This is a genomic window from Pseudomonas sp. SDO5215_S409 (genome assembly GCF_054071325.1).
The window spans coordinates 56,490-108,283 of the sequence record NZ_JBSVWN010000014.1 but is presented as its reverse complement, the minus strand read 5'-3'; the positions used below and the strand labels follow the sequence as shown (position 1 = coordinate 108,283).

46 protein-coding genes and 1 riboswitch (1 of these 47 only partly in view) are annotated in these 51,794 nt (G+C 62.0%); of the genes, 30 read left to right on the top strand and 16 right to left on the bottom strand.

From position 1 onward, the window contains the following. The 3 genes from tnpB to acnA form a co-directional block, all read right to left on the bottom strand. A partial coding sequence (gene tnpB, locus ACW9H9_RS10545; RefSeq protein WP_457342991.1) for an IS66 family insertion sequence element accessory protein TnpB occupies positions 1-253 on the bottom strand: 253 nt, incomplete at its 3' end. Between the two features lie 190 nt (positions 254-443). Then, positions 444-1,238: a CPBP family intramembrane glutamic endopeptidase gene (locus tag ACW9H9_RS10540; protein ID WP_457342992.1), complete on the bottom strand. Its 795-nt coding sequence runs from the start codon at positions 1,236-1,238 to the stop codon at positions 444-446. 108 nt (positions 1,239-1,346) lie between these two features. After that, the gene (acnA, locus tag ACW9H9_RS10535; protein WP_457342993.1) at positions 1,347-4,088 is read right to left on the bottom strand and encodes an aconitate hydratase AcnA; all 2,742 of its coding nucleotides are present in this window, start codon (positions 4,086-4,088) and stop codon (positions 1,347-1,349) included. Positions 4,089-4,277: 189 nt separating this feature from the next. On the opposite strand from acnA, the gene rlmM reads away from it, so the two are divergent. Genes rlmM through pdxB form a run of 3 tightly spaced genes read left to right on the top strand, consistent with a single transcriptional unit; the run spans position 4,278 to position 6,837 of the window. After that, entirely contained in the window at positions 4,278-5,351 is a 1,074-nt protein-coding gene (gene rlmM / locus ACW9H9_RS10530; protein ID WP_457342994.1) for a 23S rRNA (cytidine(2498)-2'-O)-methyltransferase RlmM, read from the top strand. A 49-nt stretch (positions 5,352-5,400) separates the two neighbouring features. Next, positions 5,401-5,652 (top strand): sulfurtransferase TusA, encoded by a 252-nt coding sequence (gene tusA / locus ACW9H9_RS10525; protein WP_457342995.1) that lies wholly within the window; start codon positions 5,401-5,403, stop codon positions 5,650-5,652. 36 nt (positions 5,653-5,688) lie between these two features. Beyond that, a complete protein-coding gene (gene pdxB, locus ACW9H9_RS10520) occupies positions 5,689-6,837 on the top strand; it encodes a 4-phosphoerythronate dehydrogenase PdxB (RefSeq protein WP_457342996.1) in 1,149 nt (382 codons plus the stop codon). 41 nt (positions 6,838-6,878) lie between these two features. Here the strand turns inward: pdxB and ACW9H9_RS10515 are convergent, their stop codons facing one another. Continuing rightward, positions 6,879-7,052 (bottom strand): PA1571 family protein, encoded by a 174-nt coding sequence (locus ACW9H9_RS10515; protein ID WP_457342997.1) that lies wholly within the window; start codon positions 7,050-7,052, stop codon positions 6,879-6,881. A gap of 245 nt (positions 7,053-7,297) precedes the next feature. On the opposite strand from ACW9H9_RS10515, the gene ACW9H9_RS10510 reads away from it, so the two are divergent. Then, the gene (locus ACW9H9_RS10510; RefSeq protein WP_457342998.1) at positions 7,298-9,079 is read left to right on the top strand and encodes an ABC transporter transmembrane domain-containing protein; all 1,782 of its coding nucleotides are present in this window, start codon (positions 7,298-7,300) and stop codon (positions 9,077-9,079) included. 46 nt (positions 9,080-9,125) lie between these two features. On the opposite strand, the gene ACW9H9_RS10505 is transcribed toward ACW9H9_RS10510, so the two are convergent. Further along, entirely contained in the window at positions 9,126-11,051 is a 1,926-nt protein-coding gene (locus tag ACW9H9_RS10505; RefSeq protein ID WP_457342999.1) for a transglycosylase SLT domain-containing protein, read from the bottom strand. 212 nt (positions 11,052-11,263) lie between these two features. Here ACW9H9_RS10505 and ACW9H9_RS10500 point away from each other — a divergent pair, with 212 nt between their 5' ends. Further along, positions 11,264-13,183 (top strand): ATP-binding cassette domain-containing protein, encoded by a 1,920-nt coding sequence (locus ACW9H9_RS10500; RefSeq protein ID WP_457343000.1) that lies wholly within the window; start codon positions 11,264-11,266, stop codon positions 13,181-13,183. Positions 13,184-13,263: 80 nt separating this feature from the next. Here ACW9H9_RS10500 and ACW9H9_RS10495 read toward each other — a convergent pair whose 3' ends face one another. After that, positions 13,264-13,701: a universal stress protein gene (locus tag ACW9H9_RS10495; RefSeq protein WP_457343001.1), complete on the bottom strand. Its 438-nt coding sequence runs from the start codon at positions 13,699-13,701 to the stop codon at positions 13,264-13,266. A 106-nt stretch (positions 13,702-13,807) separates the two neighbouring features. Here ACW9H9_RS10495 and ACW9H9_RS10490 point away from each other — a divergent pair, with 106 nt between their 5' ends. The 19 genes from ACW9H9_RS10490 (at position 13,808) to ACW9H9_RS10400 (ending at position 33,399) form a co-directional block, all read left to right on the top strand. Next, positions 13,808-14,245: a hypothetical protein gene (locus tag ACW9H9_RS10490; protein ID WP_457343002.1), complete on the top strand. Its 438-nt coding sequence runs from the start codon at positions 13,808-13,810 to the stop codon at positions 14,243-14,245. 486 nt (positions 14,246-14,731) lie between these two features. Further along, positions 14,732-16,879 (top strand): fatty acid oxidation complex subunit alpha FadB, encoded by a 2,148-nt coding sequence (fadB, locus tag ACW9H9_RS10485; RefSeq protein WP_457343003.1) that lies wholly within the window; start codon positions 14,732-14,734, stop codon positions 16,877-16,879. Positions 16,880-16,908: 29 nt separating this feature from the next. After that, on the top strand, positions 16,909-18,084 hold the full coding sequence (gene fadA / locus ACW9H9_RS10480) for an acetyl-CoA C-acyltransferase FadA (RefSeq protein ID WP_457343004.1): 1,176 nt from the start codon (positions 16,909-16,911) through the stop codon (positions 18,082-18,084). A 97-nt stretch (positions 18,085-18,181) separates the two neighbouring features. Further along, positions 18,182-18,415: a DUF1653 domain-containing protein gene (locus tag ACW9H9_RS10475; RefSeq protein ID WP_457343005.1), complete on the top strand. Its 234-nt coding sequence runs from the start codon at positions 18,182-18,184 to the stop codon at positions 18,413-18,415. 117 nt (positions 18,416-18,532) lie between these two features. Beyond that, positions 18,533-21,154 (top strand): type I DNA topoisomerase, encoded by a 2,622-nt coding sequence (gene topA / locus ACW9H9_RS10470; RefSeq protein WP_457343006.1) that lies wholly within the window; start codon positions 18,533-18,535, stop codon positions 21,152-21,154. A gap of 127 nt (positions 21,155-21,281) precedes the next feature. After that, the gene (locus ACW9H9_RS10465; protein WP_457343007.1) at positions 21,282-21,803 is read left to right on the top strand and encodes a DUF6586 family protein; all 522 of its coding nucleotides are present in this window, start codon (positions 21,282-21,284) and stop codon (positions 21,801-21,803) included. Between the two features lie 48 nt (positions 21,804-21,851). Beyond that, a riboswitch (cobalamin riboswitch) is annotated at positions 21,852-22,098 on the top strand. 78 nt (positions 22,099-22,176) lie between these two features. Then, a complete protein-coding gene (gene cobO, locus ACW9H9_RS10460; RefSeq protein ID WP_457343008.1) occupies positions 22,177-22,788 on the top strand; it encodes a cob(I)yrinic acid a,c-diamide adenosyltransferase in 612 nt (203 codons plus the stop codon). Further along, complete coding sequence (locus tag ACW9H9_RS10455; protein ID WP_457343009.1) at positions 22,785-24,128, top strand: cobyrinate a,c-diamide synthase; 1,344 nt, start codon at positions 22,785-22,787, stop codon at positions 24,126-24,128. Before cobO ends, ACW9H9_RS10455 begins: the two co-directional genes overlap by 4 nt. Then, positions 24,125-24,775 (top strand): 5,6-dimethylbenzimidazole synthase, encoded by a 651-nt coding sequence (gene bluB / locus ACW9H9_RS10450; RefSeq protein ID WP_457343010.1) that lies wholly within the window; start codon positions 24,125-24,127, stop codon positions 24,773-24,775. Before ACW9H9_RS10455 ends, bluB begins: the two co-directional genes overlap by 4 nt. After that, positions 24,772-25,680 (top strand): adenosylcobinamide-phosphate synthase CbiB, encoded by a 909-nt coding sequence (gene cbiB / locus ACW9H9_RS10445; RefSeq protein ID WP_457343011.1) that lies wholly within the window; start codon positions 24,772-24,774, stop codon positions 25,678-25,680. The genes bluB and cbiB overlap by 4 nt, the downstream gene beginning before the upstream one ends. Next, complete coding sequence (gene cobD / locus ACW9H9_RS10440) at positions 25,673-26,662, top strand: threonine-phosphate decarboxylase CobD (protein ID WP_457343012.1); 990 nt, start codon at positions 25,673-25,675, stop codon at positions 26,660-26,662. Before cbiB ends, cobD begins: the two co-directional genes overlap by 8 nt. Continuing rightward, positions 26,659-28,110, top strand: coding sequence for a cobyric acid synthase (locus ACW9H9_RS10435; protein ID WP_457343013.1), 1,452 nt, complete (start codon positions 26,659-26,661; stop codon positions 28,108-28,110). The genes cobD and ACW9H9_RS10435 overlap by 4 nt, the downstream gene beginning before the upstream one ends. 3 nt (positions 28,111-28,113) lie before the next feature. Next, positions 28,114-28,635 (top strand): bifunctional adenosylcobinamide kinase/adenosylcobinamide-phosphate guanylyltransferase, encoded by a 522-nt coding sequence (cobU, locus tag ACW9H9_RS10430; protein ID WP_457343014.1) that lies wholly within the window; start codon positions 28,114-28,116, stop codon positions 28,633-28,635. Beyond that, on the top strand, positions 28,632-29,687 hold the full coding sequence (cobT, locus tag ACW9H9_RS10425; protein WP_457343015.1) for a nicotinate-nucleotide--dimethylbenzimidazole phosphoribosyltransferase: 1,056 nt from the start codon (positions 28,632-28,634) through the stop codon (positions 29,685-29,687). Before cobU ends, cobT begins: the two co-directional genes overlap by 4 nt. Next, the gene (gene cobC / locus ACW9H9_RS10420; protein ID WP_457343016.1) at positions 29,684-30,259 is read left to right on the top strand and encodes an alpha-ribazole phosphatase family protein; all 576 of its coding nucleotides are present in this window, start codon (positions 29,684-29,686) and stop codon (positions 30,257-30,259) included. The genes cobT and cobC overlap by 4 nt, the downstream gene beginning before the upstream one ends. Before the next feature lie 2 nt (positions 30,260-30,261). Continuing rightward, positions 30,262-30,990 carry an adenosylcobinamide-GDP ribazoletransferase gene (locus ACW9H9_RS10415; protein WP_457343087.1) on the top strand — a complete coding sequence of 243 codons (729 nt, stop codon included), beginning with the start codon at positions 30,262-30,264 and terminating at the stop codon, positions 30,988-30,990. Between the two features lie 42 nt (positions 30,991-31,032). Continuing rightward, positions 31,033-31,437, top strand: coding sequence for a MarR family winged helix-turn-helix transcriptional regulator (locus ACW9H9_RS10410; protein ID WP_457343017.1), 405 nt, complete (start codon positions 31,033-31,035; stop codon positions 31,435-31,437). A 63-nt stretch (positions 31,438-31,500) separates the two neighbouring features. After that, positions 31,501-32,700: an MFS transporter gene (locus ACW9H9_RS10405; RefSeq protein WP_457343088.1), complete on the top strand. Its 1,200-nt coding sequence runs from the start codon at positions 31,501-31,503 to the stop codon at positions 32,698-32,700. A 150-nt stretch (positions 32,701-32,850) separates the two neighbouring features. Continuing rightward, positions 32,851-33,399, top strand: coding sequence for a glutathione peroxidase (locus ACW9H9_RS10400; RefSeq protein ID WP_457343018.1), 549 nt, complete (start codon positions 32,851-32,853; stop codon positions 33,397-33,399). A gap of 64 nt (positions 33,400-33,463) precedes the next feature. On the opposite strand, the gene ACW9H9_RS10395 is transcribed toward ACW9H9_RS10400, so the two are convergent. The 3 genes from ACW9H9_RS10395 to ACW9H9_RS10385 all read right to left on the bottom strand — a co-directional run bounded on the left by ACW9H9_RS10395 (position 33,464) and on the right by ACW9H9_RS10385 (position 35,873). Beyond that, positions 33,464-34,768, bottom strand: coding sequence for an OmpP1/FadL family transporter (locus ACW9H9_RS10395; protein ID WP_457343019.1), 1,305 nt, complete (start codon positions 34,766-34,768; stop codon positions 33,464-33,466). A 147-nt stretch (positions 34,769-34,915) separates the two neighbouring features. Next, entirely contained in the window at positions 34,916-35,398 is a 483-nt protein-coding gene (locus ACW9H9_RS10390; protein ID WP_457343020.1) for a hypothetical protein, read from the bottom strand. A 250-nt stretch (positions 35,399-35,648) separates the two neighbouring features. Beyond that, positions 35,649-35,873 (bottom strand): hypothetical protein, encoded by a 225-nt coding sequence (locus ACW9H9_RS10385; RefSeq protein WP_457343021.1) that lies wholly within the window; start codon positions 35,871-35,873, stop codon positions 35,649-35,651. A gap of 836 nt (positions 35,874-36,709) precedes the next feature. Between ACW9H9_RS10385 and ACW9H9_RS10380 the strand changes: the two genes are divergently transcribed. Both ACW9H9_RS10380 and rmuC read left to right on the top strand, forming a co-directional pair. Further along, on the top strand, positions 36,710-37,033 hold the full coding sequence (locus tag ACW9H9_RS10380) for a sel1 repeat family protein (protein ID WP_457343022.1): 324 nt from the start codon (positions 36,710-36,712) through the stop codon (positions 37,031-37,033). Between the two features lie 175 nt (positions 37,034-37,208). Then, positions 37,209-38,573, top strand: a complete 1,365-nt coding sequence (gene rmuC / locus ACW9H9_RS10375; RefSeq protein WP_457343089.1) for a DNA recombination protein RmuC — start codon at positions 37,209-37,211, stop codon at positions 38,571-38,573. 7 nt (positions 38,574-38,580) lie between these two features. Here rmuC and ACW9H9_RS10370 read toward each other — a convergent pair whose 3' ends face one another. From ACW9H9_RS10370 to ACW9H9_RS10360, 3 genes are all read right to left on the bottom strand, one after another. Further along, positions 38,581-42,051 carry a hybrid sensor histidine kinase/response regulator gene (locus tag ACW9H9_RS10370; protein WP_457343023.1) on the bottom strand — a complete coding sequence of 1,157 codons (3,471 nt, stop codon included), beginning with the start codon at positions 42,049-42,051 and terminating at the stop codon, positions 38,581-38,583. A gap of 116 nt (positions 42,052-42,167) precedes the next feature. Beyond that, the gene (locus ACW9H9_RS10365) at positions 42,168-42,551 is read right to left on the bottom strand and encodes a YbaN family protein (RefSeq protein ID WP_457343024.1); all 384 of its coding nucleotides are present in this window, start codon (positions 42,549-42,551) and stop codon (positions 42,168-42,170) included. 20 nt (positions 42,552-42,571) lie between these two features. Next, positions 42,572-43,159, bottom strand: coding sequence for a UPF0149 family protein (locus tag ACW9H9_RS10360; RefSeq protein ID WP_457343025.1), 588 nt, complete (start codon positions 43,157-43,159; stop codon positions 42,572-42,574). 276 nt (positions 43,160-43,435) lie between these two features. Between ACW9H9_RS10360 and recQ the strand changes: the two genes are divergently transcribed. Beyond that, positions 43,436-45,562, top strand: a complete 2,127-nt coding sequence (gene recQ, locus ACW9H9_RS10355; protein ID WP_457343026.1) for a DNA helicase RecQ — start codon at positions 43,436-43,438, stop codon at positions 45,560-45,562. A 121-nt stretch (positions 45,563-45,683) separates the two neighbouring features. After that, positions 45,684-46,118 (top strand): MarR family transcriptional regulator, encoded by a 435-nt coding sequence (locus ACW9H9_RS10350; RefSeq protein ID WP_457343027.1) that lies wholly within the window; start codon positions 45,684-45,686, stop codon positions 46,116-46,118. A 58-nt stretch (positions 46,119-46,176) separates the two neighbouring features. Here ACW9H9_RS10350 and ACW9H9_RS10345 read toward each other — a convergent pair whose 3' ends face one another. Then, complete coding sequence (locus ACW9H9_RS10345; RefSeq protein ID WP_457343028.1) at positions 46,177-48,366, bottom strand: patatin-like phospholipase family protein; 2,190 nt, start codon at positions 48,364-48,366, stop codon at positions 46,177-46,179. Between the two features lie 84 nt (positions 48,367-48,450). Between ACW9H9_RS10345 and ACW9H9_RS10340 the strand changes: the two genes are divergently transcribed. Next, positions 48,451-48,738: a SelT/SelW/SelH family protein gene (locus ACW9H9_RS10340; RefSeq protein WP_457343029.1), complete on the top strand. Its 288-nt coding sequence runs from the start codon at positions 48,451-48,453 to the stop codon at positions 48,736-48,738. A 38-nt stretch (positions 48,739-48,776) separates the two neighbouring features. On the opposite strand, the gene ACW9H9_RS10335 is transcribed toward ACW9H9_RS10340, so the two are convergent. The 3 genes from ACW9H9_RS10335 to ACW9H9_RS10325 all read right to left on the bottom strand — a co-directional run bounded on the left by ACW9H9_RS10335 (position 48,777) and on the right by ACW9H9_RS10325 (position 50,916). Next, the gene (locus tag ACW9H9_RS10335; RefSeq protein WP_457343030.1) at positions 48,777-49,058 is read right to left on the bottom strand and encodes a hypothetical protein; all 282 of its coding nucleotides are present in this window, start codon (positions 49,056-49,058) and stop codon (positions 48,777-48,779) included. Positions 49,059-49,188: 130 nt separating this feature from the next. Next, positions 49,189-50,073 carry a DMT family transporter gene (locus ACW9H9_RS10330; protein ID WP_457343031.1) on the bottom strand — a complete coding sequence of 295 codons (885 nt, stop codon included), beginning with the start codon at positions 50,071-50,073 and terminating at the stop codon, positions 49,189-49,191. A gap of 99 nt (positions 50,074-50,172) precedes the next feature. After that, positions 50,173-50,916 (bottom strand): AraC family transcriptional regulator, encoded by a 744-nt coding sequence (locus ACW9H9_RS10325; RefSeq protein WP_457343032.1) that lies wholly within the window; start codon positions 50,914-50,916, stop codon positions 50,173-50,175. A 137-nt stretch (positions 50,917-51,053) separates the two neighbouring features. Here ACW9H9_RS10325 and ACW9H9_RS10320 point away from each other — a divergent pair, with 137 nt between their 5' ends. After that, positions 51,054-51,794, top strand: the 5' portion of a protein-coding gene (locus ACW9H9_RS10320; protein WP_457343033.1) for a UDP-2,3-diacylglucosamine diphosphatase. Its footprint extends 69 nt past the window's final position; 741 of the gene's 810 nt are visible here — the first part of the coding sequence; its start codon is at positions 51,054-51,056; its stop codon lies beyond the right edge, outside the window.

Genomic DNA, 51,794 nt, shown 5'->3' with positions numbered 1-51,794 from the left:
CCGTGGCATCGGGCGATGTTTTGAAACGCTCCGACTCCAGGCGTTTGAGCCAAAGGCAGAAGCCGTTGCGCTCCCAATACAAGATCTTCACCCGATTGCGGGGCTTGTTGAGGAAGACGAACAGTACGGGGTCGAACACAGCCACCTTGATATCCAGCTCGACCAGCGCGGCCAGGCCGTCGATGGACTTTCGGAAATCGACAGGTTTGGGATAGAGATAGACTTTTTCGACTTTGGCGTCGGGTCGCATCATGGCGTGGCTGGCTCCAGAAAGAGATCGGGAGCACAGCATCCAAGATCATCTGACCGCTTTGAATGTGGGGTTCATGGAGCGGTTACTAATTGCTCACCTGCATCGCCTAGCTGAGCGTGCTACCCGCGTTGAAGTTTGTGGAGGTTATGGAGCGCTTACTTACGAAAAACTGGCCTATCGGGTGGACGCTTTAAACCACTGCCAGCATCGGGTAGGTAAACAGGCCAAAATGCAGCAGATTCAACCCGAAGTGCGTAACGACCGCGGCCCCCAGCCCGCCAAAACGATAGGCCAGGCCATACCCCACGCCAGCAATGGTCGCCAGCAGCGTCCATTGCCAACCTGCGCCCAGGTGCGACAGGCCAAACAGCAGCGCGGCCAGCAGCAGCGCCAGGTGCTCACCATAAGGCAGTTGTTTGAAGCGCTGGCTCAGCCCACCTTGGATGTAGCCACGAAACAGTGCCTCTTCGACCAGAGTCACCAACAGAAGATTATTCAAGACCCACAACCATGACGGTTCCGGCCACTTGGGTGCCCAGTGAATGATGCCCAGCAACAATGCGCCGCCCAAGGCCGCGATAGCCGTGAGGGTCAGCGCTATCGAGGCTGCACAGATCGTCAGGCGTAGAGAGCGACGCGCGACAACCCAAGGGCAAACCAGCAACAACCAAAACCCAATCAGCGACTTGTCCTGGTTCAAGTACATCGAAAAAGGCACGGCATCATCAGTCAAACGCTGTGGATCGATGACCCGGCCGTTGTAGAAACCAGGCAGCCAATGCATGGCCAGCCCCAGTGCCAGGACGATGAACAAGCCGTGCCCGATATACCGCGCCCACGCAGTGCGCTGTTGGCGCACGGCAAACCCGGCAACCAGCAGCAGAGCGATGGACACTCCCGCCAGCAATCCCAGTTTTCCGTAGGTCAGGGCCATGGCGTAGCCGATGGAAAGAAGTATCAGGTAAAACCAGGGCAGCGCGAGCATTCGGAAGTCCTTCGTGACGGTAACCAGCGCGGGATTATAACGATGGTTACGTCGCCCCCCAATGAAAACACCGCCATTGAGGCGGTGTTTTCATTGCTGCGGTCGCACTCAGGCGGCGATGAGTTGTCGCAACACGTAATGCAAAATCCCGCCCGCCTTGAAGTACTCAACCTCATTAAGCGTATCAATGCGGCAAAGCACCTCAACCTTCTCGCGGCGGCCATCTTTGCGGGTGATCACCAGCGTCAGGTTCATCCTTGGCCCGAGGTGCGCCTCGCTCAGCCCCAGAATGTCGATCGTCTCATCTCCCGTCAGCTTGAGTGTCTTGCGGTTCTGACCCTCTTTGAACTGCAACGGCAGCACCCCCATGCCCACCAGGTTCGACCGGTGAATCCGTTCAAAACTCTGCGCGATCACCGCCTTGACCCCCAGCAAGTTGGTGCCCTTGGCCGCCCAGTCCCGGCTCGAGCCGGTTCCGTATTCCTGGCCGGCGATGACCACCAGGGGCGTGCCCGCCGCCTGGTACTTCATCGAGGCATCGTAGATCGCCATTTTTTCGCCAGTCGGCAGGTACAGCGTATTCCCGCCTTCTTCCCCACCCAGCATTTCGTTACGAATGCGGATGTTGGCAAACGTGCCGCGCATCATCACTTCATGGTTGCCCCGGCGTGAGCCGTAGGAGTTGAAGTCCCGAGGCTCCACGCCTTGCTCGCGCAGGTAGCGCCCGGCCGGGCTGTCGACTTTGATGTTGCCAGCGGGGGAGATGTGGTCGGTGGTCACCGAGTCGCCCAGCAAGGCGAGAATGTGGGCGCCGTTGATGTCTTTGATGGTCGGCAGCGGGCCGGAAATGTCGTCGAAGAAAGGTGGATGCTGGATGTAGGTGGAATCGTCCTGCCACACATACGTGGCCGCTTGCGGCACTTCAATGGCTTGCCATTGTTCATCCCCGGCAAACACTTCGGCGTACTCCTTGTGGAACATGCCGGTGCTGACTTTTGCGACGGCGTCGGCGATCTCCTGGCTGCTGGGCCAGATGTCCCGCAAATACACAGGCTGGCCATCCGCACCGGTGCCCAAGGGTTCGCGGCTGATATCAATGCGCACCGTACCGGCGAGCGCGTAGGCCACGACCAGCGGCGGGGAGGCCAGCCAGTTGGTCTTCACCAGCGGGTGCACGCGGCCTTCAAAGTTGCGGTTGCCCGACAGCACGGAGGCGACGGTGAGGTCAGCCTTCTGGATGGCCTTTTCAATCGGTTCCGGCAGCGGCCCGGAGTTACCGATGCAGGTGGTGCAGCCGTAGCCCACCAGGTCAAAGCCCAGCTGGTCCAGGTAGGTCGTTAAACCGGCGGCCTTGTAGTAGTCGGTAACCACTTTGGAGCCTGGTGCCAGGGAGCTTTTCACCCACGGCTTGCGTTGCAGGCCTTTCTCTACGGCCTTTTTGGCCACCAACCCCGCGGCCATCATCACGCTGGGGTTGGACGTGTTGGTGCAGGAGGTAATGGCAGCGATGACCACCGCGCCGTTTTTCAGGCGATAGGTCTGGCCTTCAAAGTCGTAATCGGCTTCGCCCACCAGGTCGGCATTGCCCACGGCGACACCGCCGCCGCCTTCGCTTTCCAGGCGGCCTTCCTCTTTGTTGGCGGGTTTGAACTGCAGGTCGAGAAAGTCACTGAACGCCTGGCCGACATTCGGCAGCGAGACGCGGTCCTGCGGGCGTTTGGGCCCGGCCAGGCTGGCCTCGACGCTGCCCATGTCCAGCGCCAGGCTGTCGGTAAACACCGGCTCCTGGCCCGGCTGGCGCCACAGGCCCTGGGCTTTGGTGTAGGCCTCCACCAGTTTGACGGTTTCTGTAGGGCGCCCCGACAAGCGCAGGTAGTCCAGCGTTACTTCGTCCACCGGGAAAAAGCCGCAGGTAGCGCCGTACTCTGGTGCCATGTTGGCGAGGGTGGCGCGATCTGCCAGCGGCAGGTCGGCCAGGCCGTCGCCATAAAATTCGACGAATTTGCCGACCACGCCTTTCTTGCGCAGCATCTGGGTGACCGTCAACACCAGGTCGGTGGCAGTAATGCCTTCTTTCAATTTGCCTGTGAGCTTGAAGCCGATCACCTCGGGAATCAGCATCGACACGGGTTGGCCAAGCATCGCCGCTTCGGCCTCAATCCCGCCCACGCCCCAGCCGAGTACGCCAAGGCCGTTGATCATGGTGGTGTGGGAATCTGTACCTACCAGCGTGTCAGGAAAGGCGTAGGTGCGGCCATCTTCTTCTTTGGTCCACACGGTGCGGCCCAGGTATTCCAGGTTCACCTGGTGGCAGATCCCGGTGCCCGGCGGCACCACGCTGAAGTTGTCGAAGGCACTTTGGCCCCAGCGCAGGAAGGCGTAGCGTTCGCCGTTGCGCTGCATTTCGATGTCAACGTTCTGTTCAAAAGCGCTGGGGCTGGCAAATTTATCGACCATCACCGAGTGGTCGATCACCAGGTCCACCGGCGACAGCGGGTTGATACGCTGCGGGTCGCCGCCTGCCTTGGCCACTGCCGCGCGCATGGCGGCCAGGTCGACCACGGCAGGCACGCCGGTAAAGTCCTGCATTAATACGCGGGCGGGGCGGTATTGGATTTCGCGGTCGGAGCGGCGCTCTTTGAGCCAAGTGGCGATGGCCGTAAGGTCGGTGCCGGTGACGGTCTTGTTGTCTTCCCAGCGCAGCAGGTTTTCCAGCAACACTTTGAGCGACATCGGCAGTGCACTCAGGTCACCCAGGTGCTTGGCGGCTTCGGGCAGGCTGAAATAGTGATAGGTCTTGTCGTCGATCTGTAGGGTTTTAAGGGTTCTCAGGCTATCAAGGGATGACATTACGTGACTCCTTATGGTCCGCACGGCTACGGACCTGACGGGACGAGCAGAGCTTTTAACCTAGCCCTGTTTTCGGTAGCTGGCTAATAACTGGACTCTATGGACAAGTCCAAGGTTCCGAACTCGGCTATCATGCGCGCGTTTTCATGACAGGCCTTGCGCAGCGCAAGCCGGTTACCAGGAGAGTCGATGAACACCCTTTTTATGCACTGCCGCCCGGGTTTTGAAGGCGAAGTCTGTTCCGAGATGGCAGACCACGCCGCCCGCTTGAATGTCGCGGGCTATGCCAAGGCCAAGACCGGCAGCGCCTGCGCCGAATTTGTGTGCACTGAAGAAAACGGCGCCGAGCGCCTGATGCGCGGCTTGCGGTTTGCCGAGCTGATCTTTCCCCGGCAGTGGGCGCGCGGTGTGTTCATCGATTTGCCGGAAACCGACCGCATCAGCGTGATTCTCGCCCACCTGCAAGGCTTCCCCGTGTGCGGCAGCCTGTGGCTGGAAATGGTCGACACCAACGATGGCAAGGAGCTGTCCAACTTCTGCAAGAAGTTCGACGTGCACCTGCGCAAAGCCTTGCTCGCCGCCGGACGGTTGGTGGACGACCCGGCCAAGCCGCGCCTGCTGCTCACCTTCAAGAGCGGCCGCGAAGTGTTCATGGGGCTGGCCGAGTCCGATAACTCGGCCATGTGGCCCATGGGCATTCCCCGCCTGAAATTCCCTCGCGAAGCGCCGAGCCGTTCCACCCTGAAGCTGGAAGAGGCCTGGCACCATTTCATCCCTCGCGAGCAGTGGGACGAGCGCCTGCACAGTGACATGACCGGCGTGGACCTCGGTGCCGCGCCTGGAGGCTGGACCTGGCAACTGGTCAACCGTGGCATGCTGGTGACCGCCATCGACAACGGCCCCATGGCCGAAAGCCTGATGGACACCGGCCTGGTGCAACACTTGATGGCGGACGGGTTCACCTTCACGCCCAAGCAGCCGGTGGATTGGATGGTGTGCGACATCGTCGAAAAGCCTGCGCGCAATGCCGCCATGCTGGAAAACTGGATTGGCGAAGGGCATTGTCGCGAAGCGGTGGTCAACCTGAAGTTGCCGATGAAACAGCGTTACGCTGAAGTGAAACGTTTGCTGGAACGCATCGAGGACGGTTTCAAGGCCCGGGGCATCAAGGTGGAGATCGGCTGCAAGCAGCTGTATCACGACCGTGAAGAGGTTACCTGCCATCTGCGCCGCCTGGATGTAAAGAAGCCCAAGTCCCGCTGACCCGTGTGTTGCCCGCCCCCGTAGGGCGGGCCTGTTTTAGGAGTGAACTATGAGCCAACCTTCAGAGCGGCCGGTTGATGCCACCCTCGACGCGACCGGCCTCAACTGCCCGGAGCCGGTGATGATGCTGCACCAGCACATCCGTGACCTGGCGCCGGGTGGCCTGTTGAAAGTCATCGCCACCGACCCGTCCACCCGCCGTGATATTCCCAAGTTCTGCGTGTTTCTGGACCACGAACTGGTGGACCAGCAAGAACATGCGGGCACCTACCTGTACTGGATCCGCAAGAAGCCGGCCTGATCCCTGTACACTGCTGATCCGCGAAAGGAGCCTGCCATGCTGATTGTTGCCGATGAAAATATCCCGCTGCTCGATGCGTTCTTTAACGGGTTTGGCGAGATTCGCCGGGTGCCGGGCCGGTCCATCGACCGCGCCACCGTCGAGCAGGCCGACGTGCTGCTGGTGCGTTCGGTGACCCAGGTCAACCGGGCGCTGCTTGAAGGCACCCCGGTGCGCTTTGTCGGCACGTGCACCATCGGCACTGATCACCTGGACCTCGACTATTTTCAGCAGGCCGGTATCCAGTGGTCCAGCGCCCCCGGCTGCAACGCCCGTGGCGTGGTGGATTACGTGCTCGGCAGCCTGCTGACCCTTGCCGAAATAGAAGGGGTCGACCTGGCGCAGCGCACTTATGGCGTGGTCGGTGCCGGTGAGGTCGGCGGGCGGCTGGTCAAGGTGCTCCAGGGCCTGGGCTGGAACGTGTTGGTGTGTGATCCGCCACGCCAGGCCGCCGAGGGTGGGGGCTACGTGAGCCTGGAGCAGGTCGTCGAGCAGTGCGATGTGATCAGCTTGCACACCCCGCTGACCCCGTCCGGCGACGGTTCAACCTGGCATTTATTTGACCGTCAGCGCTTGGAACGACTCAGGCCCGGTGCCTGGCTGATCAACGCCAGCCGTGGCCCGGTGGTGGACAACGCCGCACTCAAGCACGTTTTGCTGGCGCGCGAGGACCTTCAGGCGGTGTTGGATGTGTGGGAAGAGGAGCCCACAGTGGACGTCGAACTGGCCGACCTGTGCGTGCTGGCCACCCCGCACATCGCCGGTTACAGCCTGGATGGCAAACAGCGTGGCACGGCGCAGATTTACCAGGCGTTTTGCGCGCACCAAGGCGTGGAGGCAAGCATTCAGTTGAGTAGCCTGTTGCCCGAGCCCTGGCTGGCCGAGGTCAGCCTCAACGCCAGCACCGAGCCGGCCTGGGCCTTGGCCACGTTATGCCGAAGCGTGTACGACCCGCGCCGCGATGACGCGGATTTTCGCCGAAGCCTTGTAGGCACCGTGGAACAGCAGCGCAAGGCCTTTGACCTGCTGCGCAAGCACTATCCACAGCGGCGTGAGATTGACGGCTTGAAGGTGAAGATCAGCGGGGACGCGCCTGCGCTGGCGCAGATCGTGTCGGCACTCGGGGCGTCTGCGCACAGGCCATAAAAAACCCGGCTTCAAGGCCGGGTTCCAGACGCTCAGGCGGTTCAGCCTCGACGGGCAGGCGCGACCCGCTTTTTGTCCAGTTCGCGGCAGGCGTGTTGGACCATATCTTCGGTGATCTGCACTTCACGGCCTTGGGCATCGATGTACGAGCACGGCAAGTGCTGGGGCTGGCGGATCACTTCAATCTTGGCGGTGCTGCTGTTTTGCAAGGACATGGCCTGTCTCCTCATCAGGTTGTGTGCTCACTGTAAAGTCCTCGCGTGACCAGGCTGTTACAACTCCATACCGGATCAGCGAAGCGAAGGCCCAGTCCAGCAGAAACCCTTGCAAAACGCCAGTCAGTGCTTAGACCGATAGACACTAGGCCCCGGGCCTCGGGGCATAATCAACCCGCCCCGCAGGCGATTTGACAGAGTTCTGTGCCAATGCGGTGTAGGCTTGTCGCGGTACTCCTCAGGTGATGCTCGTTATGCTCTCAGCCCGTCAACGCCGCGCCATTCGCCTGGCCAGCCGTTTTATCGCTCCCTATCGTTGGCAGGCATTCGGTGCCCTGCTGGCCCTGATCGTCACCGCTGGCGTGACCTTGTCGATGGGGCAGGGAATCCGACTATTGGTCGATCAAGGGTTCATGACCCAGTCACCTCAGTTGCTCAACCAGTCGATTGCCGTGTTCATGGTGCTGGTGGTGGCGCTCGCGATCGGAACCTTTACCCGCTTCTACCTGGTGTCGTGGATCGGTGAGCGCGTCGTGGCAGACATTCGCCGGCAGGTGTTCAACCACCTCATCTACTTGCATCCCGGGTTCTACGAGAACAACCGCAGCTCGGAAATCCAGTCGCGCCTGACCACCGACACGACGCTACTGCAGTCGGTGATCGGCTCGTCACTGTCGATGTTCCTGCGCAATGCCTTGATGGTGATCGGCGGCATTGTGTTGCTGTTTGTCACCAACCCCAAGCTCACCAGCATCGTGGTGATCGCACTGCCGCTGGTGCTGGCGCCGATCCTGCTGTTTGGCCGTCGGGTGCGCAGCCTGTCACGCCTGAGCCAGGACCGCATTGCCGATGTGGGCAGCTACGTGTCCGAAACCCTTGGCCAGATCAAGACCGTGCAGGCCTACAACCACCAGGCGCAGGACCAGCAGCGGTTTGCCGCCACGGTAGAACAAGCCTTCAGCACCGCCCGCAAGCGCATCGTGCAGCGCGCCTGGCTGATCACTTTGGTGATCATGCTGGTGCTGGGCGCCGTCGGTGTGATGTTGTGGGTGGGCGGCATGGACGTGATCGCCGGGCGCATCTCTGCGGGAGAGCTGGCGGCGTTTGTGTTCTACAGCCTGATCGTCGGCAGCGCCTTTGGCACGTTGAGCGAGGTGATTGGCGAGCTGCAGCGTGCCGCGGGCGCCGCCGAGCGCATCGGCGAATTGCTGCAATCCACCAGTGACATCCAGGCGCCGACCAGCGGTGTGATCAAGCTGGCGCAGCGCGTGAGTGGCCGGCTGGAGCTGCAGGATTTGCGGTTTTCCTATCCCTCGCGTCCGGACCGCTTCGCTGTCGACGGGCTCAGCCTGGGCATCCAGGCCGGTGAGACCCTGGCGTTGGTCGGGCCGTCCGGCGCAGGTAAATCGACGATTTTCGACCTGCTGCTGCGTTTTTACGACCCGCAACACGGTCGCGTCTTGCTTGAGGGCCAGCCCTTGACCGAGCTGGACCCCCAGGACCTACGCCGCTGCTTCGCCCTGGTGTCCCAAAGCCCGGCGCTGTTTTTTGGCAGCGTCGAAGACAACATTCGCTACGGCAACCCGTCTGCCACCTTCGCCCAAGTGGAGGCCGCAGCGCGCATTGCCCATGCCCACGATTTCATCCTGCAAATGCCCGACGGCTACCAGACCCACCTGGGCGACGGTGGCATGGGCCTTTCCGGCGGGCAGCGCCAGCGCCTGGCCATTGCCCGTGCGCTGTTGGTGGACGCACCGATCTTGTTGCTGGATGAAGCCACCAGCGCACTGGACGCCCAAAGCGAGCACCTGATCCAGCAAGCGCTGCCCCAACTGATGCAGGGCCGCACCACCCTGGTGATCGCCCACCGCCTGGCCACCGTGAAAAACGCCGACCGCATCGCCGTGATGGACCAGGGCACGCTGGTCGCCGTGGGCACCCATCAGCAATTGATTGCCAATAGCCCGCTGTATGCGCGCCTGGCGGCGCTGCAATTCAGCGAAGGTGAAGCAGGGGGGCGCGGATAGCTAGAGCGACAAGCTTCAAGCCTGCCGCTTGAAGCTGCCCTAACGCTTACTGATCGTCGAAATACCGCTCGTGCCAGTCCACCAGCGGTTGCGGCACGTTGAGCTTCTGGCCGTAGATCACCGAATAAGACAGCACGTTTTGCACGTATTGGCGGGTTTCGTCGAATGGAATGCTTTCTACCCACACATCGAAACTCAGGTGGTCGGCCCCGCGCAGCCATTGGCGCACACGGCCGGGCCCGGCGTTGTAGGCGGCGGACGCGAGCACGCGGTTGCCGTTGAACTGGCTGTGGACCTGGCTCAGGTAGGCCGCGCCGAGCTGGATGTTCTTGTCCGGGTCGAGCACTTGCTGGGGTGAGGCCAGCGGGATGCTGAATTTGCGCGCGGTTTCCTTGGCGGTGCCGGGCATCAGTTGCATCAGGCCGCTGGCGCCGACGCCGGAGCGGGCGTCGTCCATGAATGCGCTTTCCTGGCGGGTGATGGCAAAGACCCAGCTGGAGTGCAGGCCACGGACCTTGGCTTCACGCACCAGGGTGTCGCGGTGGGCCATGGGGAAGCGGATGTCCAGGTCGTCCCAGTACTGCGCCTGGCTGATGGTGCGGATGGCCGGGAAGTACCATTTCATGTCGTAGGCCAGTTTGGCCTGCGCCACCATTTCGTCGCGGTTGAAGTGGCGGCTGACGTGATACCACTCGCGTCGGCCGTCTACGACCTGGCCGCGGGCATAAAACTCCAGGGCACGGCGCACCCCTGGGGTGTTGCGCACTTTATTGATCAGCGCCTGGCTCATGACCAGCGGCCGGTTGGTGAGCTGGTAGGGGGACTTGGAACGGTCCGCCGCCAGGAAGCCGTAAAAGTCACGCTCCTTGGCCACGTTCTTGTACAGCACCAAGGCCTGCGGGTTGTTCGGTTCTGCCAGTTCCAGGCTGCGGGCCTGCCAGTAGCGCCAGCGGTTGGTGGTGGCCAGGTCTTGCGGCAGTTTGCGCGTCAACTGGTAGGCATCTTCCCAGCGGGCCAGGCGCAGCAGCAGGCGCAAGCGCCATTCGGACACGGTGTTGTCACGCAGTTCCGGGTCGTACTGGGTCATCACATCGAGGGCGCGAGGGTCGAAGCGGCGGGCCAGGGTCAGGCCGATTTCCCGGGCGATGGACACTTTTTCGTCACGGGAGAAGTGCATGCTGCTGGCATACCCGTCGAGCAGGGCCATGGCCTTGTCGGGATCCTGGCGTGCCAGGCGGCGAAGGCCCAGGCCGACGGCGTCGGACATGGCCTCATTGGCCGGCAGGAAACGTGACGGGTTGCTGAGCATGTCCGGGTTTTGTGCCACATCCACCATCAGGCGGCCTTGGGCGCCCAGGGTAGGCAATGTTTTCACCAGGCTGTTGGCCAGCGCGTAGTTGCGGGCCTCGGCTGCCAGTTTGGTGCGGTCCCAGATCTTCTGCTCGGTGAGTTGGCCGTCGGCGGCCCACTGGCCAAACGTCGCATCGCAGGCGGCGGGCTGGGACTTGCCCGTCAGCCAGAGTTTTTCGGCGATCTTGTAGCCTTCAGCCTTATGGACGCCCAATTGATACTGGCCATGGAGGCAGTCCAGCTCGACGAAATTGAGCTTGGGGTCGTAGTACTTTTCGAAGGTTTGCCAGTCACCCCGGTCGGCCAGGGTGCGCAACCAGCGCAGTTTCATCCAGTTGGCCTGGGGCAAGTCACCGTTTTTGGCGAGGAACTGTTCGATCTCCTCGTTGCTGGCGGTCTTAAGGCGGGCGGTCAGTTCGTCGTACGCCAGGTAAGGCGTCAACGGGTAGTCGGCCAGGGCCTGGCGGTATTGCATGTACGGGCTGCTGTCGCCTTTGGCCAGGGCGCGCTTGGCCTCATCGTAATATTGGCGTTGGGTGGTGAGGTCCACCGCCTGTGCAGATTGGGCGGCGGTGGCACAAAGAAGCAGACAGGATAAATAGCTGAAGAGGCGACTGCGCATGAGACGTCCGTGCAGAGAAAACTTGGCGAGTGCCGATCTCCCGACACTGATTGCCCCCTAGCTTAGCCTTTTGGCCGCAGCCCATGAAAGCTTTGCGGACGGGTTCGTGAAAGTTCACTGCAAATGTCTCTCAGCGTGTGTCAGTGATGAAAATCCCGGCCGCTCAAGGCCCTAACTCAGGTAGAATGCGCGCCCGGTTTTTGGAGAAGCTCATGACCCTGCTCAAATTCAGCGATGTGTCCCTTGCTTTCGGCGCTATGCCGTTGTTGGACAAGGTGTCCTGGCAGATCGCCCGTGGTGAGCGGGTGTGCATCATTGGCCGTAACGGTACGGGCAAGTCCAGCATGATGAAGCTGGTCAAGGGCGATCAGAAGCCCGATGACGGTGCTATCTGGCGTGCGCCGGGCCTGAAAATTGGCGAATTGCCGCAAGAATTGCCGGTGGCCGACGGACGGACAGTGTTCGACGTGGTCGCCGAAGGCCTGGACGGCGTCGGTGCGTTGCTCGCCGAGTACCACCACCTGAGCCAGAACATCGTCACCGACGCCGACCTGGACAAGCTGATGCACGTCCAGCAAGACCTCGAGGCCCGTGACGGCTGGCGCCTGCAGCAACTGGTGGACAGCACCCTGAGCCGCCTGCAATTGCCGGCCGACAAGACCCTTGCCGAATTGTCCGGCGGCTGGCGTCGTCGCGTCCTGCTGGCCCAGGCGCTGGTTTCCGAACCTGACCTGCTGCTGCTCGACGAACCGACCAACCACCTGGACATCGGCGCCATCGCCTGGCTTGAAGAAGCCGTGAAGGACTTCCAGGGCGCCGTGCTGTTCATCACGCACGACCGTGCCTTCCTGCAAAGCCTGGCCACCCGCATTCTGGAACTGGACCGCGGCGGCCTGATCGACTGGAACGGCGACTACGCCAGCTTCCTGGTGCACAAGGAAGCAGCGTTGGCGGCGGAAGAAACCGCCAACGCGCTGTTCGACAAGCGCCTGGCCCAGGAAGAAGTGTGGATTCGCCAGGGCATCAAGGCCCGCCGTACCCGTAACGAAGGCCGTGTGCGTGCCCTCAAGGCGTTGCGTGTCGAGCGCAGCGAGCGTCGTGAGCGCACCGGCAAGGCGAATATCCAGCTGGACACCGCCGAGAAATCCGGCAAGCAGGTCATGGTGCTGGACAACGTCAGCTTCCATCACCCGGACGGCCCGTTCCTGATCAAGGATTTCTCCATGGTCCTGCAACGCGGCGACCGTATCGGCCTGCTCGGCGCCAACGGGACCGGCAAGACCACCTTGCTCAAACTGATGCTCAGCGGCCTGCAGCCCACCAGCGGCAAGGTGGAGGAGGGCACCAAGATCGACGTGGCCTACTTCGACCAGTTGCGCCATCAGTTGGACCTGGAAAAAACCGTGATCGACAACGTGGCCGAAGGCCGCGACTTTATCGACATCGACGGCCAGAGCCGCCACGTGCTCAGTTACCTGGGCGACTTCCTGTTCAGCCCGCAGCGTGCGCGTACGCCGGTCAAGGCGTTGTCGGGGGGCGAGCGTGCGCGCTTGCTGCTGGCCAAGCTGTTCAGCAAACCGTCCAACCTGTTGGTACTCGACGAACCGACCAACGACCTGGACGTGGAAACCCTGGAACTGCTGGAAGAAGTGTTGCTGACCTTCAGCGGCACCGTACTGATGGTCAGCCACGACCGGGCATTCCTCGACAACGTGGTCACCAGCACCCTGGTCTTCGAAGGTGAAGGCAAGGTGCGTGAATACGTGGGCGGTTATCAGGACTGGCTGCGTCAGGGCGGCTCGCCGCGTCTGTTGGGCGTGACCGAGAGCAAGTCTGGCAAGGCTGACCTGAACTCGGCGGTGGTGACGCCGGTGGCTGCACCGGCACCGGTGCAAGAGGCGGCGCCTGCGCCGAAGAAAAAACTCAGCTACAAGCTGCAGCGCGAGCTGGAAGCGTTGCCGGGTGACATCGACGCCAAGGAAAAACAGATCGCTGCCGTGGAAGGCGAAATGGCCGACGCGGGTTTCTACCAGCGCCCTGCTGCCGAAACGGCCAAGGTCATTGCGTCCCTTGAGCAGTTGAACGCCGAGCTGGATGTGCTGGTGGAGCGTTGGGCCGAACTGGACGCCTGATCGAGGCGCACTAAAAAAACCGGTGCTCTTTATGGAGCGCCGGTTTTTTATGGGGGCCGCTATTTAAATGGCTGAAAGGCTCAAGACGATTTGGTCAGCTTCACGGCCAATACATCGCACGGCGCACCGTGCAACACATCATTGGCGGTAGAGCCCAGCAGCAATGCCAGGCCGTGTCGGCCGTGGCTGCCCACCACGATCAAGTCGCAATGCTGCTCCTTGGCCAAATGGTGGATTTCCTGGCGCGGCTGGCCGTACGTCAGGTGACTCTGGTCTTTTTTCAGCGCCGGGTATTTGTTGATCAGCCGCTCAAGGCGCTCCTTGGCCTGATCGAATTGTTGTTGCTGCAACTGGGAAAGGTCCATGGGCACGTCACCGCCAAAGGCCATAGCCATGGGCTCCACGATATGCACCAGGGACAGTTTCACGGTGTCACCCGCCAGGCCGACTGCGCGCTTGATTACCGGGTCGCACTCTTCAGTCAGGTCCACGGCAACCAGAATATGTTCGTAGGGCATGAGGTGTTCCTCCAGGGGACTGCAATAGGTTCAGTATGGCTGGTTTCAAGCGGATGACGTGGCGACAGGTCAAATCCGCTCATCGAGAAAATTCGGAGGTACACATATGACGGTCTGGATAGTGGTGTCAATCCTTGTCGTGGTTTTGAGCCCCTTGGCCTGGCTGCGCCCCAACCGTCATCAAAGTGGCCGCATGGCCCTGCGCATGGAGGCGCGGCGCATCGGGCTGGCCATGCAATTGGCCCCCCAGCAATGGCCGCACTGGCTCAAGCAGGTGCCGCCAAGCCCCTGTGCGCAGTATTACCGGCCACGGCGGGGCAAAGTGCCGGCGGTCTGGAGTTATTGGCAGTTGGAGCCGGGGACGTGGGTCAATCAGTGGCAGGAAACCTGCGCCGACGAGCAGTTGATGCCGTACCTGGCGACGTTGCCCGCGAACGTCTACAAGGTGGAGGCAGACAAGCAGATGATCGCCTTGTGCTGGGGCGAAAAGGGCGAGGCAAGCGTGTTGCAAGACATCAACGCGCTGCTCAAGGCCTTGGCCTGAGGTGTTGAGGCGGCAATAAAAAGCCCGACATCATCATCGGGCTGGAGTTGGCCAGGCAGGCCGGTAAATCGATTTTTCCTACGCCGAATGTTCATTCAGGCGTTCTTTCAGTTGCCGCTAGACTAGCGGTTTATCCCGTTCTGTACAGACCTTTCCTACAAATATTTACTGATTAATTGCCTGAATGTTTGAGCATCGGTCGAACGAAGGCCTAGGGTTCTGGTGCCGAACTGACTGAAAAGTCGCGTTTTTGCAGGCCGCTCGGGCGATTGACAATCGCCTGGATTTGGCCGAAGGTGGCGTACCCAAATCAAACGGGCGTATGAATTGAGCGTTTGTCTGTCACCTCATTCATACAGAACCCGACTATCGCGTTGGCGGGTGTGCCTGGCAGATTGGCGTTAGCATCGACGGAGACGTCTGTGTTGAAGCTGTGGCCAGCGTCCAGCGTGTACTGTTCAGCTTCCATATCGTGGAGATCAGTTGATGATTTACGAAGGTAAAGCCATCACGGTTAAGGCTCTTGAAAGTGGCATCGTCGAACTGAAATTCGACCTCAAGGGTGAGTCCGTCAACAAGTTCAACCGTCTAACCCTGAACGAACTGCGTCAGGCCGTCGACACCATCAAAGCCGATGCCTCGGTCAAGGGCGTGATCGTCTCCAGCGGCAAGGACGTGTTCATCGTCGGCGCCGACATCACCGAATTCGTCGACAACTTCAAGCTGCCCGATGCCGAGCTTGTGGCGGGCAACCTCGAAGCCAACAAGATTTTCAGCGATTTCGAAGACCTCAACGTGCCCACCGTTGCCGCGATCAATGGCATCGCGCTGGGTGGCGGTCTGGAAATGTGCCTGGCGGCCGACTTCCGTGTGATGTCGGCCACGGCCAAGATCGGCCTGCCGGAAGTCAAGCTGGGCATCTACCCAGGCTTTGGCGGCACCGTGCGCCTGCCGCGCCTGATCGGCGCCGACAATGCCATCGAATGGATTGCCGCCGGCAAGGAAAACGGCGCTGAAGACGCGCTGAAAGTCGGCGCCGTCGACGCCGTGGTTGCGCCAGACAAACTGGCCGACGCCGCCCTGAACCTGATCAAAGGTGCCATCAGCGGCGCTTTCGACTACAAGGCCAAGCGCCAGCCCAAGCTTGAAAAACTCAAGCTCAACGCCATCGAACAAATGATGTCGTTTGAAACCGCCAAAGGTTTCGTAGCAGGCCAGGCCGGCCCGAACTACCCGGCGCCGGTTGAAGCGATCAAGACCATCCAGAAGGCCGCGAACTTCGGTCGCGACAAGGCCCTGGAAGTCGAAGCCACAGGTTTTGTCAAGCTGGCCAAGACGTCTGCCGCGCAGAGCCTGATCGGCCTGTTCCTGAACGATCAGGAACTGAAGAAAAAGGCCAAGGCCTATGACGAAATCGCCAAGGACGTGAAACAGGCTGCCGTACTCGGCGCCGGTATCATGGGCGGCGGTATCGCCTATCAGTCGGCGTCCAAAGGCACGCCGATCCTGATGAAGGACATCAACGAACACGGTATCGAGCAGGGCCTGGCGGAAGCCGCCAAATTGCTGGTGGGCCGGGTTGATAAAGGTCGCATGACCGCTGCGAAAATGGCTGAAGTGCTCAACGGCATTCGTCCTACGCTGTCCTACGGCGATTTCGGTCACGTCGACCTGGTGGTCGAGGCCGTTGTCGAGAACCCGAAGGTCAAGCAAGCGGTACTGGCTGAAGTCGAAGCTCAGGTAAAAGAAGGCACTATCCTGGCCTCCAACACCTCGACCATTTCCATCAGCCTGTTGGCCAAGGCCCTCAAGCACCCGGAAAACTTCGTCGGCATGCACTTCTTCAACCCGGTGCACATGATGCCGCTGGTGGAAGTGATCCGCGGTGAGCACTCCAGCGAAGAAGCGGTGGCCACCACCGTTGCCTATGCCAAGAAAATGGGCAAGAACCCGATCGTGGTCAACGACTGCCCGGGCTTTTTGGTCAACCGCGTGCTGTTCCCGTACTTCGGCGGTTTCGCCAAGCTGGTCAGCGCCGGTGTGGACTTCGTGCGCATCGACAAAGTCATGGAAAAATTCGGCTGGCCCATGGGCCCGGCGTACCTGATGGACGTGGTCGGCATCGACACCGGCCACCACGGTCGCGACGTGATGGCTGAAGGCTTCCCGGACCGCATGAAAGACGATCGCCGCTCGGCCATCGACGCGCTGTACGAGGCCAAGCGCCTGGGCCAGAAGAACGGCAAGGGTTTCTACGCCTACGAGGCCGACAAGAAGGGCAAGCAGAAGAAAGTGGCCGACCCTTCGGTTCACGAAGTCCTCGCGCCTGTCATCTACGAGCAGCGTGAGGTGTCGGACGAAGACATCGTCAACTGGATGATGATCGCCCTGTGCCTGGAAACCGTGCGCTGCCTGGAAGACGGCATCGTCGAAACCGCCGCCGAGGCCGACATGGGCTTGGTGTACGGCATTGGTTTCCCTCCATTCCGTGGCGGTGCGCTGCGTTACATCGACTCCATCGGTGTGGCCCAGTTCGTTGCCCTGGCTGATCAATACGCTGATCTGGGCCCGCTGTACCACCCGACTGCGAAGCTGCGTGAAATGGCCAAGAATGGCCAGAGCTTCTTCGGTTAAGTGCCCAGACGACTAGAGCGAGAATATTTATGAGCTTGAACCCAAGAGACGTCGTGATTGTCGACTTCGGTCGTACTCCGATGGGCCGCTCCAAGGGCGGCATGCACCGCAACACCCGCGCCGAAGACATGTCGGCGCACTTGATCAGCAAGTTGCTGGAGCGCAACAGCAAGGTTGACCCGGCCGAAGTCGAAGACGTGATCTGGGGCTGCGTCAACCAGACCCTGGAGCAGGGTTGGAACATCGCGCGCATGGCGTCCCTGATGACGCAGATCCCGCACACCTCGGCCGGCCAGACCGTCAGCCGCCTGTGTGGCTCCTCCATGAGCGCGCTGCACACCGCAGCCCAGGCGATCATGACCGGCAACGGTGACGTCTTCGTCGTCGGCGGCGTGGAGCACATGGGCCACGTGAGCATGATGCACGGCGTGGACCCTAACCCGCACATGTCCCTGTACGCGGCGAAAGCCTCGGGCATGATGGGCCTGACCGCAGAAATGCTCGGCAAGATGCACGGCATCACTCGTGAAGCCCAGGACGCCTTTGGCCTGCGTTCCCACCAGTTGGCCCACAAAGCAACCGTGGAAGGCAAGTTCAAGGATGAAATCATCCCGATGAACGGTTACGACGAGAACGGTTTCCTGAAACTGTTCGACTACGACGAAACCATCCGTGCCGACACCACCCTGGAAAGCCTCGCGGCGCTCAAGCCTGCGTTCAATCCAAAGGGTGGCACCGTGACAGCCGGTACGTCTTCGCAGATCACCGATGGCGCCTCGTGCATGATCGTGATGTCGGCCCAGCGGGCCCACGACCTGGGCATCCAGCCATTGGCGGTGATCCGTTCCATGGCCGTGGCAGGTGTGGACCCGGCGATCATGGGCTATGGTCCAGTACCGGCCACACAAAAAGCATTGAAGCGCGCAGGCCTGACCATCAACGACATCGACTTCTTGGAACTCAACGAAGCTTTCGCCGCACAGGCCCTGCCCGTGCTGAAAGATTTGAAAGTGCTCGACAAGATGAACGAGAAGGTTAACCTGCACGGCGGCGCGATTGCCCTGGGTCACCCGTTCGGGTGCTCCGGTGCACGTATCTCCGGCACGTTGCTTAACGTGATGAAACAAAATGGCGGCAACCTTGGGGTTGCTACCATGTGCATTGGCCTTGGCCAAGGCATCTCCACCGTCTTCGAACGCGTTTAAGCGTTGGGTTGACGGAAGCCGGGGCCCAGTGCCCCGGTTTTTGTTTTTTTGGAATTTCTGTAGTTTTTTTTTAACAAAGTTTGTGGGAGGTCAGAGCATGAAAGTCGAGCCAGGGCTCTACCAGCATTACAAAGGTCCGCAGTACCGTGTTTTTAATGTTGCACGGCATTCGGAAACCGAAGAAGAACTGGTGTTTTATCAAGCGCTGTATGGCGATTACGGCTTTTGGGTGCGCCCCTTGAGCATGTTCTGCGAGACAGTCGAAGTTGACGGCAGGCAGGTCCCGCGCTTTGCTTTGATCCAGGTCGAACCGAGCCTTTTTTCGGCGTAATACGGGCAGGTTGCGCACAATGCTGTGCTTGACCTCACCCTGTCGCCACTATATATAGCGTTGCCGCGTCAGGCGCCAACCGCCTTTCACCTCTCGAATTCAGGAATTTTCCGATCCATGGGCAAATCGCTGGTCATTGTGGAATCCCCGGCTAAGGCCAAGACCATCAACAAGTACTTGGGCAACGAGTACGTGGTGAAGTCGAGTATCGGCCATATCCGCGACCTGCCCACCAGCGGTTCGGCCAGTGCCACCAAGGAGCCTGCTGCCAAGCGCGGCAAGGCGGCCGCGGGCGAAGGTCCGGCGCTTTCGCCTAAAGAAAAGGCGCGCAAGCAGCTGGTTTCGCGCATGGGAGTCGATCCGGACCACGGCTGGAAAGCCAAGTACGAGATCCTCCCGGGCAAGGAAAAAGTCATCGAAGAGCTGCGCAGGCTCGCCAAAGATGCCGACACCATCTACCTCGCAACGGACTTGGACCGCGAAGGGGAAGCCATTGCCTGGCACCTGCGCGAAGCCATTGGTGGTGACGACAGCCGCTACAAGCGTGTGGTGTTCAACGAAATCACCAAAAAAGCCATCCAGGACGCCTTCTCCAAACCGGGCGAGCTGGACATCGACCGCGTCAACGCCCAGCAGGCCCGCCGCTTCCTCGACCGCGTCGTGGGCTACATGGTGTCGCCGCTGTTGTGGGCGAAGATCGCCCGTGGCCTGTCCGCTGGCCGTGTGCAGTCGGTGGCGGTGAAGCTGGTGGTCGAGCGCGAGCGCGAGATCCGGGCGTTCAACCCCGAAGAATACTGGGAAGTCCACGCCGACCTGGGCACCACCAAGGGCGCTAACGTGCGTTTTGACGTGGCCCGCGAAAAAGGCGAGGCGTTCAAGCCGCTCAACGAAGCCCAGGCCATGGCCGCGCTGGAAAAGCTCAAGGCTTCCAGCTACAGCGTCATCAAGCGTGAAGACAAACCCACCAGCAGCAAGCCGTCGGCGCCGTTCATCACCTCCACCCTGCAACAGGCCGCGAGCAACCGCCTGGGCTTTGGTGTGAAGAAAACCATGATGATGGCCCAGCGCTTGTACGAAGCGGGCTACATCACCTATATGCGTACCGACTCCACCAACCTGTCGGTGGACGCGGTAGCGATGGCACGCACTTACATCGAAAGCGAATTCGGCAACAAGTACCTGCCGGAAAAGCCCAATGTCTACAGCAGCAAGGAAGGTGCACAAGAGGCGCACGAAGCCATTCGTCCGTCCGACGCCAACACCACGCCAGCCAAGCTTTCCGGCATGGAGCGTGACGCAGAGCGCCTCTACGAGCTGATCTGGCGCCAGTTCCTGGCCTGCCAGATGCTACCAGCGCAGTACCTGTCCACCACCGTGAGCGTAGGCGCCGGTGACTTCGAGCTGCGCGCCAAGGGCCGCATCCTCAAGTTTGACGGTTACACCCGCGTATTGCCGCAAATCGCCAAGCCGGGCGATGACGACGTGCTGCCCGACATGGCCCAGGGCGATGCGCTGAAACTGGTCAAGCTCGACCCGTCCCAGCACTTCACCAAGCCACCGGCGCGCTACTCGGAAGCCAGCCTGGTCAAGGAAATGGAAAAACGCGGTATCGGTCGCCCGTCGACTTACGCGGCCATCATTTCCACCATCCAGGACCGTGGCTACGTCGCCTTGCACAACCGTCGTTTCTATTCGGAAAAGATGGGTGACATCGTCACCGAACGCCTGGCCGAGAGTTTCTCCAACCTGATGGACTACGGTTTCACCGCTGGCATGGAAGAAAACCTCGATGACGTGGCCCAGGGCGAGCGCGACTGGAAAAACGTACTCGACGAGTTCTACGGCGACTTCAAGAAAAAACTCGAAGTGGCCGAAAGCCCCGACAGCGGCATGCGCGCCAACCAGCCGGTGATGACCGACATCCCGTGCCTGACCTGCGGTCGGCCGATGCAGATCCGCACCGCCTCCACCGGCGTGTTCCTGGGCTGCTCGGGCTACAGCCTGCCGCCCAAAGAGCGCTGCAAGGCCACGGTCAACCTGGTGCCGGGTGATGAAATCGCCGCCGACGACGAAGGTGAGTCCGAGTCGCTGGTACTGCGTGGCAAGCACCGTTGCCCTATTTGCAGCACGGCGATGGACGCCTACCTGCTGGACGAAAAACACAAGTTGCACATCTGCGGTAACAACCCAGATTGCAACGGCTACGAGATCGAAGAAGGCACCTACCGCATCAAGGGCTACGAAGGTCCGAGCCTGGAATGCGACAAGTGCGGCAGCGAGATGCAGCTCAAGACCGGCCGTTTCGGCAAGTTCTTCGGCTGCACCAACCCGACCTGCAAAAACACCCGCAAGCTGCTTAAAAGCGGTGACGCGGCGCCGCCGAAGATGGACCCGGTGAAAATGCCGGAGCTCAAGTGCGAGAAGGTCGACGACACCTACATCCTGCGTGACGGCGCTTCGGGCCTGTTCCTGGCGGCCAGCCAGTTCCCGAAAAACCGCGAAACCCGCGCACCGCTGGTCATCGAAATCGCCCCGCACAAGGACGAGATCGATCCCAAGTACCACTTCCTGTGCGAAGCGCCGAAAAAGGACCCGGACGGTCGCCCGTCAGTGATCCGCTACAGCCGCAAGACCAAGGAGCAATACGTGCAGACCGAAGTGGAAGGCAAGCCTACCGGCTGGAAAGCCTTCTACGACGGTGGCAAGTGGAAGGTCGAGGACAAGCGCCAGGGCGCTTGATGCGCTAACCGCTCGATACCGAGGCCGCCTGCGAAGGCGGCCTTTTTTTGCGCTTGCAGTGGCCTTGGCCGATCCATGACACTGTTGAGCCAGCATCACGCCTTATTTCGTTGTGGAGACTGCCGTCATGGCCAACGAGCTCTATACCCGCACCAACCAGAAAATCTACTTTGCCGGGTTGTCCCTGGAGGCCCTGGCTCGCACCGAAGCGGGCAAAGAGATGAACGCGATTGCATTGGTACAGGCCGGGCGTGAGGCCGCACTGTTCCACCTGTATGGCGCCTTGCTGGGGTTGTGCCATGAAATCGCCGGGTTCTACCGGTTGCCCGAAGCCGGGGCGATCCGCGCCGAAACCATCCTGGCGCCCAAGGTGCTGGAGTCGATGGCCATTCCGGAGCTGGCGGAACTGGTGGAAATGACGCAAAACCCCGACAGCTGGGTGGCGCGCCTGCTGGCTGCGCACTTGGCGATGTTCCAGCCGCCGCGTATTCCCCACAAACCCAAGGGCGACGTGACCCAGCCGCTGATCGTGGCGGTGAACCTTGAGGACGAAGCGCCCGCGCCGCTGAGTCGCGAAGAACTGGAAAGCTGGCGCCAGTCGCTAAAGGCCCTGGCGATCCGTTTTCGTGACGGCCTGAACGAGTGCTGACACACCCTGGGCCCGCTTTAATTTGACGCTCCACCCCCAAGCCACTAACCTTCGCCGCTTGTTTCAGGTGCTCTGTGGCACAGGTGTCGACAGGGTGAAACAGGGAAGCCGGTGAGTGCGTGCACTTTTGACAGTGCCGCTACGATTCCGGCGCTGCCCCCGCAACGGTAAATGAGTCAATACGGTGCTTTTAGCCACTGTATCGCCTGGCGATATGGGAAGGCGCACCGCGGGCGTTCTTGCAGAAGAGGCGCTGCTCATGAGCCCGGAGACCGGCCTGGACCATTCAACAGCATCACGGTGGGCGATGCTTGGCTGTCTGTGTGCCTTTTTCCTGCCCGCCGTTTACATCCAGCCCCAACGGAGAGCTGCCATGACCGAATCCCCCGACCGTGACGAACGCCATTTGGCGCGCATGCTGCGCAAAAAAGCGGTGATCGACGAACGTATTGCCAATTCCCCGAACGAATGCGGCCTGCTGCTGGTGCTCACCGGCAACGGCAAAGGCAAGAGCAGTTCGGCGTTTGGCATGCTGGCGCGGTCCATGGGCCACGGGATGCAATGCGGTGTGGTGCAGTTCATCAAGGGGCGTAACAGCACCGGCGAGGAGTTGTTTTTCCGCCGCTTCCCTGAACAGGTGCGTTTTCACGTGATGGGCGAGGGCTTCACCTGGGAAACCCAGGACCGCCAGCGTGACATCGCCGCCGCCGAAGCCGCCTGGGCGGTATCGCGGCAGATGCTGCAAGACCCGTCCATCGGCCTGGTGGTGCTGGACGAACTCAACATCGCCCTTAAACACGGCTACCTCGACCTCGACCAGGTACTGGGCGACTTGCAGGCCCGTCCGCCGATGCAACACGTGGTGGTCACGGGTCGTGGCGCCAAGCCCGAACTGATCGAACTGGCCGACACCGTGACCGAAATGGGCCTGCTCAAGCACGCCTTCCAGGCCGGTATCAAGGCACAAAAGGGCATCGAACTTTGAATCAGCCGCGTCATTGCCCGGCCGTCCTGATCGCCGCACCGGCGTCCGGCCAGGGCAAAACCACGGTCACCGCCGCATTGGCGCGCCTGCACCGCAACCTTGGGCGCAAGGTGCGCGTGTTCAAGTGCGGGCCGGACTTTCTCGACCCCATGATTCACGAGCGCGCCAGCGGGGCGCCGGTATATCAACTGGACATGTGGATGGTCGGCGAGCAGGAAAGTCGCCGCTTGCTGTGGGAAGCGGCGGGGGAGGCCGACTTGATCCTGATCGAAGGCGTGATGGGGCTGTTTGACGGCACCCCGTCGAGCGCTGACCTGGCGCGGCATTTTGGTGTGCCGGTACTGGCGGTGATCGATGGCACGGCCATGGCGCAGACCTTTGGCGCGCTGGCCCTGGGGCTGGCGCGTTACCAGCCAGACCTGCCGTTTGCCGGGGTGCTGGCCAACCGTGTGGGCACGGTGCGGCACGCGCAATTACTCGAAGGCAGCCTCACCGAGGGCCTGCGCTGGTACGGCGCGCTCTCGCGGGAAACCGGGATCGAACTGCCGAGCCGTCACCTCGGCCTGGTGCAGGCCAGCGAACTCAACGACCTGGACCTGCGCTTGGACGCCGCCGCGCAAGCCTTGGGCAGCAGCTGCGAAGTGGCGCTGCCACCGCCGGTGGCGTTTGCCGCACCCGAACCGATCGAAGCCGCGCCGTTGCTGACTGGCGTGCGCATCGCCGTGGCTCGCGATGAAGCCTTTGCGTTTACCTACGGCGCGAGTCTTGATCTGTTGCGGGCGATGGGCGCGCAGTTGCTCTTTTTCTCGCCGATCCATGACCGGGCGTTGCCCGACGCCGACAGCCTGTACCTGCCCGGCGGCTACCCGGAATTGCACCACCAGGCCTTGTCGGAAAACACCGCGATGCTCGGTGCGATCCGTGCTCATCATGCGGCCGGAAAACCGCTATTGGCCGAATGCGGCGGCATGCTTTACCTGCTCGACTCGCTCACCGACGTGGACGGCAACCGCGCCGCGTTGCTCGGTTTGCTCCAAGGCGATGCGGTCATGCAAACACGCCTGGCAGCCTTGGCGCTGCAAAGTGTCGAGCTGCCCGAAGGCACCTTGCGCGGCCACACCTACCATCACTCCCTGACCAGCACCGAGTGGCAGCCCATCGCCCGGGGCCTGAGCCCCAACGGCGGGCGCGGCGCCGAGGCGGTGTATCGCCAGGGCCGAATGACGGCCTCTTATGTTCACTTTTATTTCCCGTCCAACCCGGCGGCGGTGGCAGCCTTGTTTGTGCCCGACGCTGCGCCACACCCGGTGGGTACGGGCTTGCCCGCGATGAGCCCATGACCGACAACGCCTTTCCCGAAGCGGACCGCGCCGCCGTCTACCGCGCCATCGCCGAACGCCGTGATATGCGCCATTTCAGCGGTGGCACCGTCGCGCCAGCGTTATTGCAACGCCTGCTGCACGCCGCCCACCAGGCGCCGAGCGTGGGCCTGATGCAACCCTGGCGCTTTATCCGCATCAGCAATCGCACCCTGCGCGGGCACATCCAGCACTTGGTGGAAGAGGAGCGCGTGCGCACCGCCCAGGCGCTGGGCGAGCGCTCGGACGACTTCATGAAACTCAAGGTCGAAGGCATCCACGACTGCGCCGAGGTGCTGGTGGCCGCGTTGATGGACGGCCGCGAGCGGCATATCTTCGGCCGCCGCACCTTGCCCGAAATGGACCTGGCATCGTTGTCCTGCGCGATCCAGAATTTATGGCTGGCGGCCCGTGCCGAAGGGCTCGGCATGGGGTGGGTGTCGCTGTTCGAACCCCAGGCCCTGGCCGACCTGCTGGGCTTGCCGCCCGGTGCCAAGCCGTTGGCCGTGTTGTGCCTGGGCCCGGTGACCGAGTTTTATTCGGCACCGATGTTGCAGCTCGAAGGCTGGGCCGAGCCTCGGCCACTGAGTGACATGCTGTATGAAAATGCTTGGGGAGTGAGTCAATGAGTGTGGCCTTGCTGAGTGTCGCCGCCGTAGCGCTGGATGCGCTGTTGGGCGAGCCCAGGCGCTGGCATCCGCTGGTGGCGTTCGGCAATTTTGCCGGGCGCGTCGAACAACGTTTCAACCCGGGTGGCCGGGGTTGGCGCAGCCATGGTGTGACCGCGTGGTTTATCGCCGTGGTGCCGCTCACCCTGTTGGCCACCGTGTTGTCCTGGGCGCCGTATATCGGCTGGGTCCTGGAAATACTGGCGCTGTACTGCGCCCTGGGCATGCGCAGCCTGGGCGAACATGTGGTCCCCGTGGCGCAAGCGCTGCGCAGCGATGACCTGGACGCAGCCCGCCAGCGCGTCAGCTACCTGGTCAGTCGCCAGACCAGCGAGCTGGACAGCACCGAAGTGGCCCGTGCGGCCACCGAGTCGGTGCTGGAAAACGGCAGCGACGCGGTGTTCGCCGCGTTGTTCTGGTTTGTCATCGCAGGCGTTCCCGGTGTGGTGCTCTATCGCCTGAGCAACACGCTGGACGCCATGTGGGGCTATCGTAACGAGCGCTTCGAGCGCTTTGGCTGGGCAGCGGCAAAAATCGACGATGTACTCAACTACATTCCCGCACGATTGGTGGCGTTGACCTACGCCCTGTTGGGCAAAACCCGCCTGGCCCTCAAATGCTGGCGCACGCAGGGGCCGACCTGGGACAGCCCCAACGCAGGCCCGGTGATGGCGGCCGGTGCCGGGGCGCTGGGCGTGGAACTGGGCGGGGCGGCGATTTATCACGGTGAGTTGCACCAACGCCCGCCCTTGGGCGAAGGCCCGCCGGCTGATGCCGACGCTATCGAGCGCGGCTGGCAACTGGTGCAGCGCGGCGTGTGGCTGTGGTTGCTGATCCTCTGCGTGGGGACCGAATTTTATGCTTGAACACGGTGGCCGCTTGCGCAAAGCCGCACTGCAATACGCGATTGCCGAAGCCGACTGGGTGGACCTGTCCAGCGGCCTGGCGCCGTGGCCCTGGCCCATCCCCGAGATCCCGTTGCGGGCGTGGGCGCGGCTGCCTGAAACCGATGACGGGTTGGAGCAGGCCGCGTGCGAGTACTACGGCGCCACCCACGTGCTGCCGGTGGCGGGTTCTCAGGCGGCGATCCAGTTGCTGCCGCGCTTGCGCCGTGCGGGCAAGGTGGGCGTGCTGTCGCCGTGCTATGCCGAGCATGCCGAAGCCTGGCGCCGCGCCGGTTACATCGTGCGCGAGGTCATGGAGCAGGAGGTCGACTTTTTCATCGACAGCCTCGACGTGCTGGTGGTGGTCAACCCCAACAACCCCACGGGCCTGAGCCTGGCCCCGCAACGCCTGCTCGACTGGCACGCCCGGTTGGCCCGGCGCGGCGGCTGGCTGGTGGTGGACGAAGCGTTTATGGACATCACCCCGCAGTTGAGCCTGGCGGGCCAGGCCCATCAGGTGGGGCTGATTGTGTTGCGATCATTCGGCAAGTTTTTCGGCCTGGCCGGTGTGCGCCTGGGCTTTGTGTTGGCGGAGCGCAAGTTGCTCAAGCTGCTCGCCGAACAGGTCGGGCCCTGGGCGGTCAGCGGCCCCACGCGGGTGTTGGGCCAGGTTTGCCTGCGCGATACCGTAGGCCATGCACAGCAGCGCTTGCGCTGCGAGGCCGCCAGCCAGCGCCTGTCTGATCTGCTGGAGCATCACGGTTTGCGGCCCCAGGGCAGCTGTGCGTTGTTTCAATGGTTGATCACGGGCCACGCCGAGCGGCTGCACGAATTCATGGCGCGGCGCGGCATCCTGCTGCGCTTGTTCGCGCACGACAGCAGCCTGCGCTTCGGCTTGCCGCACACCGAAGCCGACTGGCAGCGCCTGGAACAGGCCTTGATCGCCTACAAGGAAACCCCATGAGTACCCTGATGGTGCAAGGCACCACGTCCGATGCCGGTAAAAGCACGCTGGTCACGGCGCTGTGCCGCTGGCTGGTGCGCCAGGGCATCACGGTGGCGCCGTTCAAACCCCAGAACATGGCCCTCAACAGCGCAGTGACGGCCGAAGGCGGCGAGATCGGCCGCGCCCAGGCCGTGCAGGCCCAGGCGGCCAACCTGGCGCCGCACACCGACATGAACCCGGTGCTGCTCAAGCCCAATAGCGACACGGGCTCACAGGTGATCATCCATGGCCGGGCGGTGACCACCATGAACGCGGTGGCGTATCACGACTACAAGGCTATCGCCCTGCAGGCGGTGCTGGCCTCGCATGCGCGATTGAGCGCGGCGTACCCGGTGGTCATGGTCGAAGGCGCGGGCTCACCGGCGGAGATCAACCTGCGGGCCAATGACATCGCCAACATGGGCTTTGCCGAAGCCGTGGATTGCCCGGTGCTGCTGATCGCCGATATCAATCGCGGCGGGGTGTTCGCGCACCTGGTGGGCACCCTGGAATTGCTGTCGCCCTCGGAGCAGGCGCGGGTCAAAGGCTTCATCATCAACCGCTTTCGCGGCGACATCGCGCTGCTGCAACCGGGGCTCGACTGGCTGCAAGCGCGCACCGGCAAGCCGGTGGTGGGCGTGCTGCCCTACGTGATGGACCTGCACCTGGAAGCCGAAGACGGCATCGACCGCCGCCAGACCGACAAGGCCTCCCAGGTGCTCAAGGTGGTGGTGCCGGTGCTGCCGCGCATCAGCAATCACACCGATTTTGACCCGCTGCGCCTGCACCCCCAGGTGGACTTGCAGTTCGTCGGCCCGGGGCAGGCCATTCCGGGCGCCGACTTAATCATCCTGCCCGGCTCGAAAAGCGTGCGTGCCGACCTCGCTTACCTGCGCGCCAATGGCTGGGACACCGCCATTGCCCGGCACTTGCGCTACGGCGGCAAGGTGCTGGGGATTTGTGGCGGGTTGCAGATGCTGGGCGAGCAGGTGCATGACCCGCTGGGCCTCGAAGGGCCAGCCGGTTCCAGTGACGGGCTGGGCTTGTTGCGGTTCAGCACGACGCTTGAAGCCGAGAAGCAGCTGCGCAACGTGCAGGGGCGCTTGTCCCTGGAGGACGCTGCCGTGAGCGGGTATGAAATTCACGCCGGTGTGACCCGGGGTGAAGCCCTGGCGCAGCCGTTGGTGGTGCTGGACGACGGGCGCCTGGACGGCGCGTGCAGCGTCGACGGGCAGGTCCTCGGCACGTACCTGCACGGCCTGTTTGAAACCCCGTCCGCGTGCGGCGCGCTCTTGCGCTGGGCGGGCTTGAAGGACGTGCAAACGGTGGATTACCACGCCCTGCGCGAGCGGGACATCGAGCGCCTGGCCGACCTGGTGGAGCAGCACCTGGACACCGCGTTGTTACGGACCTTGTGTGGAGTGTGAGCGATGCTGCAACTGATCCTGGGCGGTGCCCGTTCCGGTAAAAGTCGCCTGGCCGAAAAGCTTGCCAGCGAGAGTGCGCGGGCGGTGGTTTACATCGCCACCAGCCAACCGCTGGATGGCGAGATGAATGCGCGGGTGGCCCAGCATCGTCAACGCCGCCCGGCCGAATGGGGCCTGATCGAAGAACCGCTGGAACTGGCCCGCGTGCTGCGCGAAACCGCCGCGCCTGGCCGTTGCCTGCTGGTGGACTGCCTGACCCTGTGGCTGACCAACCTGTTGATGCTGGAAGACCCAGGCCGTCTGGCCCGCGAGCGCGAGGCGCTGCTCGACAGCGTCGGGACGCTTGCGGGGGACATCATTTTTGTCAGCAACGAAACCGGCCTCGGTGTCGTCCCGCTGGGCGAATTGACTCGCCGCTACGTCGATGAAGCCGGTTGGCTCCATCAAGCTCTCGCCGAGCGGTGCCAGCGTGTTGTCCTGACCGTCGCCGGCCTGCCCCTGACTTTGAAAGGTACTGCGTTATGACCGACACCTGGTGGCTCAACCCGAGCAAGGCCGTTGACACCCCAACCCGGGAACAGGCCCTGGCCCGCCAGCAACAATTGACCAAACCGGCGGGTTCTCTCGGCCAACTGGAAGCGTTGGCCGTGCAACTGGCCGGCCTGCAAGGGCAACTCAAACCCGCCGTCGATCAGGTGTGGGTCGCCATTTTTGCGGGCGACCATGGCGTGGTCGCCGAGGGCGTTTCGGCGTTCCCGCAGGAAGTCACCGGGCAAATGCTGCATAACTTTGTCACGGGCGGGGCAGCCATCAGTGTGCTGGCGCGTCAGTTGAACGCCCAGCTTGAAGTCGTCGACCTGGGCACGGTCACCCCCGCCCTCGACCTGCCGGGTGTTCGTCACTTGAACATCGGCCCGGGCACCGCCAACTTCGTCAACGGCCCGGCGATGACCGACGCCCAGGGACAATTGGCCCTGCAAGCCGGACGTGACAGCGTGCAAAGAGCCCTCGCCGCAGGGGTGCAGTTGTTTATCGGCGGCGAAATGGGCATTGGCAACACCACGGCCGCCAGCGCCCTGGCCTGTGCGTTGCTGGGCTGCCAGGTCAGCGACCTGACCGGCCCGGGCACTGGCCTGGATGCCCAGGGTGTCAGCCATAAAGTGGCGGTGATCGAGCGCGCACTGGCCTTGCATGCTGCCAGCCGCGGCGATGCACTGAACACCTTGTTCAATCTGGGGGGCTTTGAAATTGCCGCGTTGGTCGGGGCTTACCTGGCCTGCGCTCAAGCCGGTGTAGCGGTGCTGGTGGACGGTTTTATCTGCACCGTCGCAGCGCTGGTCGCCACGCGCTTGAACCCGACGTGCCGCGAGTGGCTGCTGTTTGGCCATCGCGGGGCCGAGCTGGGTCATCGCCATGTGCTGCAATGTCTGGACGCGGCCCCCGTGCTGGAACTGGGCCTGCGCCTGGGCGAAGGCAGCGGCGCAGCGCTGGCGGTGCCGTTATTGCGCCTGGCGTGTGCGCTGCACGGGCAAATGGCGACCTTCGCCGAGGCCGCAGTGGCGGATCGCCCTGCATGACCTTGCACCTGCACCTGCTGCGCCATGGCGAAACCGAACTGGGCGGCGGCTTACGCGGCAGCCTGGACGACGCACTCACAGCCAAGGGCTGGGCGCAGATGCGCGCTGCGGTGGTGGGCCAAGGTCCCTGGGACCGCCTGGTCAGCTCGCCGCTGCAACGTTGTGCGCGGTTTGCCGATGAGCTGGGCGCACGGTTGCAGGTGCCGGTCAGCCTGGAAAAAGACCTGCAAGAACTGCATTTCGGCGCGTGGGAAGGGCAGAGCGCGGCCGCCCTGATGGACACCGACGCCGACGCCTTGGGGCGGTTTTGGGCCGACCCCTACAGCTTTACGCCGCCCGAGGGCGAGCCGGTCAGCGCGTTTTCCGACCGGGTGCTGGGCGCTGTAGCACGTTTGCATCAGTCTTATGTCGGGCAGCGAGTGCTATTGATCAGCCACGGCGGGGTCATGCGCCTGTTGCTGGCCCGTGCTCGGGGGCTGCCCCGTGAGCAGTTGCTCAACGTCGAGGTCGGGCACGGCGGCTTGTTCAGCGTGCGGGTCGAGGCCGACGGCGTCTTGAAGGAAGGGGCGTGACGATGCTGCCATTCTGGATTGCCCTGCAATTTTTGAGCAGTTTGCCGATCCGCTTGCCGGGCATGCCATCGCCGCAACACGTGGGGCGCTCGCTGCTGTTTTATCCGCTGGTGGGGTTGTTGTTCGGTGTGCTGCTGTGGGCATTAAACAGCCTGTTGATGGGTACACCCTTGTTGCTGCATGCCGCCCTGTTGCTGGCCGCTTGGGTGTTACTCAGCGGCGGCCTGCACCTGGACGGCCTGGCAGACAGCGCTGACGCATGGCTCGGCGGCTTCGGCGACCGTGAACGCACCTTGACCATCATGAAAGACCCGCGCAGCGGGCCGATCGCGGTGGTCACGCTGGGCTTGGTGCTGCTGCTGAAATTCACCGCGCTGGTGGCGTTGATCGAACAGCGCAACGGTGTGGCGTTGATCCTTGCGCCGCTGATCGGGCGTAGCGCGATGCTGGCGTTGTTTCTCACCACCCGTTATGTGCGGGCCGGTGGGTTGGGGCAGGCGTTGTCGGATCATTTACCAAAAGTCGTCGGCCAACAGGTGCTTATTCTGAGTGGCCTGGCCTGTGTGCTTATTGGTGGCTTCAGCGGCGGGATCGCCGTGCTGCTGGCGGCGCTCTGCTTTATCGGCCTGCGCCAGTTGATGGTCAACCGGCTGGGCGGCACCACGGGTGACACGGCCGGGGCGTTGCTGGAGCTGCTGGAAATGAGCGTCGTGATCGGCCTGGCTTTGTAACAACTTCTTGCATTCACTTAATCGCGGGTATATACACGCTCCATGCTAGCTTCCCAGTGTTTATGCACCAACCTGCGTCGCGCCGCGCGTGGCGTCAGCAGGCATTACGACGGCGCTCTCGACGGCTTCGGGATCAACGTCGCCCAGTATTCTTTGCTGTGCAATTTGCAGCGTCTGGATCAGCCCAGCATTTCCACCCTGGCAGAAGCCATGGGCCTGGATCGCAGCACCTTGGGTCGCAACCTGCGGGTGCTCGAGTGCGAAGGCCTGGTGCAGTTGGTGGAAGGGGACGATTTGCGCAACCGCCTAGTGCTGCTCACCGAGGCTGGCCAGCAGCGTCTGGCCGCCGCCTTGCCGGCGTGGGAAGCCGCGCAGCAAAAATTGATCGACAAGCTGGGCGCGCAAAAGCGTGAAACCCTGTTGGCCTTGCTGGACGAACTCGCCTGAGCGCGGGTTCGCTTGAATACAAGCGGGTATATACCCGCGAGGGAGAATAACAACATGACTTCAATGTGGCGCACCAGTGGCTGGATTCTTGTAGGGAGTGCGTTGATCCTGGCGCTGTCGTTGGGCGTGCGGCATGGTTTTGGCCTGTTCCTGGCACCGATGAGCGCCGAATTCGGCTGGGGTCGTGAAACGTTTGCCTTTGCAATCGCCCTGCAAAACCTGATCTGGGGCCTGGCGCAGCCGTTTACCGGCGCCCTGGCCGACCGTTACGACGCGGCCAAGGTGGTGGTGATCGGCGGTGCCTTGTACGCGCTGGGCCTTGCGCTCATGGGGTTTTCCGACTCGGCCTTGTCATTGTCGTTGAGCGCCGGTTTGTTGATTGGCGTGGGTTTGTCGGGCACCTCGTTTTCAGTGATCCTCGGCGTGGTGGGCCGGGCTGCGCCGCCGCACAAGCGCAGTATGGCCATGGGTGTGGCCAGTGCGGCAGGCTCGTTTGGCCAGTTCGCGATGTTGCCGGGTACGCTGGGTTTGATCAGTTGGCTGGGCTGGTCGGCAGCGTTGCTGGTGCTGGGGTTGTTGGTGGCCTTGATCGTGCCGCTGGTGGCGATGCTCAAGGACCGTCCTCTGCCCGTAACCGCTGGCCAGCAGACCTTGTCCGAAGCGCTGCGCGAAGCCTGCTCCCATTCCGGGTTCTGGCTGCTGGCGTTTGGCTTTTTTGTCTGCGGTTTCCAGGTGGTGTTTATCGGCGTGCACTTGCCGTCGTACCTGGTGGACCAGCACCTGCCGGCTTCGGTGGGCACCACGGTGCTGGCGCTGATCGGTCTGTTCAATATTTTCGGCACGTACACGGCCGGCTGGCTGGGGGGGCGCATGTCCAAGCCGAAGTTGTTGACCGGCCTGTACCTGCTGCGCGCGGTGGTCATCGTGGCCTTCTTGTGGGTGCCGGTCACGCAAGCCACGGCTTACCTGTTCGGGATGGCGATGGGCTTCTTGTGGTTGTCCACGGTGCCGCTCACCAACGGAACGGTTGCGACGCTGTTTGGCGTGCGAAACCTTTCCATGCTCGGTGGGATCGTATTTCTGTTCCATCAGTTGGGTTCGTTCCTCGGCGGCTGGCTGGGCGGGGTGGTGTATGACCGCACGGGCAACTACGATGTGATCTGGCAGGTGGCCATTGCGTTGAGCCTGATGGCTGCCGCCCTGAACTGGCCGGTGCGCGAGCGGCCCGTGGCGCGTTTGCAGGCCCAGATGGAGGCAGCATGAGCCGAACCTTAGGTAGCGTGGCCGCACTGGCAGGCGCACTTTTGCTGCTGTTGGTGTGGTGGGGCTGGCAGAGAGGCGGCCTGGCGTTGATGCAGCTGGGCATGGCGATCTGTTAAGTTCTGTGCCCGAACCTTTCCAAGGACCCTAGACATGCTGATGCGCTGGCTCGCTGTACCTGTCCTGATGGCCGTTGGCACTGTGGCCATGGCCGCCGAATGTCCGCCGCTGCTTGAAGGCACGCTTCCCAAGTTGCGCGCCAAAGAATCCATCGACCTGTGCCAACGGTTTGCGGGCAAACCGCTGGTGGTGGTCAATACCGCCAGCTTTTGCGGGTTTGCTCCCCAGTTCAAGGGGCTTGAAGCGTTGTACCAGCGTTACAAAGGGCAAGGGCTCGAGGTGATTGGCGTGCCCTCCGATGACTTCAAGCAAGAGGCCAAGACGGGCGAGGAAACGGCCAAGGTGTGTTACGTCAATTACGGCGTGACCTTCACCATGACCGAGCCGCAGGCGGTCAAGGGGCCGGATGCGGTGCACCTGTTCAAGGTGCTGGCGCAGCAGAGCAGCGCGCCGAAATGGAATTTCTACAAATACGTGGTCGACCGCCAGGGCAAGGTGATTGCCAACTTCTCCAGCCTGACCAAGCCGGACAGCCCGGAGCTGATCCAGGCTGTGGAGCAGGCGCTGGCTTCCAAACCCTGACACCGGCCACTAAAAAGCCCCGCCTCTTATGCAAGAGGGCGGGGCTTTTTTATGTCGCGGTGAATCAGAACTTGTACGTCACACCCAGGCCGAAGCCGTTGGCGCTGTTTTCGTACTTGGAGCTGTAGGTCGAGCCCAGTGCGTTCTCTTTGTGGACCTTGACCGGCTCTTCCTTGAGGTAGGAGTAAGCCAGGTCGACGGTCATGTTGGGCATCACGTCGTAGCCCAGGCCCACACTGAAGATCGTCCGGTCGCCGGTAGGGATACGTGGCGAACGGTCTGTGTTGTTGGCAGGCGATTGGTCGAAGGTCAGGCCGGTACGCAGCACCACCTGCTTGGTCACACGGTACGAAGTACCCAGTGCGTAAGCCCAGGTGTCGTGCCAGTTTTGCGGCTCGGAGATCCGGGTGACGATTTGCGGCGCCAGGCCACCACCGCCGGCAGCGGTCACGCCTTCGTTGTTGATGGTGATGTCTTTGAGGCGGCTCCAGCGGGTCCAGGTTGCACCGCCGTAGACCTTCCAGGCGTCGCTCAGGTCTTGAGTGACCGACAGATCCCAAGACTCAGGGGTGTCCACTTTCAGCGAGGCGTCGTAGCGGCCCGACTTCAGGTAAGCCGGTGGAACGCCAGTGCCCGGGGTGACCGTGGTGTGGCCTTCGAGCTTATATTTCACTTTGGAGTGGTAAGTCAGGCCGACGCGGGTCGTGTCGGTGGCTTGCACCAGGATACCGGCGTTGAAACCGATGGCGGTGTCGTCACCTTTGACCTTGATCTTGTTGTCACCCGTACCGGCAAGGCCTGGGCGCGGCACCAGGGCCAGGCTTGGCTCGGACTCCAGCGTACCGGCGATGCGGTTGATGGTCGGGCCAAAACCGATCGAAACGCGGTCATTGAAGGCGTAGCTGACGGTAGGTTGGAAGGTGATGACAGACACTTCGCTCTTGTTGCCAAAAGCCCGGCCCTGATAGCCGCGTTCGTAGTCAGTCTTCAGGCCGAAAGGCGCGTAGACGCCAAAGCCTACCGCCCACTGGTCATTGAGTTTGTTGGTGTAGAAACCAAACGGTACGGCAGTGAACGGCACCATGTCGCCTTTGTTGCTACCGCGAGAGCGGCCGCTGGCGTCCTTGATATCGGTACTGGCATCGATGGCGGCGACACCACCGGTAATTTGTTGGCCTTCGAGGCGGGCCATACCGGCAGGGTTGCCATAAACAGTGCTGGCGTTTTCGGCAGAAGAAGAGCGACCTGCGAAACCTGTCCCCATTCCGGCAACATCTTGTTCGTTAAGCGCAAAACCGCTTGCGAACACGTGGGAAGAGGCCATGGCAACGGCGAGGCTAAATGTGGTCTTGAGCATTGCTTTTTTCATTATTAGAAACTCCTTGGTGATCACCGCTGCGGAAAGTAACAATAAATTTAAGTTAGCGCTATAGGCTGTAATACGGGAGATAGAGCGGTTTTGTAGGACAATCCGACCAGATTTGCTGTTTTTAGCCGAATCTTGCAGCGTGCCCGATCAGCAGGCGATGTGATTCAAGGGTGAAACACAGGTGTGCCACGCTTGCGTGAAATCCCGAAGGCGGCCTTGAGGATGAAATATTTCTTTCCAGATACGTGCCATCGCCACGACATCGCCTGGCGCGGGCAGTGCCGGGCGGTGTTGTTCCACCAGAAGCCAGGCAATGGCGGTGGCGTAACGCAGGTTGACGGTCAATTCCAGTTGAGGGGCGCTCAAGAAGGCATGCTGGCTGGCCAGGCCCCGCACCAGGCTGGCACGCTCGGGGTCCAGCGCCAGGTAGTTGTCCCATAGGGCGCGATGGCGAGGTTCAGTGATGCTGTACAGGCCATGGCCGCGGCGATCGTGCAAGGCGGAACCGAGTTCTGACTGGCTGGCGGCAATGCCCAGTAACAAGGATTCGGCGTTCTGGTCATGGCAGCCCAGGTAGTTCAGGGTGGGCCGGATCACATAACGACACAGTTCGCTGGCAGCAATACCCATAAAGGCCTCGATCCATGAAAGTGGTCGACGAACCTGAGAGGGCTTGGCAGCGGTGGATCGGATCTCAGGTTCGTCTCAAGCGGAACAGGCCGCTTGAGTTGAAGTGTAGTGTCATATTTATGATGTAAAGGACTGTTTTTAAAACATCTTTGCCATTTAGTTATATCGTTTATATCGATTTGAACTTAAAGCAGGCAATAAAAAACCCTGCTTTTTGGGCAGGGTTTTTGTGTTTCAGCCTAGGGTCGGGTCAGGCGATCAAGGCTTGGCGAGTACGCTCGATCACGGCCTGCAGCGGCGCGGCGCTGGAGTACTGATCGGGGTAAAGGCGTTCGCTGTGACGGGCGATGCCGTGTTCGTTGACCAGGGTAAAGCTGAAGCAGCCTTTGCGAGCGGCCATGATCAGGCAGTTCATCGGTGCAAAAGCGTGGGTGAGGGTGCGAATGGCATCCTGAGCGTGGATTTGATTAGACATATTAGGGTGTTCCTACAAATGACACGGTTTAAGAACCGTGCAACGTTAAAACGTTCCAGTAACGTTGATCACCTTTGATCAAACGAAGAACCCGACTGGAACAAAGCAGCCAGTTTGAAGCGCTGATAAGTTAGGCGCGCTTGGGCTGGCAGGTAGGTACTTAGGAGGACAGGCAACACGACAGGGGCAGAGGTTCTAGGCCCGGGGTGAAGATCCTGATCAATTTGCAGGTTGGTTCGGTCAGAGTATCGAGACTTCGTTACACGCATGCCTTGTTTGAAGGCGGTGTCGTCGTAAGGGATACCTGGAAACCATCGAAGTGGTCGTTCCCTTGTTTGGCGTTGCCAGAGGGAAGTGTTCGACCAGAATTGACTTTCAGCTTGGTACTAACGCCGCGGATAGTAACGGATCAACCCTGGCAAGGCAAGCGGCAATGGAAAAAAGATTTTCGCCGCCGCGGTAACGTTCTTGACGCGCCGTTCAAGTAAAAAAACAGGTGGATATAACGGCCTGTGAGGTGGTTGTGCACATTGGTTGCGCTGCATGTAACCTTGCCGAGGCGGGTCTTATACAACGCCTCGATGCCTGTAATGAAAATTTAAGTCAATGAAAAATCGGGCTTTTTTTTATTGGTGAAAAAACCGCCAGTTTGACTGTGGCCCCCATTCCATGGGCGTTTGCGCGAGTTACATAACGGTTGTCCACTGAGTTATCCACAGCTTCTGTGGATTGTCCCGAGCGCTTGCTCTAGAACGGGCATGCGGACTTTTTTCAGCTTTACCTGTACGAAAAAAAGAGTAGAGTGGCGCGCCTTTCGTTTTGTCCCACAGTGCTTTATGAAGTTTCGCTCAGTATCACCTTCTGTTACCGCTGGCACCCAACCTGTTACCGCCCCCAAGCGTTTCTCCCTGAAGGTGGCCTTGTGGTTGCTCGACAGCCCGCGCCTGAGCCACAGCCCCAACGTCAAACACCTCGCCGGGCGCCTTCTCAAGCAGTCGGCGCGTGAGGGCGTGGTGGCTGCGCAAAGCCGCCTGGGGCAGTTGATGTGCCGTGAGTGCGGCAACGCCCGCGACCGGCGTATCGGCCATGACCTGCTGCGCCAGGCCGCCCGCGCTGGCGACCGCCTGGCCCTGCGTGAACTGGGCCACGTCGAAGACTGAGCTGTCCTCAACGCACGCGCTTGGTTAACCTTCCTCTTTTCGGGTGATGGCAGGAATGGCTATGGCTTTTGACTGGACCAGCGTGGTGCTGGGGCTCGCTGGCGCTGCATTGCCGCTCTTGGCACTGTGCTGGCAGATTCAACAGCGACTCAACGCAGGCAAGGCCGATTGGGCGCTGCTCGAAGAGCGCCTGGCCATGGCGCAACTGGCCCAGGAAGGGCTCACCGCGCAACTGGACGCCAGCCGCGACGAAATCAGCGACCTGAGCCAGGCCAACGCCGCCAAACAGGCGGACCTGGCAGCCGTGCGCCGGGAGGTCGAGTTATTGCAGGTCGACCGCGACAACGCTCGCGATGCTGCCCATGCCTGGAACTTCGACCGTTCTGCCAAAGAAGCCGAATTACGTCGCCTGGATGCCTTGTCGGCTTCCTTGAGTGCCGAGCTGCGCGAGCAGCAAGACAGCCACCAGAAACGCCTTGCCGACCTGCAAGGTTCGCGCGACGAGCTGCGGGCACAGTTCGCGGAGCTTGCGGGAAAAATCTTTGATGAGCGTGAGCAGCGTTTCGCCGAAACCAGCCAGCAACGCCTGGGGCAACTGCTCGACCCGCTCAAGGAACGCATCCAGTCGTTTGAAAAGCGCGTCGAAGAAAGCTATCAGAACGAGGCGCGTGAACGGTTCTCCCTGGCCAAGGAGCTGGAGCGCCTGCAGCAACTGAACCTGCGTCTGTCCGACGAAGCCACCAACCTGACCCGTGCCCTCAAAGGCCAAAAAACCCAAGGCAACTGGGGTGAGTTGATTCTGGAGCGGGTGTTGGAGCACGCAGGCCTCGAGAAAGGCCGCGAGTACCAGACACAAGTCAGCCTCAAAGGACCGGACGGCGAGCGCTTCCAGCCGGATGTGCTGATCATGCTGCCGGGCGACAAGCAGGTGGTGGTGGACTCCAAAGTCAGCCTGACCGCGTATCAACAGTACGTCGGCGCCGACGACAGCGACATCGCGCAGGCCGCGCTCAAACAGCATGTGCTGTCGCTGCGCAATCACGTCAAAGGCTTGGCGGGCAAGGATTACAAGCGCCTGGAGGGCTTGCACAGCCTGGATTTCGTGTTGCTGTTCGTGCCGATCGAGGCGGCCTTTTCGGCGGCGTTGCAGGCCGAGCCCAACCTGTTTCAAGAGGCGTTCGACCGCCACATCGTGATCGTCAGCCCGACCACCCTACTGGCCACCTTGCGGGTGATCGACAGCCTGTGGAAGCAGGAGCGGCAAAGCCAGAACGCCCGGGAAATCGCCGAGCGGGCAGGGTGGCTGTATGACAAGTTCGTGCTGTTTATCCAGGATTTGGATGAAGTGGGTAACCGTTTGCAGCAGTTGGATAAAGCCTACAGCGCGGCGCGCAACAAACTGACAGACGGGCGCGGGAACCTCGTCAGTCGCACCGAGCAATTGAAGTTGCTCGGTGCCCGGGCCAGCAAAAGCTTGCCCGCCGATTTGCTCGAGCGGGCGATGACCGACGAGGACGGCGTCGCGCAGTTGCCGGAATAATTCTCGGCTAGAGCGGCACGTGGCGGCTGAGCAGTGCCCGCAACGCGGCCGGTTTCACGGGCTTGGCCAGGTAGTCGAGCCCCGCTGCGTGCACCTCGGCCACGGTTTCCGGGCGCCCGTCGGCACTGATCACCACCCCGGGGATCGGCTGTGCTAACTGCGCACGTAGCCACCCCATCAGTTCGGTTCCGGTTTCTCCGTGATCCAGGTGGTAATCCACCAGCGCCAGTTGTGGCCGCACGCCGTCGGCAAGCAAGGCGGCGCATTGCGCACGGTCCCGGGCGGTCCACACATCACAGCCCCAGCGGGTGAGCAAGCTGCGCATGCCAATCAGGATGCTGTCTTCGTTGTCCACGCACAGCACCTGCGTACCTCGAAGCGGCTGGTCGTTGTCCGGTGTGGCTTTGGCGGACGGGCTCAGCGCCGCTCGGGCCAGCGGTACGCGCACGCTGAACACGCTGCCTTTGCCGGGCCAGGAGCGCACGCTCAGGCGATGCCCCAGCACTCGGCACAAGCCGTCGGCAATCGCCAGGCCCAGGCCCAGGCCCTTTTCGGCGCGGGTCTGGTGGCTGTCCAGGCGCTTGAATTCTTCAAAGATCACGGCCTGTTTGTCGGCCGGGATGCCCGGGCCGCGGTCCCACACTTCCAGGCACACTTCACTGCCCCGGCGCCTGACACCGAGCAGTACCGGCCCGTCGGCATATCGGAAGGCGTTGGTCAGAAAATTCTGCAAGATCCGTCGGAGCAGCTTGATGTCGCTGTCGATCCGCAAAGCGCTGCCGCGCAACCGGAAGCGCAGGCCCTGTTCCTGCGCCAGTGCCTTGAACTCGGCGCCCAGTGCATCAAACAGTTCGTTGAGTGCAAACGGCTGGCGTTGAGGGTTGATCTTGCCGTTTTCCAGGCGCGAAATGTCCAGCAAGTCGCTGATCAGGTCTTCGGCCGAACGCAGCGAACTGTCCAGGTGCTGCACCAGTTGCCGGGCCTCGCTCGACAGGCCGTCGTTCTGGTGGGAGAGGGCAGCCGAGAACAGGCGCGCAGCGTTCAACGGTTGCATCAGGTCGTGACTGACCGCCGCAAGAAAGCGGGTTTTCGATTGGTTGGCCGATTCGGCGACGCCTTTGGCCTCGGTCAGTGCGACGTTGAGTTGCGACAACTCATGAGTCCGTTCGGTCACCCGCTGTTCCAGGCCTTCATTGGCCTCGGTCAGGGCCTGTTCGGCCTCACGGAACGCGGTGATGTCGGTGAAACTCATCACAAAGCCACCGCCGGGCATCGGGTTGCCGATCAATTCGATCACCCGGCCATTGGGGAACAGGCGTTCGGAGGTGTGCGCACGGCCTTGACGCATCCAGTGCAGGCGGCGCGCCACGTGCACTTGGGCTTCGCCGGGGCCGCACAGCCCGCGTTCGGCGTTGTAGCGAATAATGTCGGCAATCGGGCGGCCTACGCTGATCAAGCCTTCCGGGTAGTTGAACAGCTCCAGGTAGCGCCGGTTCCAGGCCACCAGTCGCAGGGACTGGTCCACCACGCTGATGCCCTGGGTGATGTTTTCGATGGCGCCTTGCAACAAGGCCCGGTTGAACTGCAGCACTTCCGACGCTTCGTCGGCGATGCGTACTACATCCTCCAACTGCATTTCGCGCCCTTCAATCGCCGCTTTCACCACTGCACGGGTGGAGGATGCGCCCAGTACACCGGCCAGCAGGCGTTCGGTGTGGGCGATCCACTCGTTGTCGGCGTTCTGGTTGGGGTTGAAGCCTTTGCCCTGGCGATAGGCGAAGCGGATGAAACTCTGCTGGGCGCGCTCCTCGCCCACGAAGCGTGCGGCCAGGCTGAGCAAGTCATTGATCTGTACCGACAGCATCGAACGTGCACTGGCCCGCTGGCTGGTTTCCTGGCCGATAAAGCGCCCAGCCTGCCAATGCTCCGACACCCGCGTGCGTGACAGCATCGACACCCACACAAACAGCGTGAAGTTACCGGCCAGCGACAGCACGGTGCCCAGAGTCAGCGGGGTGATCGGCAGCCCAAGCGGGTGGGTGTGCAGCCACGCAAGCCCGGGGAAAAGGCTTAGGGACCAACCCAGGCTTTTCGCCGCAACGGGTAGGACCAAGGTGTAAAACCACAGGAAAGTGCCCGCCGCCAAGCCCGCAAATACGCCACGACGGTTGGCCTGTTTCCAGTACAGCGCCCCGAGCATCGCGGGCGCCAGTTGCGTGACGGCGGCAAAGGCAATCTGCCCGATGGTGGCAAGGCTGGTGGAGGAGCCCAGCAAGCGGTAACTCACGTAGGCCAGCAACAGAATGATGACGATGCTGACCCGGCGCACGGACAACATCCAGTGACGAAACACTTCAAACGGCCGCTCGGCGCTGGAGCGGCGCAACAGCCACGGCAGCAGCATGTCGTTGGACACCATGGTCGACAACGCGATGCTCTCCACAATCACCATGCCGGTGGCTGCCGAGGCGCCGCCGATAAAGGCCAGCACCGCGAGTGCCGGGTGCGCCTCGGCCAATGGCAGGCTGATCACGTAAGAGTCGGGCAGGACATGGCCCGGCAGCAGCATCTTCCCGCCCAGGGCAATCGGCACCACAAACAGCGCCGCAAGGATCAGGTAGGCCGGGAATACCCACTTGGCCAGGCGCAAATCCTGGGGCTCGATGTTTTCCACCACGGTGACGTGAAACTGGCGAGGCAGGCAGATGATCGCCATCATCGCCACGCCGGTCTGCACCACCATGGAGGGCCAGTTGATGGTTTCCTTCCAGTACTCGTCCAGCCGTGGGGCGAGTGCGGCTTGGCTGAACAGGTCGCCGAAACCGTCGTACAGGCCGTAGGTCACAAACGCACCCACGGCCAGAAACGCGAACAGCTTGACCAGCGATTCAAATGCAATCGCCAGCACCATGCCCCGGTGGTGCTCCGTGGCATCGAGGTTGCGCGTGCCGAAAACAATGGTGAACAAGGCCAATACCAGCGACACGATCAGCGCCGTGTCCTGTGCCCGGGTGCCGGTGGTGTCGGCACTGGCGCCGATCAACAGGTTCACCCCCAGCACGATGCCTTTAAGTTGCAGCGCGATATACGGCAGTACGCCCACCAGGCAAATCAAGGCCACCACCACGGCCAGGGACTGGGATTTGCCGTAGCGGGCGGCGATGAAGTCGGCGATGGAGGTGATGTTTTCCTGCTTGCTGATCAACACCATCTTTTGCAGCACCCAAGGCGCCAGCAGCAACAGGATCACGGGGCCCAGGTAGATTGGTAAAAAAGCCCACAACTGTTCGGCCGCTTGGCCTACGGCGCCAAAGAACGTCCAACTGGTGCAGTAGACGGCCAGCGACAGGCTGTACACCCACGCCCGCATGCGCGGCGGCAAGGGCGCGCGGCGACGGTCACCGTAGAAGGCGATGGCAAACATAATGGCCATATAGACCAAGGCAACGGTGGCGATCAGCCTGCTGGACAGCGTCATGGGAACTCCGGACATAAGAACACCCCGGGCATTCCGGGCCCGGGGTTGAACAGTCTCGCATGATGCCGGGGCTTAGTCAGTGTCGACCAAGGTCGCGTGGGGCCGGATGTCGCGGGTCAGCGCGGGGGCAGGGTTTTCTGGCGCAGGATGTAAGCGGTGACCAACACGGCACTGGTCAACATGAACCCGCGTGCCCACGGTGATGGCACCAGGTAGCAGGAAACCCCGATGCTCAGCCACATCAGGCCAATGGCGTACACCTTGGCTTTGAGCGGGATGCCGCTGCCGTCCAGGTAGTCGCGAATCCAGGGGCCCAACTGCGGGTGGTCCACCAGCCAGTGGTAGAAACGTGCAGAGCTGCGGGCGAAGCAGGCGGCGGCGAGCAACAGAAAAGGGGTGGTCGGCAGCACCGGCAGGAAAATGCCGATAACCCCCAGTGCCACGCTCAGCCAGCCGATGGCCAGCAGCGCGTAACGCACGAGCGGCGAGCGCTGGACCATGGGCGGCAGGCGCGACGGACTCAGTGGTGACGAGGCTTGAGGATCGCCGGTTTTTCGTCAGGGGCGTTGCACAGCAGGTACAGGGCGGTCAGTGCTTCCGGGATCTGTACGATCATGTCGTCCATCAGATTGGCGTCGGCGGCGATGTCGGAAAATTCCGGCTGGTCGTCGAACAGGCCGGAACCGACCATGATCGGCAGCAGCATTTCGCTGACTTCCTCTTCGGCCGTTTCAAACCAGGCCTCTTCACGCAGGAACACGCCTTCCATGAAACCAATGCACCAGCCGCGCAGTTCGGAGTCGTCCGGGTCATCGCCCAGGTCCAGGTCGCAAGGCAGTTCGAACTCTTCATCCGACGCCAGTTGGCGACCGATGTGGGCCTTGAGGGCGATAAGGGTGGATTCGATTTCTTCGCGCTGGGCGTCGCTGGTGTAGTGCGGCGGCTCGGAGAACAGGGCGTCGATCCATTCACGCTCGGGCACCACTTCGGAGCAGATCGACAGCGCGGTCAGATAGCCATGGGCGGCCACGTAGTCCAGCGCCTCGTCATGCAGCTCGTCGGCATCGAGGAAGGCTTGCAGGCGGGTTAGTTGCTCAGCGAAGGACATTACGGGCTACCTTGGGGGAATAAACGATGCTGAATTCTAGGCCTTCTTGCGCGCCCAAGCCAGCTGCCCGGCATATTTGCGCGGTTTTAGATCGGCGCGGCTATTCGTCAACGGCGCCCTTTGGCGGGTGACGCTCGGGTATACTGCCGCGTTTTGTGATGCCCCCAAGGCTGGGCGCCAGTACCGGGAAAAGTCCGCTTACGGATTAATTCCCGTGACGGTGTGCTTTTTCGACCAGCCTGTACGGAGGGATTTCAGCGATATTTGGAGTTTTTCATGCTCGAGCAGGCTCAACGCGTCCTCAAGGACATCTTCGGCTACGACAGTTTTCGTGGCCGCCAGGGTGCGATCATTGAGCGCGTGGCCAGTGGTGGCGATGCCCTGGTGCTGATGCCCACCGGCGGCGGCAAATCCCTGTGCTTCCAGGTGCCTGCGCTGCTGCGTGAGGGATTGGCGGTGGTGGTTTCACCGTTGATCGCATTGATGGACGACCAGGTCGCGACCCTGGAAGAACTCGGTGTGGCGGCGGCGTCGCTCAATTCCACCCTTAGCGCCGAGCAGCAGCGTGACCTTGCCGCCCGCATCCGTCGCGGCGAAGTGAAGATGCTCTACCTGGCCCCCGAGCGCCTGGTGCAGCCGCGCATGTTGTCGTTTTTGCAGGGCCTGGACATCGCCCTGTTCGCCATTGACGAGGCGCACTGCGTGTCTCAATGGGGCCACGATTTTCGCCGCGAATACCTGCAACTGGGGCAACTGGCGGAGCTGTTTCCCAACGTTCCGCGCATTGCCCTGACCGCCACCGCCGACAAACGCACCCGCGAAGAAATCGTCGAGCGCCTGCACCTGCAAAATGCCGAGCGGTTCCTCTCCAGCTTCGACCGCCCGAATATCTTTTACCGCATCGTGCCCAAGGATCAGCCGCGCAAGCAGTTGCTCGCGTTTCTGGCCGAGCGTCGTAGCGATGCGGGCATTGTCTATTGCCTGTCGCGTAAAAAGGTCGACGAAGTCGCGGCCTTTCTTTGCGAGCAAGGTTACCCGGCGCTGCCTTATCACGCGGGCCTGCCCAGTGATGTGCGGGCCCATCACCAGAAACGCTTCCTCAACGAGGAAGGCCTGATCATGGTGGCCACCATCGCGTTTGGCATGGGCATCGATAAATCCAACGTGCGCTTCGTGGCCCACCTGGACCTGCCCAAGTCCCTGGAGGCGTACTACCAGGAAACCGGCCGCGCCGGTCGTGATGGCCTGCCCGCGGACGCGTGGATGGTCTACGGCCTTCAAGACGTGGTGATGCTCAAGCAAATGTTGCAAAACTCCGAGGGCGACGAGCGCCACAAGCGCCTGGAACAGCACAAGCTCGACGCCATGCTGTCCTTGTGCGAAGAAACCCGCTGCCGCCGTCAGACGTTGCTGGCCTATTTTGACGAAGACATGCCGGAACCCTGCGGGCATTGCGACAATTGCACGGACGGTGTGCAGACCTGGGACGCCACCGAGCCTGCGCGCCAGGCCTTATCGACCATCTTTCGGACGGGCCAGCGCTACGGCGTGGGGCACCTGGTGGATGTGTTGCTGGGCAAGGACAACGAAAAGGTGCGCAGTTTTGGTCACCAGCATTTGTCGGTCTACGGGGTGGGCAAGGCCCGCGCCGAAGGTGAGTGGCGCTCGTTGTTCCGCCAGATGGTTGCGCGCGGGTTGGTAGACATCGACCTGGAAGGCTACGGCGGCCTGCGGTTGAGTGACAGTTGCCGGCCGCTGCTCAAGGGGGAAGTGACCCTGGAGCTGCGCCGCGACCTCAAGCCGCAGACCACCGCCAAATCCAGCACCAGCCAGGCCAGCCAACTGGTGCGTGGCGAAGAGCGGGAACAGTGGGAAGCCCTGCGGACCCTGCGCCGCAAACTGGCTCAGGAGCACAGCGTGCCGCCCTACGTCATCTTCCCGGATTCCACCTTGCTGGAAATGCTGCGCGAGCAGCCCACCACAATGGCCGAAATGGCCCGGGTCAGTGGCGTGGGGGCACGCAAGCTGGAGCGTTATGGCCAGGCGTTTCTTGAAGTGCTCGGCGGCGAGGCCGAGGCGCCGAAGGAAGTGGCCGATATCCGCCACGAACTGATCAGCCTGGCGCGTGCCGGGATGACCCCGATCCAGATCGCCGGGCAATTGCAGTGCTCAGAAAAGAACGTCTACACCTTGCTGGCCGAATCCATCGGCAAGCAGCAATTGTCGCTGGAGCAAGCGCTGGATCTGCCCGAAGACTTGCTGGGTGAAATCCAGGATGCGTTCCTCGACGGAGAAGGCGAATTGCCAGCGGTTTCCGAGGTTTCGCCGTTGTTTACCGGCCGTGTCCCCGAGGGTGTTTTGTACTGTGTAAGGGCCGCTTTGCAGTCGGAATTCGAGATTTGAGGCGGCAGTTGCGACAAGTTGACGAAACAGTACGTGCCCGCTCTTGCCTACTGGCATGGGTCATGCTTAGCTGACTAATAATTAGCCACATTTTATTTTCAGTCTAATCCATGAGTTTTTTATGCCGTTAACCGATCAACACAAATTTGGCATGCAGTTGGCGCAAATGTCCCGTGGGTGGCGCGCCGAACTGGATCGTCGCCTGGCAGGCCTGGGCCTGTCGCAAGCCCGCTGGCTGGTGCTGCTGCATTTAGCCCGTTTTGAAGAACCGCCGACCCAGCGTGAATTGGCGCAAAGCGTTGCCGTGGAAGGTCCTACGCTTGCCCGCCTGCTCGACAGCCTGGAAGGCCAGGGCCTGGTGCAACGCCAGGCCGTGCTGGAAGACCGTCGCGCCAAGCGCATTGTGCTGTGTGACACGGCCCGCCCGTTGATCGACCAGATCGAAACCATCGCCACCGCTTTGCGCCATGAGCTGTTTGTGGGGGTCGGGGAAGAGGATTTGCGGGTGTGCATGCGGGTGCACGCGCACATTCTGGAAAACCTGGAAAAGTCCTGACCGCCAGGGCGCCGCTGATCAAAGCCTGAGGGCTTGCACAGGCTTTGATCGGGCAAGGTCAGAAGGTTTGGCCCAGGTTCAGGTAAAGCGCTTTCTGATTGTCATCGTTAAAGCCGTAGCTGAAATTCAATGGCCCCAGCGGCGTATCGAACCCCAGGAAAATACTCGCGGCGTTGATATACCCGCTGTCGTATTCATTGTCGTTGTTCCACGCCCGGCCCCGCTCCAGCGACGCTCCCAGGTACAGCGGAAAGTCCAGCGGCAAGTACGAGCGCGGGGTGAGCCTGCGGTAATACACCGCGCGCATCAGGCTGATGTTCTGGCCAGAAATCGCATCCTGGCGAAAGCCCGACAACTGCCGCGCGCCCCCCAGCAGGAAACTTGAAATCACCACGTCCGAATTGTCCAGCGTGCGCCCGTAACGCCCGCCCAGGATCAACGTGTCTGGCCCGTTGCTCATGGCCTTGTCCAGCTTGAACTCCCACTGGCGGTAACGCTGGTCCGAACCAAGTCCAGGCTCGAATTCGCGATAGGCCAGGCCGATGTCCTCTCCGGCGTGCGGGAAGTACACGTTGTCGAAGGAGTCGAAGGAATACTTGAGTTCATAGAAACCTTCGCTGAAGTTCACGCTGGGCAGGTCCCGGTCGCCAATGCGTACGTCGGCTTTGCCCCAGGCTTCGCCCACGCCGAAACGAATTTCGCCGCTGTTGCCGATCTGGCGCCCCAGGTTCAGGCCAAAACCGTAGCGTTCCAGGCGGTATTCGGAGAGGGGATTGTTGTCCTCAATCAGCTCGACGTTTTGCGCCTGGCCACTGATATAGGGCGCGACAAAGTAGCGTGAGCCGGTGTCCAGCGGCTGGTAGAACTCACTGTACAGCTCCTGCCGGTCGCCGATCTGCACACGCGTCAGCCACTCGGCCCCCAGGCGGTTGATACCGTTGACCCGGTAACTGGCGCCGAGGTTGAAGGCACTGTCGCCGCGCATGTCGTCCGACAGGTTGAGCCCCAGGCGCAGGTAGTCGGTGCCGCTGCGCTTGCCACGAGCGGTGATCACCAGGGTGTTGTCCGCGCCTTTTTTAACCACTCGATATTGCACCTGCTCGAAATAGTCCAGGCCGTACAGGGTGCCCATGTCGGTTTGCAGGCGGCCCAGGTCCAGTGGCTGGCCGAGGGGCTGGCGGATGTAATAACGGATGACGTCGTCACTGACCTTGGAGTCGTTTTCGACCTTGATTGCAGTGACCAGCGGGTTGCGCTCGCCCGGCGCACGGGCGGCGGCCAGTTCGCCATCCAGCGGTCGGGCAGGGCGCAGGCGCGCCAGGCGGGTGTCCAGGGCGCGGGTGGCGCGGTAACCGGCATCGATCATGTCGGTGGCGCGACCAAAATCCGTCACCCCGTAGGCGGCCAGCGGTGGCTGGATCAGCACGTCGCTGGCATGCAGGGCCTTGAGTTGCTCTTCAGAGTTGCGCCGGGTCATCAGGGTGATGGACTGATTGAGCACATCCACCACGGTATTGAGTTGCTTGCGCGAGCGCAGCGGCGTGCCGATATCCACCACGATGGCGATGTCCACGCCCATCTCGCGCGCCACGTCCAGCGGGATATTGTCGGTCATGCCGCCGTCTACCAGCAGCCGCCCGTCCAGCTCCACCGGGGCAAATACCGCCGGGATCGACATGCTGGCGCGGATCACCTGGGGCAGATGGCCTTTGCGAAACACCACTTTTTCGCCGCTGGTGATGTCGGTGGCCACGGCGCGAAAGGGGATGGGCAGTTTGTCGAAGTCCCGCGTGTCGCTGCGGTGGGCGAACATGCTTTCCAGCAGCAGGGCGAGGTTCTGGCCCTGGATCACGCCCAGGGGCAGGCCGAGGCTGCCGTCGTCGCGAAAGCTGAGTTTTTGTTTGACCAGGAAATCCCGGTCATCCTGCTTGCGCCGGAACGGTACGTCTTCACGCGGCGGGGCGTCGGACAGGGCCAGTTTCCAGTCGATGTTCAGCGCCAGCTTTTCCAGCTCGTCGATCTTGTACCCCGAGGCGTACAGCCCGCCGATGACCGCACCCATGCTGGTGCCGGCGATGGCGTCGATATGAATGCCCTGTTCTTCCAGGGCCTTGAGCACGCCAATGTGAGCCAGGCCGCGGGCGGCGCCACCGGACAGCACCAGGCCGATTTTCGGGCGTGGCGGTTCGACGGCCTGGGCAAGCAGGGGGAGCAGGCACAACAACAGGCAGGACAGCAGGCGGCGCATCAATAATCTCGGGGCTTGGCGTTAAAGGCCGGTATTATAGCCACCCGTTTGTACCGACCCGTGATGCCAGGAGTCTGTCAATTTATGTCCGCGACCAAGCCCGAAATCGTCATTACCTATTGCACGCAATGCCAATGGTTGCTGCGCGCGGCCTGGTTGGCACAAGAGTTATTGAGCACGTTCAGCGACGATCTCGGCAAAGTTTCCTTGGAGCCTGCGACAGGGGGCGCATTCCGCATCACCTGTGATGGCGTGCAAATCTGGGAGCGCAAGGCCGACGGCGGATTTCCGGAGGCCAAGGTGCTCAAGCAGCGGGTGCGCGACCAGATCGACCCGCAACGCGACCTGGGCCACAACGACCGCGTGCAATAAAAGGCCACTGCCGGGGCAGTGGCCGTTTGGGGTGACGGTTACTTGGCCGCCATCTTGTTTTTGACCCAGCCAGCGACCAAGGTCAGGACCAGGCCACCCACGCCACCGCCGACGATGTCGCTGCCCACCGCCGTGACATCCAGCGCATTGCCCGTGGAGGCGCCGGTGAGTACCGAGACGATCTGGCCCACTATCAACCCGCCGACCCCGCCGACCACCGTGTTGAGACCGGCGCCCATGCCGTGTTTGGCGGCACCGGCCAATTGGCCGCCGACCGCGCCGCTGATGACTTGAATGATCAAGCTGATGAGCATTTCCATGGTGAAGCTCCTGCATCGCGTTGTTGGAGTGACCACTCGCATGCAGCAACTTCAAAAAAGCCATGGCTGTCGTCGAGGAGTCTGGATCCGTTGAACGACAGCACACTGTTGCGGACAGCCGCAGTATAGATCAGGCCGCCGCCGCCGGTTGTTTGGCCGGTTTGCCCCCGCCCATCAACCCCGACAACACGATGGCGACGATGATCAGCACGCCGCCCATCAGCATGCGCAGGGTCGGGTTTTCGCCAAACAGCAGCCACGCCGCCGTAATGCCGTACACCGGCTCCATGGCAAACACCACCGAGGCGGTACGCGCCTTGATCACCGCCAGGCTCGCCACAAACAGGCTGTGGGCGATCCCTGTGCAGAACACCCCGAGCAGGCCGATCCACAACCAGTCCAGCGCGCGTACATCCGCCACGCCCGGCGCGGCGAAAGGCAGCAGGCACAGCGCAACCACCACGTTCTGGCACAACGCTGCCTGCACCGCCGGGATACGCCCGGAGCTGGCGCGATTGTTCAGCGACAGCAGCGAAAACAGCAGCCCCGACGCCACGCCCCAGAGCAAGCCGCCGGTGGCTTCGCTGGCCAGGTCGAAGTCGGGCGTTACCAGGATCAGGCCGACGCTCACCAGGACCACCAGCACGACTTCATTGGAACGGATGCGCTCGCGGAAAATCAGCCCTTCAAGGATCACGGTAAAGGCTGGGAATGCGGTGAACCCCAAGGTGGCCACCGCCACGCCAGCCACCTTCACCGCGATAAAAAACGTCACCCAGTGGGCCGCCAGCAACACGCCGCTCAGCGCCAGGCGCTGCCAATCCCGAGGGTGCAGAGGCGTCCAGGTGCGGCCGCGCGCGAAGCGGGCAAACAGCGCCAATGCGACCACGGCGAACGCTGCCCGGCCAAACACGATAAGGGTCGGCGACGCCTGGGCGAGTTTGCCGAACACGCCGGTAAGGCCAAACATCAGTGCGCCAATATGCAGGGCGCCGAGGGCTGTGCGGGGAGTCATTGGGGTCCTCTGATAAACGGTCTGACAGCCTCGCAGTCTAGAGCGTGATAGCGGCCGGCGTCTGTCGTCAAACTCGTAGGATTTGTCGCAGGACTCTTGTCAGCCAGAGCGACGCAGTGCGCCCGGCGATTCACCAAACTCCCGCAGCATGGCCGCCGCAAAGGCGCTTTGGGACGCGTAGCCGACCCGGGCGGCGATTTCACCGATGGGCAGCGGGCTGCTGCGCAGCAGCTGGCGGGCCATGTGCAAGCGTCGGGCGCGCAGGTAGTCCATGGGCGTCTGCCCGCATTCGGCCACAAACCGGGCATGCAGACGGGCCACGGACAGCCCGGCGATTTTCGCGAGGTCTGCCACTTGCAGCGGGTGGGCGGCATGTCGCTCGATGTAGGTGGCGAAGGCGGCGTAGGGCAGGCGCGCACCGTGCAGCGGTGCCGTGTGGTTGAGGCTGGCCAGCAATAAAACCGCGCCTTGCTGGGCGATCAACGCATCGTTTATCGGGCTGTTGGCCAGCCACTGCACCAGTTGGTGCTGGCGCCCATCCAACGTCAGGCGGGCCGGCTGGTCGAGCAGGCGCTGGCTGGCGTCGGCATGCTCGCCCAGCGACTGCACCACCCAATGCTCATCGGGTACGTCCAGCACCAGGCAGCGGCTGCCGTCGCGACTGCCGCAGGCGTGGTGCGCGCTGTAGGGCAACACCATCACGCTGCTTTCGCCGACCCGGCTGCCGCGACCGTCCACTTCCAGGTCCAGGTGCCCGGACAAACCAAATACCAGCTGCGCGTGGGCGTGGCTGTGGGCCAGGGGCGCTTCCAGGTAGTGGCGTAGCGTGAGGCTTGCTGTCATCGCAATCTCCAGGGGGGCAGGGCGGCAGTCTACCGCGCTTTGCCGCGCCCGGCTGCTGTCATCAGTCCGACGCAATACTGTCATGGGCTATTAACCGCCGGGGCGCAAGCTCGCGAAAACACCGCCGAGGCCGCCCCATGACCAGTGCCGAGTTCGCCAAACCCAGCCGCAAGCAACGCGTGCGTACCCTGTGGATTTCCGACGTGCACTTGGGCACGCGGGACTGCCAGGCCGAGCATCTTTCGCGCTTCCTCAAGGCCTACCACGCCGACCGCATCTACCTGGTGGGCGACATCATCGACGGCTGGAAACTGCGTGGCGGCATGTATTGGCCCCAGGCCCACACCAACGTGATCCGCCGCCTGCTGACCATGAGCAAGCGCGGCACCGAGGTGATCTACGTCACCGGCAACCACGACGAGTTCCTGCGGCGCTACTCCAAGCTGATCCTGGGCAACATTCAGTTGGTGGACGAGGCCGTGCATGTGACCGCCGACGGTCGCCACCTGCTGGTGATCCACGGCGATCAGTTCGACGTGATCACCCGCTACCACCGCTGGCTGGCGTTCCTGGGCGACTCGGCCTACGAGTTCACCCTGACGCTCAACCGCTGGCTGAATCATTGGCGGGCGCGCTATGGCTATGGCTACTGGTCGCTGTCGGCGTACCTCAAGCACAAGGTCAAGACGGCGGTCAATTTCATCAGCGACTTTGAAGAGGCCATCGCCCACGAAGTGACCAAGCGCGAGCTGCACGGCGTGGTCTGCGGGCATATTCACCATGCGGAAATCCGCAAGGTCGGCGAGGTGGACTACCTCAATTGCGGAGATTGGGTGGAGTCGTGCACGGCGTTGATCGAGCACTGGGACGGGCAGATC

What these genes read in the sequence shown, in the direction of transcription:
- ACW9H9_RS10345 (WP_457343028.1), bottom strand. Translation starts at nt 48,366, where the DNA reads ATGCGCCGCCTGCTGTCCTGCCTGTTGTTGTGCCTGCTCCCCCTGCTT.
- acnA (WP_457342993.1), bottom strand. Translation starts at nt 4,088, where the DNA reads ATGTCATCCCTTGATAGCCTGAGAACCCTTAAAACCCTACAGATCGAC.
- cobO (WP_457343008.1), top strand. Translation starts at nt 22,177, where the DNA reads ATGACCGAATCCCCCGACCGTGACGAACGCCATTTGGCGCGCATGCTG.
- ACW9H9_RS10465 (WP_457343007.1), top strand. Translation starts at nt 21,282, where the DNA reads ATGGCCAACGAGCTCTATACCCGCACCAACCAGAAAATCTACTTTGCC.
- recQ (WP_457343026.1), top strand. Translation starts at nt 43,436, where the DNA reads ATGCTCGAGCAGGCTCAACGCGTCCTCAAGGACATCTTCGGCTACGAC.
- topA (WP_457343006.1), top strand. Translation starts at nt 18,533, where the DNA reads ATGGGCAAATCGCTGGTCATTGTGGAATCCCCGGCTAAGGCCAAGACC.
- ACW9H9_RS10415 (WP_457343087.1), top strand. Translation starts at nt 30,262, where the DNA reads ATGCTGCCATTCTGGATTGCCCTGCAATTTTTGAGCAGTTTGCCGATC.
- ACW9H9_RS10505 (WP_457342999.1), bottom strand. Translation starts at nt 11,051, where the DNA reads ATGCGCAGTCGCCTCTTCAGCTATTTATCCTGTCTGCTTCTTTGTGCC.
- ACW9H9_RS10340 (WP_457343029.1), top strand. Translation starts at nt 48,451, where the DNA reads ATGTCCGCGACCAAGCCCGAAATCGTCATTACCTATTGCACGCAATGC.
- rlmM (WP_457342994.1), top strand. Translation starts at nt 4,278, where the DNA reads ATGAACACCCTTTTTATGCACTGCCGCCCGGGTTTTGAAGGCGAAGTC.
- ACW9H9_RS10325 (WP_457343032.1), bottom strand. Translation starts at nt 50,916, where the DNA reads ATGACAGCAAGCCTCACGCTACGCCACTACCTGGAAGCGCCCCTGGCC.
- ACW9H9_RS10410 (WP_457343017.1), top strand. Translation starts at nt 31,033, where the DNA reads ATGCTAGCTTCCCAGTGTTTATGCACCAACCTGCGTCGCGCCGCGCGT.
- cobC (WP_457343016.1), top strand. Translation starts at nt 29,684, where the DNA reads ATGACCTTGCACCTGCACCTGCTGCGCCATGGCGAAACCGAACTGGGC.
- cobT (WP_457343015.1), top strand. Translation starts at nt 28,632, where the DNA reads ATGACCGACACCTGGTGGCTCAACCCGAGCAAGGCCGTTGACACCCCA.
- ACW9H9_RS10495 (WP_457343001.1), bottom strand. Translation starts at nt 13,701, where the DNA reads ATGCCCTACGAACATATTCTGGTTGCCGTGGACCTGACTGAAGAGTGC.
- ACW9H9_RS10360 (WP_457343025.1), bottom strand. Translation starts at nt 43,159, where the DNA reads ATGTCCTTCGCTGAGCAACTAACCCGCCTGCAAGCCTTCCTCGATGCC.
- tusA (WP_457342995.1), top strand. Translation starts at nt 5,401, where the DNA reads ATGAGCCAACCTTCAGAGCGGCCGGTTGATGCCACCCTCGACGCGACC.
- ACW9H9_RS10400 (WP_457343018.1), top strand. Translation starts at nt 32,851, where the DNA reads ATGCTGATGCGCTGGCTCGCTGTACCTGTCCTGATGGCCGTTGGCACT.
- cobU (WP_457343014.1), top strand. Translation starts at nt 28,114, where the DNA reads ATGCTGCAACTGATCCTGGGCGGTGCCCGTTCCGGTAAAAGTCGCCTG.
- ACW9H9_RS10405 (WP_457343088.1), top strand. Translation starts at nt 31,501, where the DNA reads ATGTGGCGCACCAGTGGCTGGATTCTTGTAGGGAGTGCGTTGATCCTG.
- fadB (WP_457343003.1), top strand. Translation starts at nt 14,732, where the DNA reads ATGATTTACGAAGGTAAAGCCATCACGGTTAAGGCTCTTGAAAGTGGC.
- ACW9H9_RS10475 (WP_457343005.1), top strand. Translation starts at nt 18,182, where the DNA reads ATGAAAGTCGAGCCAGGGCTCTACCAGCATTACAAAGGTCCGCAGTAC.
- ACW9H9_RS10330 (WP_457343031.1), bottom strand. Translation starts at nt 50,073, where the DNA reads ATGACTCCCCGCACAGCCCTCGGCGCCCTGCATATTGGCGCACTGATG.
- ACW9H9_RS10500 (WP_457343000.1), top strand. Translation starts at nt 11,264, where the DNA reads ATGACCCTGCTCAAATTCAGCGATGTGTCCCTTGCTTTCGGCGCTATG.
- ACW9H9_RS10365 (WP_457343024.1), bottom strand. Translation starts at nt 42,551, where the DNA reads ATGGTCCAGCGCTCGCCGCTCGTGCGTTACGCGCTGCTGGCCATCGGC.
- ACW9H9_RS10435 (WP_457343013.1), top strand. Translation starts at nt 26,659, where the DNA reads ATGAGTACCCTGATGGTGCAAGGCACCACGTCCGATGCCGGTAAAAGC.
- ACW9H9_RS10385 (WP_457343021.1), bottom strand. Translation starts at nt 35,873, where the DNA reads ATGTCTAATCAAATCCACGCTCAGGATGCCATTCGCACCCTCACCCAC.
- ACW9H9_RS10490 (WP_457343002.1), top strand. Translation starts at nt 13,808, where the DNA reads ATGACGGTCTGGATAGTGGTGTCAATCCTTGTCGTGGTTTTGAGCCCC.
- ACW9H9_RS10515 (WP_457342997.1), bottom strand. Translation starts at nt 7,052, where the DNA reads ATGTCCTTGCAAAACAGCAGCACCGCCAAGATTGAAGTGATCCGCCAG.
- ACW9H9_RS10370 (WP_457343023.1), bottom strand. Translation starts at nt 42,051, where the DNA reads ATGACGCTGTCCAGCAGGCTGATCGCCACCGTTGCCTTGGTCTATATG.
- ACW9H9_RS10335 (WP_457343030.1), bottom strand. Translation starts at nt 49,058, where the DNA reads ATGGAAATGCTCATCAGCTTGATCATTCAAGTCATCAGCGGCGCGGTC.
- ACW9H9_RS10390 (WP_457343020.1), bottom strand. Translation starts at nt 35,398, where the DNA reads ATGGGTATTGCTGCCAGCGAACTGTGTCGTTATGTGATCCGGCCCACC.
- ACW9H9_RS10510 (WP_457342998.1), top strand. Translation starts at nt 7,298, where the DNA reads ATGCTCGTTATGCTCTCAGCCCGTCAACGCCGCGCCATTCGCCTGGCC.
- ACW9H9_RS10350 (WP_457343027.1), top strand. Translation starts at nt 45,684, where the DNA reads ATGCCGTTAACCGATCAACACAAATTTGGCATGCAGTTGGCGCAAATG.
- fadA (WP_457343004.1), top strand. Translation starts at nt 16,909, where the DNA reads ATGAGCTTGAACCCAAGAGACGTCGTGATTGTCGACTTCGGTCGTACT.
- pdxB (WP_457342996.1), top strand. Translation starts at nt 5,689, where the DNA reads ATGCTGATTGTTGCCGATGAAAATATCCCGCTGCTCGATGCGTTCTTT.
- ACW9H9_RS10380 (WP_457343022.1), top strand. Translation starts at nt 36,710, where the DNA reads ATGAAGTTTCGCTCAGTATCACCTTCTGTTACCGCTGGCACCCAACCT.
- ACW9H9_RS10540 (WP_457342992.1), bottom strand. Translation starts at nt 1,238, where the DNA reads ATGCTCGCGCTGCCCTGGTTTTACCTGATACTTCTTTCCATCGGCTAC.
- bluB (WP_457343010.1), top strand. Translation starts at nt 24,125, where the DNA reads ATGACCGACAACGCCTTTCCCGAAGCGGACCGCGCCGCCGTCTACCGC.
- cbiB (WP_457343011.1), top strand. Translation starts at nt 24,772, where the DNA reads ATGAGTGTGGCCTTGCTGAGTGTCGCCGCCGTAGCGCTGGATGCGCTG.
- cobD (WP_457343012.1), top strand. Translation starts at nt 25,673, where the DNA reads ATGCTTGAACACGGTGGCCGCTTGCGCAAAGCCGCACTGCAATACGCG.
- ACW9H9_RS10395 (WP_457343019.1), bottom strand. Translation starts at nt 34,768, where the DNA reads ATGAAAAAAGCAATGCTCAAGACCACATTTAGCCTCGCCGTTGCCATG.